We start from the raw sequence: 57671 nt of genomic DNA, 5'->3' as shown, positions 1-57671 counted from the left end.
TACGATTTGGCCTACCTATATGGATGGGATATGCCATGGTTTACCGAAACGGTTTTCCAGGATATCTGGCGCGCTAGCATCAGCTGGGTATTTTTGTTTATCGCCGGTTGGATGTGCACGCTCTCGCGCAATAACGTTAAGCGCACCCTCAAATACGCCGCCGCAGCCTTGATTGTATGGATTGCAACTACACTGGTATCAGTCGACGATTCGGTAAACTTTGGCATCATTTATTGCATGGCAGCGTGCACGGCGGTGGTTGCACTCACCCGTCCGGCACTCCAAAAAATACCGGGCTCGTGGGGCATCGCAGCGTGCCTTGTTCTTTTTGCCCTAACCTGGGGCATTCCAAAAGCGGTCTACCCACTCCCCTACCTGGCATGGCTTGGATTCCCGAGCCCGGGTTTTGTTTCGGGAGACTACTATCCGCTCATTCCGTTTGTCTTTATGTACCTTACCGGCTTTTTTGCTGCCCAGGCAGCACAAGCATCAAGCCTCGAAGCGCCAGCATGGGCATACGCCAATCCCATCCCGGCGCTCGCAGTCCTCGGTCGGCACGCCTTACCGTTCTACCTGCTCCATCAGCCTGTCATTCTAGGCATACTAGAACTCGTTTATTCCGTACGATAGCGCTCAAAACGCGGGGCGATTCGGGCCGGCAACTTCGCCACAATGCGAACGCCGTCCTCAAGATATTCCTCGTGCAGAAGGGTTCCCTGGTCATGCACCAAGGTGATAAGGGCGCCCTCGCGATACGGAATATCAGCGGAGAGCAACACGTCGGTGGCAGCGGCCTCACGAGCAATACGGTCGACGAGATCGTCGAGTCCCTCGCCCGTCTGGGCCGAGAACAGCACGGCCTCGGGATACCGACGATGGAAACTCAATCGATCGACGCTATCGAGTAGGTCGATTTTATTGAACACCGTAAGCGTCAAACGCTCGCCGGCACCGATCTCGTCAAGAACACGATCAACCGCCTCGAGCTGGCGCTCGTAGTCCTCGTCAGAGGCATCCACAACTTTAAGGATCAGGTCGGCACCAAGTACCTCAGACAGGGTGGACTTAAAGGCATCAACGAGACCATGCGGCAGCTTTTGAATAAAGCCGACGGTATCGGTAATCGTCATTCCGCGACCGCCGGGCAGGCGATACGAACGCGTCGTCGGGTCGAGCGTAGCAAACAGCTTGTCCTGCGAAAGTACCGTAGAGCCTGTCAGGCGATTGAGCAACGTCGATTTACCGGCATTGGTATAACCGGCTAACGCGACGCGAAACGCCGGTGACTCAATACGACTCTTGGATTGAACATCACGACGCTGTTCAACCTGCTTGATCTCACGACGAAGCGCAGCGATCTTATTACGAATGAGGCGACGGTCGACCTCGAGCTGACTTTCGCCCTGACCAAAGCGTGAGCCGATGCCGCCGCGCGTCTGTTCCTTGGCGAGATGGCTCCACATGCCGCGCAGACGAGGCAACAGATATTGAAGCTGCGCCAGCTGTACCTGTAGGCGTCCCTCACGCGTCTGAGCATGCAGGCCAAAGATATCCAAGATCAGTGCCGTACGATCGATAATCTTTACCGGCTCGCCCACGGCTTTCTCCAAATAGGATTGCTGCGAGGGCGTCAGGTCGTCGTCAAAAATAACGACATCGGCATCCATGCGATGTACCAGACCGCACAGCTCCTCTACCTTACCGGAACCGATAAATGATTTGGGATACGGCTTTACCAAACGCTGAGACAAGCGAGCCACGCACTGGGCACCAGCCGTGTGGGCCAGGCGCTCCAGCTCATCGAGCGATCGATCGAGTGGCCATGCATTGTCGCGCCACTCAACACCAACCAAAATGGCACGCTCGGGCTCGGGTGCCGTGGGAACAAGGGGGAAACGAGCCATTAGGCAGCCTCAATACGATGCAGGATATCAGCAACGACCTCATCGATCGTACATTCATCCATATCAAACCACGCGATACGGTCATCGCGCTTAAACCACGAAAGCTGACGTTTGGCATAGCGACGCGAACGCATCTTAATGAGTTCGCGAGCCTCATCCATGCTCGTCACGCCATTGAAAGCATCGATGATCTCTTTATAGCCAATTGCCTGCATCGAAGTCAGGGCATCTCCCAGCCCCTGGTCCATAAGACCGCGAACCTCATCAACAAGACCCTGCTCAAACATCACATCGACACGTAGGTTAATGCGTTCATAGAGCACCTCGCGATTTCGCGTCAGGCCAAACCATAACGCATGATAATGCTCGCGCGGAACACTAAACTGCGACTTTTGTTGCGCATAGGAAACGCCATCATCGTGCATTTCGAGCGCGCGAATCACACGCCGCACGTTATGCGGATGAATAACAGCAGCTGATTCTGGATCGCGCTCGGCAAGCAGGGCATGCAGTTCTTCCTCGCCAATACGCTCGGCAAGCTCCTGATACCCCGCGCGACGATCGTCCTCAAGCTCGCCCGAGGGAAAATCCATCTCATCCAGGGCGGCCTTGAGATACAAGCCTGTGCCCCCGCAAAACACCGGTAGGCGGCCCTCGCCAAGCAAACGCTCAACATGTACACGGGCGTCTGCCTGATACAGCGCTGCAGAATATGCAACGCCCGGTTCAACAATATCGACCAGGCGTAGCGGCGCCGTGCATTTCTCGGGTGCCATCTTGGCAGTACCGATATCCATGCCTCGATAGATTTGCATCGCATCGCACGACAGCACTTCGGACGAAAGACGAGCCGCCAAACGGTCGGCAACACCACTCTTACCAACCGCCGTCGGACCGACGATCGCAACGGCGGAAAGACCTGCCCCGGGAGAAACCATTAGCGCGGCTCGCCCACAACGGAGCCGGACAAATACCAGGTCTTGGCAACGTCAACGTCAACATCAACGATCTTGCCAACAAGCTGATCGATGCTGTAACCCTCGGGGATAGGCGCATGCACGGTCTGATTCTTGGGACTCTTGCCCAGCAGGACCGCGTCGTTCTTTTTACTCGTTCCCTCAATGAGCGCCGGCACCACAGTATGAAGCTCACCCTGGTTGTACTCGTGCGCCGTGGTCTCGATAACCTTAACCAGGCGGTTGAAACGCTCGAGAATAACCTCATGCGGCGTAGGATCGTCAATCTCGGCGGCCGGGGTACCGGCGCGCTTGGAATAGATGAAGGTATAGGCCTGAGCATAGCGGACCGTCTCGGCAAGTGAGAGCGTCTGCTCAAAGTCTTCTTCAGTCTCGCCCGGGAAGCCAACGATAATGTCGGTCGAGAGCGCGATATCGGGCATGCGGTTGCGAATGCGATCGACCAGGCCCAGATAGTCCTCGCGTGTATAACGGCGATTCATCTCTTTGAGGATCCGTGTCGAACCTGACTGGACGGCCAGGTGCAACTGCGGCATAACGGCAGGCGTCTCGGCCATGGCGTCGATGGTCTCGGGGAGCAGATCCTTGGGATGCGAAGACGTAAAGAAGATGCGCTCCACACCCGTATCGCCCACGGCACGCAGCAGATCGGCAAAACGCGGCTTGCCAAACAGATCGCGACCATATGAGTTAACGTTTTGGCCCAGCAGCGTAATCTCACGCACGCCCTGGCGCACCAAACCGGTCACCTCGTCGACAATCTCCTCGAAGGGGCGACTTTTTTCGCGACCGCGCACGTACGGCACGATGCAATAGGTGCAGAAATTATTGCAGCCCGTCATGATGGGCACCCAGGCGTGATACTGGGTCTCGCGATGCCACGGCATGCTCATGGCATCCGTATCCTCATGCTCATTGGTGCGGATATGACGCTTACCATCAAGGAACGCCTCGGCAATGAGCTCGGCCACATGTGCGATGGAATGCGTGCCAAAGATGACATTGACGTTATCGACGTTGGTGAGCAGGCCCTCTCCATCACGCTGCGCGATGCAGCCGCCCACGGCAACCACACGCTTGCCCGAAGGCGAAGGCGGCAGGCTTTTGCAGGAATTGCACTGACCGTACAGGCGAGTATCGGCGGCCTCACGCACACAGCATGTCATGAAGACAACGATATCGGCATGCTCGGGATCGAGCGCCATGAGGCAGCCATACGAATCAAGCAGACCGCTCACACGCTCGGAGTCGTGCTGATTCATCTGACAGCCAAAGGTGCGGATAAAGTAGGTTTTACCGGCAAGAATATCGCGTACGGAACGCTGGTCCATGTGCATAAGTCCTAACGATGGGGAGCGAAACGAGGCAAGCAGAAGCTATGCCACAGGCTTAACATCATCCATGACGACGTTATCCATAGCAGCTCGATTGATCTGGTGAACGTAGATAGAAAGGCGGATGGCCGTGCGCGACTCCCCGTTAATGAGGATGTCGGAGAACACAGGCGCGCAGGAAATATCAAAACCGGTTGGAATCAAAAAACCGCGCGCGATAGCAACGGCCTTAATGGCCTGGTTGACAGCACCGGCACCGACACACTGGATGTTGACGGGTACACCATCCTTGACCATGCCGGCGATGGCGCCGGCAACGGACGCGGGCGATGATTTGCTTGATACCTTCAGGCAATCCATGAAGAAACTCCTGCGTTTAAAAGTACGTTTTAACTGCAATAACTTTATCGTACCGAGTGGACTCGGTAAAGGCACTATTCCTCTTTGGCAAGATCGAAGGTCACGGTGATTCGATCACGCGAAACACGGATCTTTGGGTCGCCGCAAAGATTGAGATAGTACCGGGCGGCAAGGTCATTAAAGTCGCGCTCCACAGCACGCGAAAACTGTGCCATGTCATCCTTGGCAATACGCAGCCCACGACGATCCTTCGCGAGATCGACAGGAGCCGGCGCATGCGAGGATGAGTCACGCTCGCGCAGCAGACGCGCAGTCACACCGCGAACGGGCTTAATCTGCCCTGCCAAAATGCGATGGGCCGTGCGCTCGGACATCTCAAGACCCAAACCCGAACAGATACGGATAAAGTCTTCCGCATCCGAAGCAAGACCCAGACGATCGACCACGGGAAGCTCGGCTTCGTCATCGATAAACAAAAGACGAGAAGCATCGAGACGACTGGAAGCCTGCGCATGCAGCGTCGCGGCGATTTCGGACGGGGACCCCAGATAGACATCACAGGCGCGCAGCTCCTCGAGGGCAAACTCACAGGCGGCGCGAATGATGTTGTGAGGGCCGCGGGCGCAGACATAGTGACCGTCCTCGTCCTTCACGGCCTGAGGCCAGCTGGACTGATCGGCACGCTCGCTGAGGCGGTCGGCCGCAACGCTCACCTTAAAGGCTGAGCCAAGATCGACACCAGACGTGACCACGCGGGCCTCGTCGGTGTTCTGCTTGATCGAAAACAATGCCATGCCACGACCGTGAACGCCCCAACGGTCCATCTTCATGCTCTCGAGCTTTGAGGTAACGCGAGCATCGAAGATTCGCTCTTGCATATCCTGCGGAACACCCGAGCCGTTATCCAGAAAGACAAGCGTGCGGACGCCATCTTCCTTGGTCGTGGCGAGATAGACCTTGTCGGCGCCGGCATCGCGAGCATTACGGAGCATTTCGATGACGATATCCTCGACATGCTGAATGTCGTGCTTTGCCTGGCGCCGCTCGGCCTCCGAAACGCGGAGGCGGACATACCCCTCGCCAAGGTTCTCCTCGACGCGAAGGTTGCCCTCCCCCGACATCGACGCGATAAATGAGATGAGCTCGTTCGCGTCGCTCATATTATTTAGCGATATCGACAGCGCGGCTCTCGCGAATCACGACGACGCGCACCTGACCGGGATACTCCATCTCTTCCTCGATCTGATGGGCGATATCGTGAGCCAGAACCGTGGACTGGGCATCGGAGATCTTGTCCGGCTGAACCATGACATGGACCTCGCGACCAGCCTGCATGGCATAGGTACGCTCGACGCCGTCATGGGAGTTGGCGATCTCCTCGAGCTTCTCAAGGCGCTTGATGTAGTTCTCGGCAGACTCGCGACGGGCACCGGGGCGAGAGGCTGAGACAGCATCGGCGGCCTGCACCAGGACATCGAGCACCGTGTTGGGGTCGACATCGGCATGGTGAGCCTCGATAGCGTGGACGATAACGGGCTTCTCGCCATAACGACGGGCGAGCTCGGCGCCGATGACGGCATGCGGGCCCTCGACGTCGTGGTCAATTGCCTTGCCCAGGTCGTGAAGCAGACCGGCGCGCTTGGCGGTCACAACGTCCAGGCCAAGCTCGGAAGCCATCACGCCGCAGAGATCAGAGACCTCGAAGGAGTGCTGAAGCACGTTCTGACCAAACGAGGTACGGTAGCGCAAGGCACCAAGGGTCTTGACGATCTCGGGGTGCAGGTCGTGGATGCCAGTATCGAAGGCAGCCTGCTCGCCAGCCTCGCGCACGCGCTGCTGAACCAGGTCGGCAGCCTTGTGATACATCTCCTCGATGCGGGCAGGGTGAATGCGGCCGTCGGCGATGAGGTTCTCGAGGGCGACACGGGCGGTCTCACGACGGACCGGGTCGAAGCTCGAAAGAACGACGGTCTCGGGCGTGTCGTCGATCACGAGGTTGACGCCGGAAACCTGCTCGAAGGTGCGGATGTTGCGACCCTCGCGACCGATAATACGGCCCTTGAGGTCATCAGAGGGAATGTGCACGGAGGTAACGGTGACCTCGGCAGTGTGGTCGGCAGCGCAGCGCTGAATCGCCAGGGACAGAATCTCCTGGGCGGTCTTGTGGCACTCGGCGCGAACCTGCTGCTCGGACTCGCGAATGATCGTGGCGGCCTCGTGGGTGACCTCGCCGCGAACCTTATCGAGGAGCTCCTTGTGGGCATCCTCGCGGGTAAGGTCGGCGATACGCTCGAGCTCGGAGGTCTGCTTTGCGCAGAGCTCCTCGAGCTCACGGGAGCGCTTCTCGACCTGACCGGCCTGACTGGACAGCTGATGCTCGCGCTTGTCGAGAGCGTCGTTGCGGCGATCAAGGGATTCCTCGCGCTGCATCACGCGGTTCTCGAGCGTACGAATCTCGCTCTTACGCTGCTTGTCCTCGGCCTCGGCGGCCTGCTTGTTCTTGATGATCTCCTCTTTAGCCTCGAGCAGAGCCTCTTTTTTGAGGGTCTCGGCCTGACGCTTTGCATCGCCGATCAGGGACTCAGCCTGTGCGTGTGCCGACTGGATCTTTTCGTCGGCCTCATGAAGACTACCCTGCTTGGCGGTGCGCATGTAGGCAATGGCGGCGATGGCACCTAAAACGATGCCAACGAGCGCTGCGATGATAGGCATGCTCACTCCTTTTTATGGATTCGTTACACAACAAAGCGAACCGTCCTTACGAACGGCTCGCGACATTTGAGTAATATGGGCGCAGCTTATGCGGGTCGGATACAGATAAACATATAAACAAACTCATCACAGATGAGCACATATCACAAAGCAAATGACAGTGTTTATCGTACGTTGAACCACAACAACTGTCAAATAAATGGCCCCAGTACGGCGGCTAAAACGCGGTGAACGGCAGGACCACAAAACGCATACGCCTAAACCGCACATTCCTCGCATTCGGCATCGAGACGTGCCTTAACGGCATCGGCGGCGATGTGATACGAGAAGCCCTTGCCCATCAAAAACCGAACCAGTTTTTCGAATCCGCGCGTCTCTGGAACACGCCGCTTGGCGAGCAGGGCTGACGCACGCGCCAAATCGTCTTCGACGGCAAAATAATCCTCGGGATAACCGGGAATGTCATCGAGCACAACATGACGTCGCTTGAGCTCGGTCTCGATTTTGCGCTGTCCCCAACCGCGCCGCTTGCGTTCCTCGATAAAGTACGAGCAAAAGCGGTTCTCGTCTAAAAAGCGATACTCGGTGGCGCGCTCGACGGCGAAATCAATCGCAGCCGCACGAAAACCATAGCGAGCCAGCTTGTCGCGGACCTCACCCGTCGCATGGTCGCGGCGCGATAACATCTCGGTCACCATGGTAAGTGCACATTTACGCTCGATGAGCTGCACCGCCTCACGAAAGTTGTCCCAATCACAGGGAAGATCGGGGCGGTTTTTGACATACAGCCGCGCGACCCGCACGGGAATCCAAATGGACCGCTCAAAACCGCCCTCAAGCTCACAATCGATATGTGCGCAAGGCTTTTTGGACGCATACCCGCTCGAGAACGAGGAGGCCGCCTTCTTATCGGGAAAGACGACCGTGGCCTCGGTCACCGTATACGACATGAGCGTAACCGCTACTCGTCGTCATCATCGAGCATGGCGGAACCATCGATGGCGTAAAGCTCGTCAAACTCCTCAGGCGCAGGCTGATCGGTCAGCTCGACCTCGGACGGAGCATCGTCATCAAACTCAAGCCCGCAGGCAAGGCGGACCTTATGCTCAATCTCATCGGCGCAATCGGGGTGTTCGCGCAGGAAAGCCTTGGCGGCCTCGCGACCGTTGCCGAGCTTGTCCTCGCCATAGGCAAACCAGGAGCCCATCTTCTTGCAGATGCCGCACTCGACAGCCATGTCCAGAATCGAGCCCTCCTTAGAGATGCCCGTACCGTACATGATGTCGAACTCAGCAGAACGGAACGGAGCTGCCACCTTGTTCTTAACGACCTTGGCGCGCACGCGGTTACCGATAACCTCGTCCTTAAGCTTAATGCTGTCGATACGACGAATGTCGATACGCACCGAAGAGAAGAACTTAAGGGCGCGGCCGCCCGTCGTAGTCTCGGGGTTGCCGAACATGACGCCGATCTTCTCACGCAGCTGGTTAATGAAGATGCACGTCGTGTTGGACTTGGACAGCGAGCCGGCGAGCTTGCGAAGAGCTTGGCTCATCAGGCGAGCCTGAAGACCGACCGTAGTGTCGCCGATTTCTCCCTCGATCTCGGCACGCGGGGTCAGCGCGGCGACGGAGTCGACGACGATGGCATCGATGGCGCCGGAACGCACGAGCATGTCAACGATCTCGAGCGCCTGCTCACCCGTATCGGGCTGGGAAATGAGCACCTCGTCGATATCCACGCCGATGCGCGCGGCATACGTGGGATCGAGCGCGTGCTCGGCATCGATAAATGCCACAACGCCACCCATTGCCTGGGCCTCGGCCAGGATCTCGAGCGAAAGCGTCGTCTTACCGGAGGACTCGGGACCGTAGATCTCGACGATTCGGCCGCGCGGCACGCCGCCGATACCCAGCGCGGCATCGAGGGCCAGGGCGCCCGTGGGAATGGCCTCGACCTCGAGCTCGGGACCACCGTCGCCGTACCTCATGATGGAACCCTGGCCGAATTTCTTCTCGATCTCGGCCTTGGTGGTGGCGATCATCTCATCGCGCTCTTTACCCGTCGTGCGAGCATGAACGGTACGTACGGGACCTGAATTCTTGGCCATGAATAGCCCTCCTCTTAACAACCTGCATCGATAATAAACGAACGGCTGTTCGTGGTCAACCGTTCAGGCCAATCATATGCAGGCGGTCTTTCCAAAACCCAACCAAACGCCGACCAAACACTGACCAAATGCTTGACCACAAAGGACCAAATATGAACAAGGCAGGCAAAAATACATCTACAACCAGCACAAACGCCAATGAGCCTAAGGTCCCCATCTCCACAATTAAGGGGCTCGGAGGCCCCTTAAAACACGTCTATTCCATAGAATTGAGCACAAGGGCAATGCGCCCCAATGCCTCCGTGACCGCATGGGCACGAACACACGAACGGTCACCCTCATAGTGGCAGCGCACAAAGTCCACGACCGGCACGCCCCCATCGGCGGAACGATGCGCCCAGCCAATATAGAAAGTGCCCGCCGGATCGTCCTCAGTACCACCGCCGGGGCCGGCATAACCCGTTGCGCTCACTGCAATATCGCTCTGGTACAGCTCCAGCGAACCCGACGCCATCTCGCGCGCAGTCTGGTGCGACACCGCAGTGTAGCGGTCGAGCGTCTCCTGCTCAACACCCAGCACGCGATGCTTAATCTCATCGCAGTAGGTCACCGCACCGCCACGCAGCACCGCCGAGGCACCAGGGATATCGGCGATCGTCGAGGCGATCATGCCAGCTGTCAGAGATTCAGCCGTCGAAACCGTCACACCACGAAAGCTTGCACGCTCGACAATATCGCGTGCGAGCTCTTCGTTATGCGCGGCAATCTGCTCAAATGATTCCGTCATGCCTACCAGGACCTAGACGGAAAAGACTATCTTGCGGCAGTTCCAGAAGTACTGGGCGCCCGAGATAACGGTCAAGACAACGGCAACGGCATACAGGAAGCGCGACACCGAGTAGATGCCGAGCGTCAGCGCCACCGGGCCAAGGTGCAAGCCGGCCATAGCAAAAACGCACAGGTAACCGCAGATGGAAACCATCGTGGTTGCCGTCTTGTACTTGCCGAGCTTATCGGCTGCAACGACCACACCGGCCGCACTCGCGACCATGCGCAGGGCGCTCACCAGCAGCTCGCGGAACAGGATAATGAACACGGACCACACGGTCACCGCGCCAAAATCCAAGAACAGCAGCAAGGCCGAGAACACCAGCAGCTTGTCGGCGATGGGGTCCAAGAACTTGCCGAAATCGGTGATCTCGTTACGCGAGCGTGCCAGATAACCGTCGACCTTATCGGTGCACGACAGGATCACATACAGAATGAAGGCAGCGGCGGCGAGCGGGCCGTCAAAGATGCTCCAATCCGTACCGGCAACACTCGTGTGAGACAGAGCCGAGACGATCATGAACACCGGGATAAAGACGATGCGAACGCACGTCACGATGTTGGCGGGCGTCCAGACACTCGTCAGTTCCTTATTGCTCTCGTTTGCCACGACGCTCTCCTACTCCACAACATGACCGATAAGCTCATAGCAGAAGCTATCGGTAAACTCGACAGTCAGAATATCGCCCACGGACGCCTCGCTGGCGTCCAGATGCACCGCTCCATCGGAATCGGGCGCCTGGAACCAGGCATGGCCGATCAGCTCGGCGCCGTCCTCGGTCTCTTCGATACCGTCGACGATCACCTGGGCGCGCTCGCCCACATGGGCGGCGGTGGCGGCAAAACCGAGCGACTCGGCCAGGTCCATGGCCTCCTGGGCGCGCTCGAGCTTGACCTCTTCGTCGACCTGACCCTCCATCTTAGCGGCCAGGCTGCCCTCCTCCTGCGAGTAGGCAAAGACGCTCGTGTAGTCAAAGCCGACGGTGTCCATAAAGTCGATAAGGTCGCGGAACTCGTCGTCGGTCTCGGTCGGGAAGCCGACCATGGCCGTGGAACGGATCACGATGCCGGGGATACGCTCACGAAGGTCGCGGAACAGATCCTCGAGCTCCTGGCGCGAACCGGAGCGACGCATGGCCTTGAGAATGCGCGCGTCGCAGTGCTGCACGGGGATATCGATATAGGGCAGCACCTCGGGCGTATCACGAATGGTCTCAATGAGCTCGTCAGTCATGCCCTCGGGCTGCAGATAGAGCACGCGGACCCAGACGTTGTGCGGGCGCACGGCCTCGGCGACGGCACACAGCAGCTGCGCCAGATTGCGCGGCGAGCCATCGGCGACGTCCTCGTCGGCAAAGTCGGTACCCCAGATGCCCGTGTCCTGGCCGATCAGCACGATCTCGCGCACACCGCCGGCAACCAGGTCGCGCACCTCGGAGATGATGCTCTCGGCATTGCGCGAATGATAGCGGCCGCGGATATAGGGAATCATGCAGAAGCTGCAGAAACGGTTGCAGCCATCGGAAATCTTGACGTAAGCGACAGCACCCTCGACGGTACGTTTGACCTGCGGGATATAGGCTGCAATCTCACGCTCGACACCCAGCACGCCATCGATGACCGCCACGATGCCATCTTCCTCGTCGGCCTTCACAAAGGCAGCGACCTCGGGCAGCTCGTCAGGCAGGTCATCGCCATAGCGCGACGGCACGCAGCCGCACATGACGATGGGGCAAGAACGAACGCCGTCCTGAACCTCGTTGGCGAGCTCGAGCGTGGTCTCGATGCTCTCGGACGTTGCGGAGGCGAGGAACGAGCAAGTATTGACGATGGCGATGTCGGCATCCTGCGGGTCGAATGCCTCCTCGTAGCCCGCGGCGGTCAAAAGAGAACGCATGCGGTCGGTGTCAACCTCGTTCTTAGCGCACCCGAGGGTGATGTAGAGCACGGAGCCCAACGGTGTATCCATGTTGGAGAGCGGTCCTTTCGATTGATATTAGCGGTAGTTGGTGAACTGCAGCGGCTGGCCGTAGTCCTGGTCGCGCAGGAACTGGATCACGGTCTGCAACGCGTCCTTCGAAGCAGAGGAAACACGCAGCTTGTCGGCCTCGATGGTCACCTTGACCTTGAGCTTTTGATCCTTGATGTCCTTGTTGATCTTCTTGGCGGTCGCCTGGTCGATACCCTCGACGATATGGCCGAGCACGCGCACGGTGCCGCCCGATGCCGCCTGCGGAGCATCCCACGAGACAGCCTTGAGGTCGATGCCGCGCTTGATGAGCTTGGAGCTCAGCACGTCAACAATCTGTTTGGAGACAAAGTCGGCCGGGGCGTTGATCGTAAAGAGCTTCTCGCCCTTCGAAAGCTCGATCGTGGCGCCGGAATCCTTAAGGCCATAGCGCTGGGAAATCTCGCGCGTGGTCTGCTGGAAGGCGTTGTCGACCTCTTGCATGTTGACCTCGGACACGACGTCGAAGCTGGAATCTTTAGCCATGATGTTTCCTTTCGCGTACGAGCGGCCTAGTAGCTATCGTACGAATTGTCGGTAGAATCGGTGGGTGTCTGACCGTCAGTTGCGGTATCGGCGCCATCCGTGGACTGGGCATCGGTACCATCGGTGGTGTCGGTACCATCAGAACTTTCACCATTCTCGGAATCAGTCGTCTCCTTCTTAGGAACGGTGATCGTCACACGAGCCACGCCCGAGGTCTTGGTATCGTAACGGACCTTTTCACCGTTCTTGGTAACGGTAACATCGGAAGGCTTGGACGTGGTGATCTCGATCGAGGACTCGGGCGTGTACTCCTGCTCAAAGGGGCCAGTCGCCTGAGCGCCATAGACCGACTTGCCGTCGACCTTGATCTCAATCCACGCGGTCTTTCCCTTGGCAACGGAAACTTTGATCTTCGTGACCTCGTTCTCTTCCTTCTTGGCCGTCGTCTTGGTAGCGTCCGAATCAGTCGACTCATCCGTCGGCTCATCGGCGTCTTCGTCCTCGTCGACCGTTTCGGTCTTCTTAGAAGACTTCTTGGTCGTCGTCTTGGTAGCAGTGGGCGCCTCGGGCGTGGTCTCGGGCGCCGAAGATGCGCAGCCGCGCAGAAGCACCACGATGAGCACGATCAGCAGCAACGCCACGGCACCGATGCCGGCGTAGACGATACGCGGATCGAGCCCGTTGTTTTGAGGAGTACGGGATCCGCCGCGTCCACGACCGGAACTGCTGCGGCCGCCTCCCTGAGGCATACGACCACGATTGCTATCGGAACGGCCGCGATAGCCGCCCTGGCCCTGAAGGCTGCGCTGACCCGAGCGGGGCGCAAGTTCACCGCGGCCTTGATAGCCACGTTGGCCCGAACGCGGAGCCGAAGAGCGCTGGCCATACGGCTGTGATTGAGAGCGAAGACGCGGCGTCACTTGCGTGGTATCGGCATCCGCATAGCCACCGCGAGAGCGTCCGGTGGAGACACCACGGTGACCGCGATCTGAATAGCCGCCGTCGCCGTAGCCGGCACGAGGGTCACGCGCCACGCCGCGGGCAGCGGGAAGTGCACGGTCCTCGGGCATCGGCGTACTGCGGAACCGGTCACGCTGTGAGCGAATCTCCTCGCCCGAACCCGTCTCAGTAATATAACCGGCCTGCTGAGGACGCTGTCCATAGCGGGTCGAACGACCGCCCTGAACCATCAGGAAGCGCCCGTTATCGACCGAGGAACGCGAATTGACGTAGCCGGCGGCGTCCTGAAAACGACCGCCCTGCTGCGACGTTTCGCGTTCGTATGCCATCAGGTCGTCAAAGTAGGCATTGACGACCTCGCGCGGATTGAGGCCCAAAAAGCGAGCATAGCTCGAAATCATGCCCTGTGCATAGCCGCGCGGCGGCATCGAAGCAAAGTTACCGGTCTCGAAAAACTCGATGATCTGCGGCCTGATTTTGATGGTGTTGGCGACCTGCTGAATGGAAAGGCCCATTCGGCGACGCTGCTCGAGCAGCATGTCACCAAAGCGTGCAGCCATCAGAATCCTCCAAACTCACGATCTTCACGTGCCATCTCGGCGTCGACAGATTCCAGCGCGGCAAGCCCCTCCTCGTCCAACAGGACCTCGCGCGGCTTGGAACCGTCGGGCGGGCCGACGACACCCTTTTCTTCCAGCATGTCCATAATACGCCCGGCACGCGCATAGCCAACCTTCAGACGACGTTGCAGGCCAGATGTGGAGCCCAGCTGCGATTCCACCACAATATGGGCGGCTTCCCAAATGAGCGGATCATCGTCTTGCGGCTCAGCTACTCCGGTGCGGACAATGCCGCCGCCACCCACCATGGACATGGAAGCGGGCGCCACGGCAGACAGGATCTCCTCGTGGTAGTCGGGCTCGCTCTGCGACTTGACGAACTCGACAATCTCGTTGATTTCGTCATCCGAGACAAAGCAGCCCTGGATACGGCGAGGCTTGCCCCAGTCGACCTTGGAGAACAGCATGTCGCCCAAACCGGTGAGCTTTTCGGCACCCATCTGGTCAATAATAACGCGCGAGTCGATGCCCGTGGCGACGTTAAAGGCGATGCGGTTGGTGATGTTGGCCTTGATGAGGCCCGTCACCACGTTGGAGCTGGGGCGCTGCGTAGCCACGATAAGGTGTATACCGGCGGCACGGCCCAGCTGGGCGATACGAACGATCGAGGCCTCGACATCCTTGCCGGCGACCATCATCAGGTCCGAAAGCTCGTCGATGATAATGACCAGATAGGGCATCTTTTGGGGCGGGTTGTCGTAATGCTCAAACTCGCCGGCGGCCTGCTTTTCGTTGTAGGTCGAGATCTTACGCACGTTGAGACGCTCGAAGACCTTCAGGCGACGCTCCATCTCGGACACGGCCCATTGCAGAGCGCTCGCGGCCTGCTTGGGCTCGGTCACCACGGGCACATAGAGATGCGGCAAACCGTTATAGCCCGCAAGCTCGACGCGCTTGGGGTCGACCATGATCAGGCGAACGTCCTCGGGAAGGGCTCGCATGAGCAGGGTCGTGATGATGGAATTGATCATCACCGACTTACCAGAACCGGTCGTGCCGGCGATCAGCAGGTGGGGCATCTTGGCGAGGTCAGCGACGACCGGCGTGCCCTCGGCATCTCGACCGATGGCCAGCTCGAGCGGACCGCCCTTCACATAGGGAAGCACGTCGCCCAGGTTGACGTTCTGGCGCTTGCGATTGGGAATCTCGATACCCACAAGCGAGGTACCGGGGATCGGGGCAAAGATGCGCACCGACTGAGCAGCGAGCGAAAGCGCGATATCGTCCTCGAGGCTCGAAATCTTGCTCACGCGCTCGCCCTCGCCAGGTTGCAGCTTAAAGGTCGTCACCGTGGGGCCGGCGATCCAGCCGACCACGCGGGCACTGCGGCCAAACTCAAGCAAGGTGGATTGCAGTGACTCGGCAGTCTGTTCCAGCTCCTTGTCAGATGACGCGGAGGACGCCGACTGCGGGTTGGCGTGCAGGATCTCGAGCGGCGGAAGCTTGAGGCCGTCCTCTTCTTCGCCCTCGTTATCCGCGGGGGCATTGACCGCTCCCCCATCGCTAGGAGTAGGCGCCTCGGCAGCGCCCGCGACAGCCGTATCGGCAACCTTGGGATGCTTCAAGAAGTCGGGAATCTGAGGTGTTGCCGAGACAGGATTCACGGCAAACGGCGGCTCGGACTCGTCGATCTTATCGGGGTCGTCTTCCATCGAAAGCTGGCCGGTTACCTGTTCGCGCTTAGCATGGCGACGCGGCAGCAAAGTTGTCTTTGCGGTCTCAATCGGAGCCTCGTCGTCCTCGTCATCGCCCTCGGTAAGCTCAATCTCGCTCTCGGACCAAGACGGGTCGGGCTCGCTTGTATTCAACTTGGGCGTGGCCTTGCCCTTCTTGACATGACGGCGCGGCAGCAGCGTCGTCTTAGCGCGCTCGGCCTCCACGGCATCGGATACGTCGACAAACGGATCCTCGTCCTCGTCGTCATCGTCCAAAACCGGGTCCACATCGTTGCCCATGACCGTGGTCACGGCAGCATCGGAGCCCTTTTGACGAAGAATGCTCAGGTGCGGACGGGCAACGCCGGGCACCGACAGGGCTTCGTCGTCACCCCACGGGCTCGCGTTAACATCGGCACGACGGCGCTCGGCAAAATCGGCCGCGCGGTCGCGAGCAGAGCGCAGCACGCCACCCACCGAAAAGCCGATGATGACAAAACCAACGACGGCCAGACCCAACAGGACCACCATCGCGATAGGCTTACCCAGGGCATTCTGCAGCGCACTCGCAATAAACGCACCGATGTAGCCACCCGAGGCGGACAGATTTTGCGGCGTGAACATAAGGTCACACGAGTCGCTCGTACCCGGCACCATCAGCGAAAGAATGGAGACAACGGTGATAAAGACCACGGCTCCGCCCGCGACCGAGCGCACGTTGAGCGGCGAGTCCTCGCCTAAAAAGAGCGTGGCGGCAAACAGCAAAATGACGATCGGCAGCACGTAGGCGCCCAGGCCAAAGCCCAGGTGGTAAAAACCGGCAACAGCAGCCGTCACGGGCGCTGTTGCCGGAGAAATCACGGCAATAAAGGACGCAATCGCCAAAACGGCAATGACCACGCCGGCGATATCGCGATTGGCCGAGGGCTCCACCAAGGGCTCAAAATCGTCGAAGTCCGCCTCGTGGCCCTTATTGGCACGCAGATGGGAACCGGCACCCTTAGCAGATGCCGGTTGGTTATTGGCCTTATTGCCTTTGGCGTTTTGTGCAGATCCGCGCGCCAAACTAAACCTCCATGACGACCGGGATGATCATCGGACGGGTGCGCGTACGGCTCCAGATAAAGTTAGAGAGCGAATCGCGCACGGCCTTGCGAATGGCATCGGAACCGCTGCTCGTAAAGCTAAACTTGCCCTTCTCGATCGTCTTCATAATGGACGCGGAGGCATCCTCGGAGAACTGGTCGTCGATGGCAAACGAGACGCCGCGGCCCGAGAACTCGATGGCCTCGATCTTCTTGTGCTTGAGCGAGACGATGGCAACAGCGGTAACCATACCGTCGTTGGCGAGCTTCTGACGATCGCGCAGGACGATGGGGTCGGTATCGCCGATACGCAGGCCGTCGACGTAGACGACGCCGGACTCGACGGGCGTACCGCGTTTGACGATACCGCCGCGCATCTCGAGCGTGTCGCCGTTATCGAGGATAAAGATGTGATCATCCTTGATGCCCATCTTGCGGGCCAGCTGGGCATGGGCACGCAGATGCACGGCCTCGCCGTGAACCGGCATAAAGTAGGTGGGCTTGGCCATGGCCATCAGTAGCTTGAGTTCCTCCTGGCTACCGTGACCGGAGACGTGAACGAGAGCGCGGTTCTTATCCCACACGTCGCAGCCGAGCTTGGCTAGGCTGTTGACGACCTGCTGGACGGCTTTCTCGTTACCGGGGACCGGCGTTGCCGAGAGGATAACGGTATCGCCCTCGTGGATGGAGAGCGTCTTGTGCTCTCCGTTGGCCATGCGGGACAGGGCCGACAGCGGCTCGCCCTGCGAACCGGTGCACATGACGACGATCTTGTCGTCGGGCAGGTTATCGATGTCAAAGGCATCGATGATATCGGCGTCGTCGATGTTGAGGTAGCCAAGCTCGCGCGCCACGCGGGTGTTAGTGAGCATGGAGCGACCGGTCACAACGACCTTACGGCCGCACTTGCGGGCGGCATCGCAGATCTGCTGCAGACGATGGATGTGGCTCGAGAACGACGCGACGAACACGCGACCCGGCGCGTTCTTGATGGCGTGCAGCAGGTTGGGGCCGACTTCGGCCTCGGACTTGGTAAAGCCCGGAACCGTGGCGTTGGTGGAGTCGGAAAGCAGCAGGTCGATGCCCTGCTTGGCAAAGCGGCTGATAGCGGCGTAGTCGGGCGTGACGCCGTCGATGGGCGTCTGGTCGAGCTTAAAGTCGCCGGTGTGCATAACGGTGCCCTGATTGGTGCGGATGAACACGCCCAGAGCGCCGGGGATGGAGTGCGTCATCGAAAAGAAATCGAGCGAGATGCCGCCGAGGTTGACATGGCTGCCGCCCTTGACCTCGCGGAACTTGGGTGCGCGGATGCGGAACTCAGAAAGCTTGCCCTCGATAAAGCCAAGCGTCAGCTTGCTCGAGAAGATGGGCACCTTATTGTTGAGGTCCTGCAGCAGATACGGAAGCGAACCGGTGTGGTCCTCGTGGCCGTGGGTGACGACGATACCGCGGAGCTTCTCCTCGTTCTCCAGAACATAGGTGTAGTCGGGAAGCACCAGATCAATACCGGGCTGGGAATCGTCGGGGAACATGAGGCCAGCGTCAACGAGCACCATGTCGTCGCCGCATTCGAAGACCGTCATGTTCTTGCCGATGCCGTCAAGGCCGCCGAGCGGAATGATCTTCAAGGGAGATGATTTTTTAGCTGCCATAGGTTAGTGTGGTTTCCTTTCTTCGAAACGGGTCTGGAACAACCGACGGGGCGCTTCTGGCAAACCGACCGCCGGGAACGTACAAACATGCATCGCAGAGTCGATGCAATAACCACAGTATGATACCCATTTGCACAACAACAGACCACCCATGCATCAAAGCCCCATCTGAACTGGTCCATCCCGCCGGTCAGGGCTCAGCGGCCCCGGCACGGGCTAAGTTTCCTGCTCTACAGTCCTGCTCACGACGGAGGCCACATTAAGTGGCCTCCTGTTCGTGCGGAACTCGCGATAAACTTCATCAGTGCCCGCCCCACGGGAAACCTGCCAAAAAGAGACAGGTTTATTTTGGTCGGTTTTATCTGGGAAGATGCTGCTGCGGCTATCTACAGATCTGAAATCTGACTACTGAATAGACTGTCTAACTAAATAGCGAGCGGCACTAACCAGCCCTTTTGCTTGCGCCCGGGAGGGGCGCATATGAAGTTTATCGCGAGTTCCGCACGCAAAGGAAAGCACTTAATGTGCTTTCCGTCTTGCGCAGGACTGTAGAGCAGGAAACTTCATATGCGGCCCTCCCGGGCGCAAGCAAAAGGGCGACCCCTGTCCGGAGTCGCCCTTGTTGAGCTGCTTATGTTTAGCTGTTACTCGGCGTCGTGGTGACGGCGGGGCTTGCGGCCTCCGTTGTCGCCGGGACGGCGCGGACGGTCGCTGCGCTCGGAGCGCTCGCGACGCGGACGCTCACGGCGCTGGAAGTGCTCGCCGTCGCCCTCGGAGGCACCCTCGGCGCGAGCCGGGGCCTCGGGCTTGTCAAGGCGATCGAGCGAGATCTTACCGCGATCGTCGACCTCGATGACGACGACCTTGACCTCGTCGCCCACGTTGAGGACGTCCTCGACCTTCTCCACGCGGCCCTTGGCAACGCGGGAGATGTGCAGCAGGCCGTCCTTGCCGGGCAGCAGATTCACGAACGCGCCGAAGGGCTGGATGGAAACCACGCGACCGGTGTACTCCTCGCCCGGCTCGGGAACCTTGATGATGAGCTTGATGCGCTCGACAGCCTGGTCGACGGACTCGCCGGTGCCGCCGACAAAGACGGTGCCGTCCTCCTGGATGTCGACCGAGGCGCCGGTCTCGTCCTGGATGCCGCGGATGACCTTGCCGCCGGAACCGATGACGTCGCGAATCTTGTCGGTCGGAACCTGGATGGAAACGATGCGCGGAGCGGTGCTGCGCGTAGTGTGGCGCGGCTCGGGGATCACATCGAGCATCTTCTGCAGGATGAAGGCGCGACCCTCCTTGGCCTGCTGCAGGGCGCGGGCCAGGATGTCGAAGGTAAGGCCGGTGGCCTTGTTGTCCATCTGCAGGGCGGTGATGCCCTCGGTGGTGCCGGTGACCTTAAAGTCCATGTCGCCCAGGAAGTCCTCGAGACCCTGGATGTCGGACAGGACCACGGTCTTGCCCTCCTCCTGGATCAGGCCCATGGCGATACCGGAGACCGGGCGCTTAATGGGCACGCCGCCGTCCATAAGGGCGAGCGTGGAGCCGCAGGTCGAAGCCATCGAAGAGGAACCGTTGGACTCCATGACCTCGGAGACGACGCGGATGGCATAAGGGAACTCGTTCTCGTCGGGGAGCACCGGAAGCAGGGCGCGCTCGGCCAGGTTGCCATGGCCGATCTCGCGGCGCTTGGGGCTGCCCATGCGGCCGGTCTCGCCGGTGCAGAACGGCGGGAAGTTGTAGTGGTGCATGTAGCGCTTGCCCTCGGTGGGCTCAATGGTATCCAGACGCTGGCCCTCGTTGAGCATACCGAGTGACAGGACGGAGAGCACCTGGGTCTGGCCGCGCTGGAACAGGCCGGAGCCGTGAACGAGCGGCAGGTAGTTATCCTTCACCATGATGGGGCGAATCTCGTCGGCGGCACGGCCGTCGACGCGCTCGCCGGTCTCGACGACCATGGTGCGCATGGCCTTCTTCTCAAGCTTCTTGAGCGCCACGGGGATCTCGCGCTCCCAAGCGGCCTGCTCCTCCTCGGTGAACTCGGCGCGGATGGACTCCTTCAGAGCCTCGACCTTACCGATACGGGAAAGCTTGTCGGCATCGCGAAGGGCGGCTGCCATCTCGTCGTAGTGGGCGAAGATGCGCTCCTGGACCTCCTCGACGGGCTGATCGAGCGGGTACTCCTTCTTGACGATGGCACCGTTGACCTGCTCCCACTCGGCAACGAACTCGTCCTGAGCCTGGCAGAAGGCAGCAAGGGCCTCCTGGCCAAACTTCATGGCGGCGAGCATGTCGTCCTCGGAGATCTCCTCGGCGCCGGCCTCGACCATCGAGATGAAGTCGGCAGAGCCGCCCAGCTCCAGGTCCAGATCGGAGTTCTCGCGCTCCTCGTAGGTGGGGTTGACGATAAACTCGCCGGTCTCCACGTTGCGGCCGATGCGCACGCAGGCAAGCGGACCCTCGAAGGGCACGCCGCCGAGCGTCATGGCCAGGGAAGCACCCATGACGTTGATGACATCGAAGGGATTGACCTGGTCGGCGACGAGCGAGGTAGCGACGATGTGCACCTCGTTGCGGAAGCCGTCCGGGAAGCTCGGGCGAATCGGACGGTCGATCATGCGCGCGGTGAGCGTGGCCTTCTCGCTGGGACGGCCCTCACGCTTGAGGTAGCCACCCGGGATGCGGCCGGCGGCGTACATCTTCTCGTTGAAGTCGACGGTCAGCGGGAAGAAGTCGTAGTTCTTACGCTCCTTGGAGACGACCACGGTGTCGAGCATCGTGGTGTCGCCCTGCTTGACCAGGCAGGCGCCGGTGGCCTGCTTGGCAAGCTCGCCCGACTCAAAGGTGTAGGTCTTGCCGTACAGCTCAAAGGTCTTGGATACGAGTGTCATTGTTCTCCTTAACCCCGCAGACCCCTTGTCTGCGGGCTTCTCATGTGACGCGGGCCCCCTGCCCCCGCCACGCTTCAGAGCGTGATTGTTCGCGCCCTTACACAAAAAGAGCGCCCCGCTGCGCAGGACGCTCTTAGCATGTACAAATCCTACTGGATGTTGTCGCGGATGCCCAGAGCCTTGATGAGCTCACGGTACTCGACGATGTCGTTCTTCTTGATGTAGGAGAGAAGACGACGACGACGGCCGACGAGCATGAGCAGGCCACGACGGGTGTGGAAGTCCTTCTGGTGGGACTTCATGTGCTCGGTCAGCTCCTTGATGCGCTCGGACAGGATGGCGACCTGAACCTTGGGGTTGCCGGTGTCGACCGGGGTGTTACCGAACTGGGCAGTCAGCTCCGCCTTGCGCTCTTTGGAAACAGTCATTGTTTCACCTTTCGTTTTGCGTCGCCCACGGGCGACTCGATTCGCCTCGGACTGGGAAGCCGCCGGTGGAGCGAACAACCAAGGTCGAGGTACCAACAGGTCGGTATGTTACCACAAGCAGCCCGCGCCTGCGCATCATCACCGACCCAACATGAATTCCATCGCGCGGAGGCGCTGATCGGTGTGCGTCGCAGCCCAAACATGCGAAAGCCCGAGCAGGAATGCCGCCGTATGCGGGTCGATTCGCTCGGCCATGAGCGCATCGAAGGTCATGGACATGAGGGCGCGCAGCCATGCGGTCTCACCGGTCGACACCAGTTCGGCACCTGGAACGCTCGACGCGCACGACCCGCACATGAGACCGCCCGCCTGGGCTGAAAAATACGACAGCATGGGGTCTCCGCACAGCACGCAGGCCGAAAAATCGGGTCGATAGCCAACGTGCGACAGCAGCTTAAAGACATATGCCGCCACAAGTAGATCCATGTGCGCTGTGTCGAGCCCGCTGCCCGCCAGGGCAAGCGCTCGCTGCGTGATGGCAAAGGTAAACGGGTCCTCAGCGTCCTCGAACGAGCATACGCGCGCGACCTCGGCGATCGCGCTTGCGGCGCAGGTCGTCTCGTAATCGGGCGTAGCGCTGAGCGGCGCCTCCATAAGCTCGGCCTGGGAAACCACGTCGAGCGACCGTCCATGCGCGAGCAGCATATCGACGGTACAGAACAGCTCGCAGCGCGCAGCCAGGCGCCCACCGGGTTTGCGGGCGCCCTTTGCCACGGCACGAACCTGCCGACCCCGCTCGTCAAGCATCGTCAGGATCAGGTCCGTCTCTTTAAGCTTCGTCTTGTCGAGGACGAGCACCTTGGTGCGATATGTCCGGGAGCCTGCCATGCGCGCCGCGCGTCCTTAGTCCTCGGCGTTGTAGCCAAAGCGGCGAATCTGGGCCTCGTCGTCACGCCAGCCGGCCTTGACCTTCACGTCCAGCTCCAAAAAGACCTGCGTGCCAAAGATACGCTCAAGATCGCGACGGGCGTCGATACCGATATGCTTGATCATCTCGCCGCCATTGCCGATGATGATGCCCTTTTGGCCCTCGCGCTCGACGTAAATGGTGGCGTGCACGCGCAGTACCTTCTTGGTCTGCTCGAGTGCATCGCAGATCACGCCAACGGAGTGCGGGATCTCATCACGGGTGCGGCGCAAAACCTTCTCGCGCACAAACTCGGCAACGAGCGTTTCGTCGGAAGCGTCGGTACCCATATCCTCGGGGAACCAACGCGGACCCTCGGGCAAAAAGTGCGCAACGGTCTCGATAAAGGCATCGACGTTGAAGTTCTTGACCGACGACGTCACGATCTCGTCGTCATATTCCATGAGCTCGTGGGCTGCCTTGAGCTGCTCCATGACCTGTGCGGGGTCGGCCTCATCGGCCTTAGTGAGCACCAGGACCTTCTTGCAACGGGCGCATCTGACGCGCTCGGCAACCCAGGCGTCTCCCCTGCCGATCGGTTTGGTGGCATCAATCAAAAACGCGACGACATCAACATCGTTCAGCTCGAACAGCGCGCTCTTGTTGAGCTCGGATCCCAGGCCGTCCTTGGGCTTATGAATACCCGGGGTATCGACAAAGACCAGCTGGTAGCCGGGACGGTTGACGACGGCGCGCATGCGGCGGCGGGTCGTCTGGGCCACCGGCGAGGTGATGGCGACCTTTTTGCCATAGCAGGCGTTGAGCAGCGTAGACTTGCCGGCGTTGGGACGACCGACCAGGGCCACAAAGCCGCTGCGGAAACCGGGCTCCACGTCGCCAAAGCCCGCGAGGTTGTCGTCCTCGTCGCACAGGGCGTCGAGCTCCTCATCGCTCATGCCCTCAAACGGGTCGAACTCCTCGACTTCCTCGAGCTCCTCGGTATCCACCGCGTCCAGGGACTCGTCGTCCAAAATCTCATCGGCAGACTGCATATTGTCGGACATGGGAATCCCTTTCTAAATAAAGCCGAGCGCGTGGGCAAATACCAGCACGCCCACAATTGCGGCGGTGATGGAAAGAATGTAAACAGAGGCGGCGGCGATGTCCTTCGCACGCTTGGCCAGCGGATGGAGCTCCTGGGTCGCTAGGTCGACGATAGCCTCCATAGCGGTGTTGCACAGCTCGCCGTGAATCACCAGGCCACAACAGATGATAATCGTGGCCCACTCGGCAATGTCGAGGCCCACGATACAGCCGGCAATGACGGTGCACACGCCCGCCACGAGCATGACCTTGATGTTGCGCTCGGTCTTGACGGCGGTAACGAAGCCCTCCATGGCGTAGGAAAACGACTTTAAGAAGGACGGATGGTCCTTGTTCGATCCGGGAATCATAGACGGCTCCTAGTCGTGGGCGTGGTTGGTGATGGGGCCGACGTGGACTAGCTTGGGGTCCTCGCCGCGCTCGAACGCCAGATCGCGCAGGATGGCGTCCTCGCGGGCCTCCATGACCTCGGCCTCGTCGTCCTCGATATGGTCATAGCCCAGCAAGTGCAGCATGCCGTGTACGAGCATCAGACGACACTCGTCAGCGGAGCTATTGCCAAAACCGGGGGCCTGACGGGCAATAACCTGCGGGGCCAAGATGATATCGCCGAGCTCGAGCGTCTCGTCGGCGGGAATATCCTCGTCAAAGGCCGAGTCGCATTCAAACGAGAGCACATCGGTGGTGCGGTCGATACCGCGCCACTCGTGGTTGAGCTCGTGCATCTCGTCCTCGTCGACATACGAAAGGGAAATCTCGACTTCACGCTCAACGCCCTCGGCGGCAAGCACAACCTCGCAGATGTGCTCCACCTCCTGGGCATCGAGCAGCGTATCGAGCTCGGCATCGTTGCTGATCAATACACTCAACGGGACTCCTTTCGGTCGCGCGGGCGCTGCTCGCGCACGTCATCATAAGCATCGTATGCCTCGACGATACGTCCCACCAAGGCATGGCGCACCACGTCGGCACGCTCGAGGTGCGAAAATGCGACATCGTCGACACGGCCCAAAATCTGCTCAACGTCAGCAAGACCGCCGCGACGACCAACCAGGTCGCGCTGACTCAGGTCGCCGGTAATCACAAACTTGGAGTTGAAGCCCAGGCGCGTCAGGAACATCTTCATCTGCTCGGGCGTGGTATTTTGCGCCTCGTCGAGTACCACGAAAGCATCGCTCAGCGTGCGGCCGCGCATGTAGGCAAGCGGGGCGATCTCGATCACGCCGCGCTCCATAAGCTCATCGGTTCGCTCGCGATCCATCATGTCAAAAAGGGCGTCGTAGAGCGGACGCATGTAGGGATCGATCTTTTCCTCAAGGGTACCGGGCAAAAAGCCCAGATTCTCCCCCGCCTCGACAACCGGACGCGTCAAGATCAGACGACCCACCTCGTGACGCTTGAGCGCGGCAACGGCGAGCGCCATGGCCAGATAGGTCTTACCGGTACCGGCAGGACCCAAGCCAAACGTGATGGTATGCGAGCGGATGGCATCCACATAGCGCTTTTGCCCGAGCGTCTTGGGGCGAATGACGCGGCCGCGATACGAAAGCAGCACGTCATCGCGAAGCGACGTAGTCTCGTGCTCACCGTCGCGTAAGACGGCCAGACAGCGAGAAACATCGTCGGCAGACAGCGTGCGCCCGGCGGCCGCCTCGCGAAAAGCATGCTCGAAAAAGCGCGCCACGAGTTCGACCTCGTTCGGGTCGCCGCTCACGGAGATGCTATCGCCACGGGCGACCACATGAGCGCGAACCAAGCTCTCGAGCGCACGAAGGACGCCGTCGCCGGCGCCCAAAACGCGCGAGGGATCAATCCCCTCGGGAACGGTAAGTCTAATCTTCGAGGCTTCCATGAACCTCCCTGCGCGCATGGACCAAGCCGGAATCATCGACTCCGATGATAGCAACATCGAGCAGGCACGGGGCTGTAAGTCCACAGGTATCGTCAAGACGGGCATGATGGAACGAACCGAGCGTCAGGTTGTCGCCGTACTCGAGGACGGCACGCTCGACCGTGCCCACACGACGACGAGCGTCGGCAATAGCGAGTTCCTGTGCGGCGGCCCGCATACGGCGGCTGCGCTCGGCCATAACCTCGGGCGGTACCTGATCAGGCATATCGGCAGCAAGGGTACCGGGACGCTTGCTATAGCGGAACACGTGCATACGCGAGAAACCCACACGACGGCACAGCGCCAGCGACTCCTCGAACTCCTCGTCCGTCTCACCAGGAAAACCGACGATGACATCGCACGAAAGAGACGCCTGGGGCAAGTTGGCGCGAATCATACGCACCGTGTCCTCAAAGGCCTCGGCGCTATAGGGACGACCCATGCGATGCAGGGTCGCCGTGCAGCCGGACTGCACGGGCAGGTGCAAAAACGGGGCGATACGCTGCGGATAGCGTGCCATAACCTTAAGCAGGCGCTCAGAGATATCCATGGGCTCGACCGAGGAAATGCGCACATGCGGAATAGACGTGCGCTCCATGATGGCCTCGAGCAGCTCATCGATTTCGACATGCTCGTCGGTCGCGCTCTTGCCATCGTAGGCACCCAGGTTCACACCGGTCAGCACGACCTCGGGCACGCCGGCCTCCTGGGCCTCGCGAACTTGCTCGAGCACGGACTCGACGGGCACGGAGCGCTCGGGGCCACGTGCCTTCCACACAATGCAATAGGTGCAGCGGTGGTTGCAGCCGTCCTGAATCTTCACGCCCAGGCGAGAGCGACCGAGCGCATCGACCACCTCGCCATCGCTGCAGGCGGGAACGCTATCGGACTCAACGCCCAGCACCTCGCAGACACGTTCGGCGACATCGATCTTGGACGGCTCGGCGATCACGCGATCCGAAAGCTCCAACAACTCCTCAGGATGCAAATTGACCACGCAACCGGTCACGAGCACATAGGGCTCGTTTGGATGGGACAGCGCATGACGGACGGCCTTACGGGTCTTGGCCTCGGCCTCGCCCGTAACGGCACAGGTGTTAATGACGATCAGATCGGCATCCTGGGGCTCCACCATAGCAAAGCCCAGGCGCATAAGATCGGCAGTGATACGGTCAGACTCAACCCGGTTGACACGGCAACCGAGGTTGACGACGGAAATATGGGGTGCGAGCACGCGGGCTCCTTAATCGAGGATATCGTCGAGGGCGCTCTTGATACGGTCGGTCACCGACTTCTTACCGGAAGCGACGTCATCGCCCATATCATCGGCAAAAGCACGGAGCAGCTCGCGCTGCTTATTGGAAAGATTGGTGGGAACGACCACGCGCAGTTGCACGATCAGGCGGCCACGCGAACCGCCACCGCCAATGCGCGGCATGCCGTAATTATTGACGTTCACGGTGTCGCCGTACTGGGCGCCGGCGGGAACCGTCACCTTAACGACCTCGTCGGGCATAATGCCCTCGACCTCAATCTCGCAGCCGAGCGCAGCCTGCGCAATCGAGATATCGCTCACCAGGTACAGGTCGTCACCGTTGCGCTTAAAGCGCTCATGGTCGGCAACGCGCACGTTGACAATCAGGTCACCCGAGGGTTCGCCGCGAAGGCCGGCCTCGCCAAAGCCGCTCACGCGCAGCTGGCGACCGGTCGAAACGCCGGCGGGAATATCGATGTCGATCTTTTCATGCGAAGGCGTGCGGCCCTGACCGTCGCAGGTCTCGCAGGGATGGTCGATAACCGTGCCCTCGCCATGGCAGTCGGGGCAAGGCGAGGAAGACTGAACCTGGCCCAGGAACGAGCGCTGGACCGTCGTGACGTAGCCTGTACCGTGACAGCGGCCGCACTGCTTTTCCTGTGCGCCCTCTGCCCTACCGGTGCCATTGCAGTCCTCGCAAGGAGCAAGGCGGTCATAGCTGATCGTCTTTTTGCAGCCGAGCGCCGCCTCCTCGAGCGTCACCGAAAGCGAGATGGCCATGTCGCGACCGCGACGACGCTCACGACGGTTGCGGGCGCCACCGCCGGCACCGCCGCCAAAGAACGAGGAGAACAAGTCGTCCATGCCCATGCCACCAAAGATATCGTTGATATCGACGTAGCCCGAACCACCAGGGCCGTCGGCAGTGCCGTAACGGTCGTAGTTAGCACGCTTCTGCTCATCGGAAAGAACGGAATAGGCCTCGTTGAGCTCCTTGAACTTGGCCTCGGCCTCGGGGTCGTCCGAAACATCCGGATGTACGGTACGGGCCTTCTTTAGAAACGCACGCTTGATCGTCCGCGCGTCGGCATCCCTGTCGACGCCAAGCACCTCGTAGTAATCCCTATTTTCCGACACGACCGAATCCTTCCGACTTTCATTATAGTCACAGTGCGTCCTATACCCAAGCTGGGCCGACCGCAAACAGAGGGTTTGATGTTATTGCATTTGGTACGGCGAAAGCATGGCCCGTTGCGAGCAGCTCGCGAACCAAACCGACACGAGCGCGAACATGAAGCCGTTGGCAAAACCGTTGGCAAACTGCATCGCGCCGCGCTTCCACCACAGCAGACTGCGATGAAGCACGCCGTCCGAAAGCACCATGAACAGGCCCATGGTAAACGGAATAAAGCACATCACGGCAAAGGCCGAGAACACGCCCGAAATGGCCGAGAGTACCAAAAACGGCGCCACGATGCCCATCAGGTAAAAACCGGTACGAGCTTTGCCTTCCAAGCGCTCGGCCTCAACATGGGCGCGGCCGACCAGGTCGCCGCCCGCGGCACCGTTGGTGCCAGCATGACCCATGCCGCTAATGCGGACCTCGTCGCCATCGTGCGTGCCGGCGGGAAACTCAATCGTCTGCTCGGAGGTTACGCGAGTACGACCGCTGCCACCGCAATCGGGGCAGGGGTCGGCCACGACCTTACCGGAACCGCCGCACTCGGGGCAGACCGACTGGAACGTGCCCGCACCAAACAGGAAGGACAGGTCGACGTCGATGTGGCCGCGGCCGCCACAGCTTGGGCAGGTATGGGCATGCTCGGAGGAGACAGAACCCGAGCCGCCGCAGTGACCACAGGTATCGAAGCGCGTATAGCGGACGGTCTTGCGGGCACCGCCCTTGGCCTCCTTGGCGTCCAGTTTGATATCGACGACCACGTTGGCGCCGTTCTCGGGATTGTAGGCAGCCTGGCCGCGACGCTGCTGGCCCCAAGCGCCACCAAAGGGAAAGCCGCCCTCAAAGGGATTGCCATAGCCCGTGTTGCCGGCGTAGCCGCCACCATAGGGCGAAGCTGTAGGAGCACCGGCAAAGGGATTGCCAGAACGCATGGCGTCATAGCGCGCACGTTTTTGCTCATCCGAAAGCACGGCGTAGGCCTCGGAAACCTCTTTAAACTTTTCCTCGGCATCCGGCTCTTTGTTGACGTCCGGATGGAGCTTGCGAGCCTTTTGCTGGAAGGCCTTCTGTATATCACGCGAGGTAGCGTCCTTGGAGACACCCAGAATCTCGTAATAATCTTTTTCGTTCATCGTCGCCATGCGCGGCAACCTCCTGCTCACAGCAGCGTATATATTCCGGTAATTCTACCCGAGCGGCCTAAGCTAGATCCCAAAACAGCTCGAACAGAACATTTCCATCGAGCCAGCCCAGGTGTGTCGGCGCCAGACGAGCTCGAACATGGCCCGCGACGACATCTGCCGAAGTGAAGGGTCCCCCATGGACCCCGAACGTCTCGGGCACCCAAGTGGCAAGACCCAATTCGAGCGCGCGATCGCAAGCAGCTGTCAGCTCATCGGCCGGGATGACACGAGCCACGCGAACCAACAGGTCGGACGCAACACCGCGCGTCATGCGACAAGCGAGCATCAGGTCTTCGGCCGCAGCCTCGCGCTGCGACAGATATTCGGCCTCGAACGTCGTCGCGTCGTCGTCACGTTGCACCAGACGCACGCGGTACGCATCGCCTCGAGAAGACGCGCCGGGGAACAAACCTGCAAGACGGTCGAAATCCGCGGCGTCGAGCATGCCCGCGGCAGAACGACCCAGGCCCAGGTAGCCCCGTCCGGTCCAGTAGGCAATGTTATGGGCGCACTCATGGCCGTCGAGTGCGTAGCTCGCCACCTCATACGGGTGATAGCCGGCGGCACCCAGGAGCTCGCGTGCCACGTCCATGCAGGCGGCCTGAAAATCCTCATCAGGCTCGAGCGACTCGTCGCGGCACGCCATGCGATAAAGGGGCGTCCCCTCCTCGAGCGTGAGCGGGTAGACCGACACATGATGCGGAGCCGCCGCCAGCACGCCATCGAGCGTGCGCTTCCAACTCGCTGCGGTCTGCCCGGGAAGTCCGCACATGAGGTCGCACGACACATCGAGGCCAGCGTCCTTCACCGTCGCGATGGCGGCGAGCGCCCGATCGGCATCGTGAATACGGCCGATGGCAGTAAGTTCGGTGTTATCGAGCGTTTGCACGCCCAGAGAGACGCGTGTGACACCAACCTTGACAAGTGCAGTAGCGAGCTCGGCGGTCAGCGACTCGGGATTGGCCTCGCAGGTAAACTCAACGGGGGCGCACCACGCACGAATACGCCGCGCCAGCTCCACCAGGCGCTCCCCCGCCAGCGACGGCGTACCGCCGCCAACATAGACGGTGCGGATCTGGTCGAGGGCCCCAGCCTTACCAAAAGCATCGAGGCGCGCGTACAACTGCTCAAAATAGGAATCGAGCGCGGCATCCAAATCACACGAAGCAAAGCTGCGCGAGTCGAAGTCGCAGTAGCGGCACTTTTGGGCACAGAACGGCACGTGCACGTACAGCGCGGTAACGGCCACCCTTAAGCCTCCAGCGGATGAGGGGGCACCGATTCGCCGGCGGCAAGGGCAGCCTCACAGGCCACCACATCATGCTCGATCTCATCGACCAGCGCCATAAACTCCTCATACGTGGAGCAGCGCACCACCTGCGCGCGCCAGGCTGCAGCATGGGGCATGCCTTTTAAGTACCAGCTTGCGTACGTGCGGGCACGCGACATGAGCGGCAGGAGCTCATGCGTCAGCGTTAGGTGCTCACGCAGGGCGTCCAGGCGCTCAACGGAGCTGCGAGCCGGCACCGGTATGCCATCGAGTGCAAGGGCGCGAGCATCGCCAAACACCCACGGGTTCCCATAGATACCGCGCGCAATAAACACCGCGCTGGCACCCGAGCCCTGCAGATGCTCCGCGGCATCCTCGGCCGAGAACACATCGCCCGAACCAATCACGGGAATCTCAACGGCGTCGGCAACCTCATCGACGACCGACCAATCGGCCTGGCCCGTATAGAGCTGCGTGGCGCAGCGGCCATGCACCGCCACCGCGGCGGCACCGGCGCCTTCGAGCATCTGGGCAAATGTCGCGGCATTACGGTCCTCGGCATAAAAGCCCTTACGGATCTTTACGGTCACGGGTACATGCGCCGCGCCCACCGCCGCCTCGACGATCTTCTCGGCCAAATCGGGCGTGCGCATGAGCGCCGAGCCCTCGCCCTTGGTAACAACCTTGCGGGCGGGGCATGCCATATTGATATCGATGAGCGACAGGCGAACGCCAACGCGCTCCTCGACGGCAGCGACGGCGCTCGCAAACTGATCGGGCTTGGAGCCAAAGAGTTGCACGCAAATCTGCTGCTCCTCGTCGGCCGGTAGCACCAGGCGCCAGGTCTTGTTGCCGGCATAGGCAAGGCCCGCCACGCTCACCATCTCGCTGTAGGCAAGGTTGGCACCGCGACGGCGGCACATGATGCGGTAGGCAGGGTCGGTCACGCCCGCCATGGGAGCCATAAGGAACGGCTGCTCGGCATAGGCGCCCAGCAGCCGCTTGCTGCATTCAGAAAGCGCCATAGACCTACTCGTCCACCTTGAGGATCGCCATAAAGGCCTCCTGCGGGACCTCGACCGATCCGATGGCCTTCATGCGCTTCTTGCCCTCTTTCTGCTTCTCGAGCAGCTTGCGCTTACGCGAGATATCGCCGCCGTAGCACTTAGCAAGCACGTCCTTGCGACGCGCCTTGACGGTGGAGCGGGCAATGATCTTATTGCCGATAGCACCCTGGATGGGCACCTCGAACAGCTGACGCGGGATGATCTCCTTAAGCTTGTCGCACAGACCGCGGGCCAGACCATAGGCCTTGTCCTTGTGGACGATAAACGACAGCGCGTCCACCTCGTCGCCCGAAAGCAAGATATCGAGCTTGACGAGCTCGGAGGGACGATACTCGTTGAACTCGTAGTCGAGCGAGGCATAGCCCTTGGTACGGCTCTTGAGCTGGTCAAAGAAGTCCAAGATGAGCTCGGCGAGCGGCATATCAAAGCGCATCTCGACCGACTTGCTCGTGAGATGAATCATGTCGGTAGTAATGCCGCGGTGCTCGATAGCGAGCTGCATGACGGCACCCGTATACTCGGGCGGGCAGATAATCTTGGCCTTGAGGTAGGGTTCCTCGATACGCTCGATGCGCGTAGCCTCGGGCAGATCCTGCGGGCTGCGGACATCAATCATCTCGCCGTCAGTCTTGTAGACGTGATAGTCCACCGAGGGGCTCGTGGCAATGAGGTCAAGATTGAACTCGCGCTCCAGGCGCTCCTTGACGACCTCCATATGCAGCAGGCCCAAGAAGCCCACGCGGAAGCCAAAGCCGAGCGCCACCGAGGTCTCGGGCTCCCACACCAACGACGGGTCGTTGACGTGCAGCTTATCGAGCGCGTCACGCAGGTTCTCGTAGTCCTTGTTATCGATCGGGAACAGGCCCGTATAGACCATGGGCTTGGCCTCGCGGTAGCCGGGAAGCGGCTCGGGGCAGGGATTCGACGCCCACGTGAGGGTATCGCCCACGCGAACGGCCTCGGGGTCCTTCAGGCCCGTGACCACGTATCCGACCTCGCCGACCGTGAGCGCGTCGACCGGGGTCTCGGCGGGACGCTTGACGCCCACGCCATCGACCAAAAAGTCGCCCTTTGCCTGCATCATGCGCAGGGTATCGCCCTTTTTGATGGAGCCGTCAAAGATGCGCACCGTGGCGACGACGCCACGATACTCGTCGAAGTACGAATCCAGAATGAGTGCCTTGAGCGGCGCGTTCGCATCGCCCTTGGGCGGAGAGATCAAAAAGACAATGGACTCCAACAGATCGTGGATGCCCTCGCCGGTCTTGCCCGAGACGCACACGGCATCATCGGCAGGGATCGCCAGGTCATCCTCGATCTCGGTCTTAACCTCGTCGGGATGGGCCGAGGGCAGGTCGATCTTGTTGATGGCCGGCACAATGTCCAGATTGGCGTTCATGGCGAGCGTCGCGTTGGAGACGGTCTGCGCCTCGACGCCCTGCGTGGCGTCGACAACGAGCACCGCGCCCTCACAGGCTGCCAGCGAGCGCGAGACCTCATAGGTAAAGTCCACGTGGCCCGGCGTATCGATCAGATTGAACTGATACGTCTCGCCATCGTCGGCGTCATAGGACACGCGAACGGCATTGGACTTGATCGTGATGCCGCGCTCGCGCTCGATATCCATGGTGTCGAGCAGCTGCGACTCCATGTCGCGTTCGTCGACGGTATGGGTGAGCTCGAGGATGCGATCGCTGATCGTGGACTTGCCATGGTCGATGTGCGCAACGATTGAGAAGTTGCGGATGTGGGAAATGTCAATTGAAGTATTCATGCGGACTATCTTACCCGAGCGGTACAAAAAATGGAGCCTGTTCCATAAAACAGGCTCCATTTATGCGCGTAATCTGTGTGGTGTGAAATTTACAACTTAGGCGTTGATGCTGTTCACGAGCTTGGCAAGACCGGACTTGCGGTTGGAAGCCTGGTTCTTGTGGATAACATGCTTGGCGGCAGCCATGTCGAGACGCTTGGTGACGGTCTTGAGGGCAGCCTGGGCCTTCTCGGCGTCGCCCTCGGCGACGGCGGACTGGACGTGCTTGGTCAGCGTCTTGAGCTCGGACTTGACAGCCTTGTTACGCATGCGAGCTGCCTCATTGGTGCGGATACGCTTCTTCTGAGACTTGATGTTTGCCACTTCTGGAGTTCCTTTCGAGTTCCTTGCAAAAAATGTATGACACCTCTGAGACACGGTGAGGTCATGCAAGCGCCTACTATAGCACGCTCCCCCTCAAAGGGATAGAACGAATTTGTCAAATAGGCAGGTATCATCACGATTTTCTCAAGATGTTCGTAATCCAGAGCAAAAGCGCGGCCTCAGAATCGGCCGAACCCTTGAGCGCGAGCTCTACATCGACCGCCCCCTCGAGCGCCGCGACGAGCTCTGCCATCGAAAAGCGACGTGCCCAGGTCAAGTGATTCTTGACCTGCCAGGACTGGAGCTTGAGCGTTGCGGCCAGCTCACGACCCTGTCCGCGCGCATCGAGCGCCTTGGCGACGATAAGCTCGCGGATGCGGCCGCACAGCAACGTGTAAGTCCACACGTAGCTCTTGGCGGGCAATAGATTGAAAAGCTCGAGCGAGCGTCGCATGTCACGTGCCGAGACCGCATTGAGAAAGTCCCAGGGCTGAACCTCGGCCGTACGTACAATCCAGCGCTCAACGTCGGCAAGCTCAATCTGGGGCGCCTCGACCATCTGGGCAAGCTTAGCCAAGTCGTTATCGAGCATGCGGGTGTTCTCGCCCGAGCGCGAAACGAGCTCTTCGGCGGCCGCCGTCGAGATCGACTTGCCGTGCTGCGTCGCCATCTGCTGCACGCGGCGCGGTAGCTCCCAGCGCTTGGTACCGGAGCAATCGATCACCGCCTTCTTGTCGATCTTGGCGATCGCCTTATACAGGCGCGTGTTCTTGGCAAGCGAGTCGGCGATGATGAGACAAACCGTCGTGGGGCTGGGACTCGCCAGATAGTCGACAAGCGGCTCGGAGATCGCTTTGGCGAGTTTTGAGCAGCCGTCAAGGATTACCAGGCGAAACTCGCTGCCCATGGGAAAGGTGTTGAGCGATCCGATAATCGACTCGATATCGGGGTCTTTGGTCATATCGCGCTCGTCGAGGTTGAACTCGACCATACCCGACTTTTCCAGACGCGCTTTCATACGCGAGACGGCGTGATCGCGCTTGACGCCGTCGGTACCGACGATCAGATATGCCGGCAACAGACTGGTTTCGGACATTGCGCTCCCCTCCCGCAGGCCTTCGTATTCGTTCCGTGCCATTCTAGCCCAGGGGCCCACCACACGCCAACGACGTCGTCACGGTCGCTGGCATCGCATCGCAAAGCCATTCGCAGTTGGCGTGACGGTAATGTCGCCGTGTTCGATAGTGCACGCGAACACACCGCCCGCTTCCTTAACGGCATCGATGCAGGCATCGGACGGATGGCCGTATCGATTCCCCTCGCCCGCACTCGCAAGGGAAAGCTCAGGCTTCAAGACGTCCAGCAACTCACCATCGACTGAAACCTTAGAGCCGTGATGCCCAAGTTTAAGTACATCGATTTCCCCCACCTCCTGCACGAATTCCCGTTCTTGGTCGAGCTCGGCATCACCGGTGAGGAGCATACGCAGGCCCCTGCCTTCCTGAACATAGGAGAGCAGCAGGACAAGCGAGTCCTCATTTCCCTCGCCATCCACGGACTCGAATGGCCACATCACGCGGGCGCAAAATGAGCCGATATCGACCGTATCCCCACGGCGCACCTGCCGATACTCAACGCCAGGTCGGTTCAATACCTCGGCAGGAGCATCCTCCAGCGCATCCGCCGCCACGGCAATCGTTCCAACCGAAAACTGTTCGAGCACGGCAGGCAGACCACCCCAGTGGTCCTCATCCCAATGCGTCACAAAGACGGCATCGATATGGTGCACGTTATTGCGAACCAACGCCGCCACCATGCGCTCGTCGAGCCCGCAGTCGACGAGTGCTACTGCGCCGCCCTGGCGGATAAGAATCGCATCGGCCTGGCCCACATCGAGCACCGTCACCGAAGGCGGAGCGAATCGATCCCAGTAGACGTACGGAATCGCAGCCAGGAGTACCAAGCATGCAAGCCCCACCGCCATAGGACGTGCACGGGGACGCGGCCACCAGACCAGCAGAACCGCCAGCAAACACGGCACTAGGTAAATCCACATGCTATCGGGCGGCAAACTCACGGATGCACCCGGCACGGCGGCAAACAGCTGCTCGAAGAACAGTGCGCAACGGGCGGCAATCATGGGCACAATGAGCGCCCAAGTCCGCAAAGGTGCCACGAGCGAAAAGGGAACCAGCACAATCGACACAGCAAGCAGTACGCTCACCACCGGACCGATGACCGCATTTGCCAGCGGAGCAATGAGCGATAACGTACCAAAGGCGGGAATGGTAATGGGAAGTGTCGCCAATTGCGAGCACAGCGTGGCGGAAAGCATGCTGGCGACGCCCGATGGCACACCCAGCTCACCCAAAGCGTAGGTCGCATAGGGGCAAAAGCACAGAATGGCTAAGACGCTGGCACATGAAAGCTGAAAGCCCATCTCGAACAGCACCGTCGGCCGCAGTAGCACAAAGATGGACATGGTTACGAAGAGTGCCGATTCGCCGTGCCGGCGACGCCCCGCGCCGTTTACGACAAGCGTCGCGAACACCATGCAGCACGCGCGCACGGCCGAAGGAGACGCGCCCGTAAAGGCAGCGTAGCCAACAAGCGATATCGCCAATATCGCCCGCTGAAGACCACGTGAGCACCGAGTCTTTTGCAATGCGCCCTCGATTACAAACCCCACGATAGCCAAATGGCTGCCCGAGACGGCGATAAGATGCGCCGTCCCCGTCACCGAAAACCAATCGCCCGCCGGCTGGGCGCGCGGCTCGGCCGAACGACCGCAGGCGACACCGGCTATGAGCGCACGCGCCGGGTCGGTCGCAGGCGCAATGGACGCAAGCAGCCCATTTCGCAGCCGAAGCAGCGGCCCCGGAGAGCCCTCATCGACCGGCACAATCCGAACGGCTTGAACCTTGCGTACCTCGCCTCGGAGCGCGCGCGATCGTCCAAACGCATCGTTCTCAAAACGTGAAACGCGACCGATAACACGCACGTGCGCCCCGACCTTGAGCTCGCGGTCACACGATAGGCGAACCGCTGCCAAGTTCTTACCGTCCGCGCGTGCCTCGCAGGTATAGGAATACACGTCGTCGTTTATGGATGGATCACCCTGCACGACAAACTCGAGGCTGCTTGCCGCTCGACCGTCGAGCGCCTTCGAGGCGCCTAGCGTGCCCACAGCCCACCACGCCGAGACGACCGCTCCCGCCACGAGACCGACGGACGCGGCATACAGCCACCGCTTCAAAGGGGCAAGCCGCGCACAAGATTGAGCCAGCACAACGAAGACCGCCGCCGCAACGGGAATGGCCCATAGCGGCCCGACCGCCGGCACCCGCTCCCTCAGCAGCGCATCAGCGGCCACGTTAAGCACCAAAGCGCAGCTCACGCACATGCCGGCACACAGGGCCATCGTCCACGGCATCAAGGGCCGCGGAGGCATCACATGCTCGCGCTCGGTCGCACTCATACGCAGATGCAATCTTTGATTTTGGCAAGCTTCTTCTCGCCGATTCCCGACACACGCATCAGATCGTCAACCGAGGCAAAAGCACCGTTCTTTGTACGCTCATCGATAATCGACTGTGCCATGGAGGGACCGATGCCCGAGAGCGTCTGCAGCTCTGCCGTGCTTGCCGTATTGATGTTGACTAGGCCCGTTGCGCCACTCACGCCCAATGATGCGGAAGCCCCACCATCAACACCGGCTTCCGCAATGGACGCCTGCTGCTCCCCTACCGTTGGAACGTGGATTTTTTGTCCATCAGTGACCTTAGATGCCCGATTGAGCTCCGTAACGTCTGCCTCGGGCGCCAGCCCGCCGGCGGCATCAATCGCCTGAGCCACCCGCGCGCCGTCCTTGAGGCGATATACACCGGGCGACACAACGGCGCCATCGACATCGACATAGACCTCTGCCGCGGCAGAAGCCTTAGTCGAAGAACCTTCGGATGTCTTTCCGCTCGAGGCATCACCGGATCCCGGCTCCATCAACGAGCCCGTACCGTCAGTGCGCTCAAACGACACACCGCCGGCACCGCCGCCAAGGTTCGCCATCGCCAAGCCGCTCGCCATCGCAATGACGACCAGTATCGCCATCACCACTGCCTTATGACCGAGCAGCTTGTCCGCCAAGCGGTCCATCCGTTTGACCCGTTCGTGTTGTTCGCGCTGCGCCATAGCAAAACCTCCCAACACCATCGTGTCAGGAAAGGAGCCCTGCAACAGCCACGCTCCAAAACCGGTTTTAGCGGTCAAACCAAAAACCGACCAAAACCTTGCACAAATCTGTCCATTTATTCAGGCACACGTCAGCAAATGAACACTTAGCCGCAAAATGCCCAGATAGCAAAAGACCGACGATGCAGGCGCATCGTCGGTCTATGCACAACATTACTCGTGATCTTGGTAAATCTCACGCGGAGCAAGCTCCGAATGTTTGCGTTTTAAGGTCTTAGGGGCCTTATACGTGTTGCTCTCGAAGTCGATGTACTCGGTCTGCTTGAGCAGGCGCTCGATCATCTCCTCGTGATCGAACAACTCCCAGGCCTCATGCACGGCATCGAGTTTAGCGTGCGTCTCGGGACGGCGCGGCATAAACAGCGTGCAGCAGTCGGGAGCGGCCTCAGTCGAGATATCGAACGTACCAATCTCCTCGGCGCGCGCGATGATCTCCTGCTTGTCCGAACCGATGAGAGGGCGGAACACGGGGATCTTCACGGCCTCGTTGACGGCCATGATGTTCTCAAGCGTTTGGGAGGCAACCTGCCCAAGCGATTCGCCCGTCACGATAGCCTTGGCGCCCTCGATGTGTGCAATGCGCTCGGCAACCGAATACATAATGCGGCGATACATGATCACGCGCAGGTTGCTGGGACAGGTCACCGAAATCTCGCGCTGGCAGTCGCCGAACGGCACAACATACAGACGGCCGATCTGGACACCCGGCTCAAGGGCGCGAATGATGTCCTGCACTAGATACTCGCTGGTATCTGGCGTCTGCGGACGACCGGAAAAATGCACCGGCACGCACACGGCTCCGCGTCGCGCGAGCATCCAGGTCGCCACCGGCGAGTCGATACCCGATGACAGCAGGGTCACGACCTTACCGGCAGAGCCCACCGGCAGACCGCCCACACCGCGCTCGGAGCGCGCGTACACATAAACGCTACCCTGAACAACCAGCACGTGAACCATCGCGTCGGGATCGTGCATTTGAACCTTTTTATCGGGGAACGCCTCGCACAGCACCTCGCCAACCTGTCGATTGATATCAATCGAGGTGAGCTCATAGTCGGTATTGGAGCGCTTGGCGTGCACCTTAAACGAATCGAAGGGGCCAAACTCACACAGCGCCTTCACGGCGGCGGCACAGTACTCCTGAGGGTCGCGATTGGTGTGATACGCCAAAGACACGCGAGCAACGCCGGGAACGGTGCGAATGACACGAGCCGCCTCGTCGGCCTGATGCTCGTTAAAGGTCACGAGGATATAACCGGAAATTCGAGACACGGCATTCACGGAAAAGGCGGCCAAGGCCGCCTTGATGTTATCCATGAGGATATGCTCAAAATGTGCGCGGTTCTTACCCTTAAGTCCAACCTCGTGATAGTGGACCAGGCAGACGCGAGCCGCCATTTAGGCTTCAGCAACCTTGTGGCCGAGCGCCTTCTCATAACGGGCCTCGTCGTAAGAGATGTCGCCGTCGATAATCTCATCCATAGCCATCGAAATGGTATCGGCACCGGAAAGCCCGATGGTGATGTCATCGACATCCTGGACGGCAAGCACGCGGTTGTGCTGGCCACGCAGCATGCTATTGATGTCGCAGGCGCGCTTGGAGGCAAGCGAAGCGAGCAGGAAGCGGTTGTGATCGGTCTTCTCCAGAAGATCGTCAATGCAAGGCTTTACAACGGACACGGACCTCAGATCCTTTCATGCATATCGAGAACGCGAACGAGCTCATCGGTCGCGCGGTCGAGATCGTCATTTACCACGACGTCGTCGTAGCGGTCGGCAAGGGCAAGCTCATCGGCGGCGTTTGCCATACGCAGCTCAATCGTCTCGGGCGTCTCGGTACCGCGACCGACTAGACGCTCGCGGAGTACCTCAAGCGAAGGCGGCTTGATAAAGATCAGCACGGCCTCGGGGAAATGCTCCTTCACCTGCAGGGCACCCTGGACATCGATCTCCAAGATGAGAGACGAACCAGAGGCGAGCTTGGACTGAACCTCGCTCACCAACGTGCCGTAGCAGTTACCGTGGACCTCGGCCCACTCAACAAACTCACCGTTTGCCACGCGGCGGTCGAACTCCTCACGCGTCAGGAAAAAGTAATTGACGCCATCGACCTCGCCTTTGCGTGGGGCTCGCGTGGTAGCCGAAACCGTCAGGCCCAGGTTAGAGCGACGCTCGCGCACACGAGTGACGAGCGTGCCCTTGCCCGCGCCTGACGGTCCAGAAATCACAAAGAGCTTGGAATCCTGAGCGCTCACTTATTTGGTCAGCTGCTCGAGGAGCTGCTCGCGCTGACGGACGCCAAGGCCCTGAACGCGACGGGTAGCGGAGATGCCGAGCTCCTCCATGATCTTGGCGGCCTTGGCCTTACCATAACCAGGGAGAGACTCGATGAGGGTGGAAACCTTCATGCGGGAAGCGATGGGGTCATCGGAGTTGAGCACGGACTCGAGGGACTTCTCGCCCTTCTTGATCTGCTCGCGAAGCTCAGCGCGGGCGTGACGTGCGGCAGCAGCCTTCTCAAGAGCCTGCTTGCGCTGCTCATCGGTAAGCTGAGGGAGTGCCATTCGTACCTCCAAATAGTTGGGTTATATCTGATTCAATAATTGGCATTTTAGCACGTAGAACGTACAAAATGCCCAATCGCGGCTCCATAGGTTAGACGATACCCGCAAAAAGTGCAATATACTGCGCCCAAAGTTAAGCCCCTGACCTGCGATTCCACACAAAGGATGGGAAAGTTTACGCAGGCACAGGGGCTATTTTGTGCTAATGAGACCCAAAAGTGGTGACTTAGGGGAATCTTTTACGCGACGTTTTCGACCAGCTCGGCGACGATGGCGTCAAAGGCGGCAACCGGATCGTCGGCACCAGTGATGGGACGGCCCACCACAATGTGGCTTGCGCCTCGCTCGATAGCCTGGGAAGGCGTCGCCACGCGAGACTGGTCGCCTAAGGCGGCACCCACCGGACGCACACCCGGAGTCACGATCAGGGCATCAGGACCCAGCAGCTCACGCATGTCGTGAGCCTCCATCGGCGAGCACACAATGCCATCGATGCCGTTGGCCTGAGCGAGCTTTGCCAGGCGGGCGGCCTCCTCGGCCACGGGCGACTCGACGCCGATCTCGCTCAAGGCATCCTGATTCATGCTCGTGAGCACGGTGATGGCGACGAGCTTGGCGCGGTCCTCGCGCGCCTCCTCGGCACCCTCGCGGCAGGCAGCGAGCATGGCGCCCGAACCCAAGCCGTGAACCGAGAGCAGGTCGGCACCGGCAAGCGAGGCCGAACGGGCGGCACCGCGAACCTGATGCGGAATATCATGGAACTTAAGGTCAAGGAAGACCTTAAAGCCCAGGTCCTTAAAGGTCTTGACGATCTCGGGGCCCTCAGCGTAATAGAGCGTCATACCAACCTTAAGCCAGGCGGCATGGCCCGAAAGCTCGTGGGCGAGCTCGAGCGCACGCTCACGATCGCAGTCGAGGGCGACGATTACGCGGTCGCGGGCATCGGTCTCTAGCATTCGAAAGCACCTACCAGCTCGTTGATGTCCTTTACGCCCTGGGACTCGGCCCAGGCCTCGAGCTCATGCGCGATCTTGAGCGAAGCGCACGGATCGACGAAGTTGGCCATGCCAACCGACACGCAGGTGGCACCGGCCAGGATAAACTCGGCCGCATCCTCGCCGGTCATGACACCGCCGACACCGTTGATGGGGATATCGACGGCCTGGGCAACCTCCCAGACCATGCGCACGGCGATGTGGTGGCACAGCGGGCCCGAAAGGCCGCCCTTGGGCTTGGCCACGCGGGACTTGCGGGTATGGACGTCGATGGCCATGCCCTGGATGGAGTTGATAACTGAAAGGCCGTCGGCACCGGCAGCCTCGAGGGCCCTGGCGATCTCGGCGACGTTGACCGGCGCCATCTTCACGAACAGCGGCTTATCGGTCACCTTACGGCAGGCAGCCATAACGGAAGAGGCGCCCTCGGGCGTGGAGCCCATGGCGGCACCGCCGGCGGCGATATTAGGGCAGCTCACGTTGATCTCGTAGCCGGCAGCCCAGGGGCACAGCTCGACATACATCTCGAGCGCGCGGACAAACTCCTCGACGGAGTGACCGGCGACCTGGCAGATGACCTGGCAACCGTCCTTGGAGAGCTGCTCGAGCCACGGACCAGACTCACGGGCAAAGGCAGCCACGCCAGGGTTCTGAAGGCCCACGGAGTTGATCATGCCGCCCGGGATCTCGGCCATGCGGGGCGCGGGGTTGCCGGGCCAGGGCTCGGCAGCGCAACCCTTGGTGGTGATGGCGCCCAGCTGGGAAACATCAAAGAAGTTCTGGAACTGCCAACCGTAGCCAAAGGTACCGGCTGCGGTGTTGATGGGGTTCTGCATCTTGACGCCGCCGAAATCGACGGCCATGTTCACGGTACCCACTAGAAGACCACCACCTTGGAAGCATCGAACACGGGGCCGCACATGCAAGCACCCTTCATACCGTCGACCGTCTCGACATTGCAGGTGTTGCAGGCGCCAAAGCCACAGCTCATCATGCGCTCGAGCGACACCTCGCAGTAGGCACCGGCCTCGGCGGCAGCGGCGGCGACCTTCTTCATCATGACGGCGGGACCGCAGCTGGCGACATAGTCGTAGCCGCCCTCGCCGAGCAGCTCGGCGGCAGGATCGGTGCAAAAACCGTGCGTGCCGAGCGAACCGTCGTCAGTGCAAACGTTGACCGTGTCGCACAGAGCGCGGAACTCATTGATGCCCACGGCCTTGGACGCGGTGCCAAAGCCCAGGCACACGTCGACGGCCACACCCTGCTCGGCAAGCATGCCGGCGAGGCACAGCACGGGCGGAACGCCGATGCCGCCCGCCACGAGCAGCGCCTTCCTGGTGCCCTCGGGTACCATCCAACCACGACCACCGGGGCCCAGCAGGTTAGAGGTGGAGCCAGGGCCCATCTGGGACAAACGACGGGTATCGTCGCCCACGACGGCGTACCACAGCTCGACGGTACCGGCCTGGGCGTCGGCGCGATAGAAGCTCAGGGGCACGCGAAGCAGCGAGGACGCATCGCCGGGCACGGCGATGTTCACAAACTGACCGGGCTTGAGCGCACTTGCAAGCTTGGGGGCCGAAATAACGAGCGAGAAGATGCCGTCGGCGATCTCCTGGTTCGAGACGACCTCGAAGTCGTGCATGCGTGCAGTGGAAGGTGTGGGCATAGACGCTCCAATCCCCCATGCGATTGCATGGTCAAAACGAACAGAAAGCGCGGCACCGCAAGGGCACCGCGCACAAAAGCGATAAGGCTATGCTAGCAGATGCAGCCGTCGGCGAGCGTCTGCTTACCGCCGACAAACACATCGGTGGCACGACCGGTGAGCGTGCGGCCGGCGAAACCGGAGTTCTCGGCGCGCGACTCGTAACCGTCCTCGCCGACCGTCCAGGTGGCGGACGCGTCGAACACGGTCAGGTCGGCAACGGAGCCCGCCTTGACCTGAACCTGGTCGAGGCCCAGGATCTCACGCGGCTTGATGGCCATGAGCTCGACCATGCGGCCCATGCTCATCTTACCCGTGTTGACCAGCTCGGTGAGCACGAGCGACAGCGAGGTCTCGAGACCGATCATGCCAAAGGGCGCAAGCTCGAACTCGCGGGCCTTCTCCCACGGGGTGTGGGGAGCGTGATCGGTGACGATAACGTCGACGGTGCCGTCGATGACGCCCTGACGGATGGCCTCGGCATCCTCCTCGGTACGCAGCGGCGGGTTGACCTTGAGCGAGGTGTTGTAGGTCTCGTCTAGATCGTTCTCGGTCAGGAACATGTGGTGCGGGGTGGCCTCGCAGGTAACCTGAACGCCAGCGGCCTTGCCGGCACGCACGATCTCCAGGCCATGGGCGGTGGAGATGTGCTGGATGTGCAGCTTGGCACCGGTCAGCTTGGCGATCTCGATGTCGCGGGCGATCTGGAGCTCCTCGCCGGCAGCCGGCCAGCCCTCGAGAGCCAGACGGGTCGAGACCTTGCCCTCGTTGATCTGGCCGTGGCCGACCAGGTCCTCGTCCTGGCAGTGGCTCATGAAGACCTTGCCGAACATCTTGCCGTAGTCCATGCAGCGACGGAGCATGCCCGCGCCCTGCACGCCGCGACCGTCATCGGTGAAGGCGACGGCGCCGTGGGCGACCATATCGCCCATCTCGGACATGGCCTCGCCCTTAAGACCGCGGGTCATGGCGCCCGACGGATAGACGCGGCAGTGGCCGACCTCGGCAGCGCGGGACTTGACGAACTCCACGACAGTGCCGTTATCGGTTACGGGATCGGTGTTGGGCATGGCGCACACGCCGGTAAAGCCGCCCTTGGCAGCTGCGCGGGTACCGCTCTCGATGTCCTCTTTGACCTCGTAGCCGGGCTCGCGAAGGTGAACGTGCATATCCACCAGGCCGGGGACGAGGTACTTGCCGGAAAGGTCGCGGACCTCGGCTCCCTCGACGGCGAGATTCTCGCCGACCTCGGCGATCTTGTCGCCGTCAATCAGGACGTCAACGACACCGTCAAGCTCGACGGACGGGTCGACGACGTGGGCATTCTTAAGAAGCAAGGCCATTATCGGCACCTCCAAGCAGCAGATACAGGATAGCCATACGCACGCAGATACCAGCGTAGACCTGCTCCAGGATGACGGAGCGTTGCGGGTGGTCGGCCATATAGGAGTCGAACTCGACGCCGCGGTTGATGGGACCCGGGTGGCAGATGATCGCATCGGGCTTCATGAGCTTCTCGCGGTCCTTGGTCAGGCCGAAGAGCCTGTGGTACTCACGAATGGTCGGGAACGGGGCACCCTCGAGGCGCTCCTGCTGCACGCGCAGCATGTAGACGACGTCCAGCTCGGGCAGGACGGAATCGAGGTCGCTCGTCACGTGGTCGCAGCCCAGAACCTCGGGCGCCGGCGGCAGCAGCGTGCCGGGGGCGACGGCGTAGGTCTCGCAGCCCATGATCTTAAGGGCGGGGATCAGCGAGCCGCAGACGCGGGAGTGCGCGATATCGCCGACGACAGCGACCTTCAGACCGTGGAAGTCACCCTTGTGCTCCCAGATGGTGTACAGGTCGAGCAGGGCCTGCGTGGGATGGTTGTGCTTGCCGTCACCGGCGCAGATGACGCTCGCGGGCGAGTTCTGCGTGACGATGTAGGGAGCGCCGGCGTGCTTATCACGCACGACGATACAGTCGATCTTATAGGCGTTGAGGGTCTCGACGGTGTCGACAAGGCTCTCGCCCTTGACCGTGGAGGTCGAGGAGCCGCCAAAGTTAAGGCTGTCGGCCGAAAGACGCTTCTCGGCGAGCTCGAAGGAGCTGCGGGTGCGCGTCGAGGGCTCGTTGAACATGTTGACGATGGTCTTGCCCTTGAGCGTGGGGACCTTCTTGATAGCACGCTCGTTGACCTCGGAGAACGCCTTGGCGGTCTCGAGGATGAGCTTGATGTCCTCTTCGGAGTACTCGGTAATGTCGATCAGGTGCTTATGGTTGAACGCCACGGTACTACTCACCTCCCAGCGGCGCGGAGCCCACGTGGGAACCCGGCGCGACGTCGTTAATCTCGACGGCGGTGTGGCCGTCAACTTCCTTCATATATAGGTGCACGTTCTCCTCATGCGACGAGGGAACGTTCTTGCCGACAAAGTCCGGCGAGATGGGGAGCTCGCGGTGGCCGCGGTCAACGAGGACTGCCAGCTCAATGCGGCTCGGACGGCCCAGGTCCATGACGGCGTCGAGAGCGGCGCGGATGGTACGACCCGTATAGAGGATGTCGTCCACCAGCACGACGCGCTTGCCGTCGACGCTGAAGGGAATGTTGGTAGCGTGGATCGCGGGAGCGAAATTGGTCGCATAGTCATCGCGGTAGAAGCTGATGTCCAGGCTGCCGAGCGGAACGTCGACGCCCTCGATCTCCTTGATCTCCTCGGCGAGCTTCTTTGCCAGAAGGTCGCCGCGCGTGACGATGCCGACCAGAGCGAGGTCTTCACAGCCCTCGTTGCGCTCGAGAATCTCGTGCGCGATGCGGGTCATTGCTCGATTGACGGCGGTCTCGTCCATGATGACCGCCTTGGGGGAAGTCGTGCCCATCGATCTCCTTCCTCACATGTCTTGACTGCTGACACAGTCAAAAAAATAGATGCCCGACCGCTCAAAGCGGACCAGACACCCACAGGAAGGGCTGCTCTTTGGCAGCAATGTAATTCCATGTGGGTATCTCGTACCCCTTTAATGGTCAAGGGATAGTGTAGCCAACCTCGAGCTTAATTGCGAGCATAAATACAGAGCAATCCGTAAACGGAGCCAATCGCCCCATAAACCTATATATATTTGTGGGTCGCGCTTGAAAACCTTGTTGCGAGCTGGCATAATCCCCTCTGCTGCACGCAAATCGGATCTACGTCCAGGGCCGTGGCGTGAGCACTATCGCCAAAAGAGGAATATCTCTGTGTAGATTACGCACAGGGAGCTGCTTCTGTGCTATAGTTCAGGCTTGTTTGTTAACGCGACATGTTCGTTTGTCGCCCAAGGAGGGTCAGTTATGTCCAAAGTTTGCGAAGTTTGCGGTAAGCACCCCGTTGCCGGTCGCTCCATCAGCCACTCTCACCGCGTCACCAACCGTAAGTTCCGCCCCAACATCCAGCGCGTCTACGTCGTCGTCGATGGTCACCGTCGCAAGATGAACGTTTGCTCCACCTGCCTCAAGTCTGGCAAGGTTGCGCGCTCCTAAATAAGGTCTTACCAACAAGTACCTCGGACTCTCCGGGTCAAAGACCTCGCGTTCATATAGAACTTACCAAAGGCGTCCTCCCCTACGGAGGGCGCTTTTTTGCACTCATTGGGGACAGACTTATATGAGGGTTTGCAGATGTCAAAGGGATCATAGCGCAGCTGGTATGCCTTGTAACTAACGGTACGCCTCGAGCGAGTCGGACGCACCTTACACGGGATTGAAATGGATGTAATCGAGTAGCTGCACCACCTGTGTGTCCGACTCAACCGCGACCCGCGAATAGCGATTATCAAACAGATGTCCCGTTTTCCCATTGAAATACTCACGAGAGTCTGTCCCCAATGAGCGGGGAGATGGAGCAGGCAGATAGTTTTAGTTAAAACGCTTCATTTTATTGAAGCGGTTTAGTGTGCCTTTTACGGGAATCTTACCGTTCACCGAATAATTTCTTGCTATCATGCAAGGCGTAGGGTAAATCTCCGATCGCAAGGAGACACAAATGGTGAAAAAGTCACCGGAAAACACTACTCCCGCAATTGTGGACAACGTAGAGGCGCTTGAGGCTAAGCTCGCTCAGATGCGAGAGGCCCAGGCGCTTTTTGCTACGTACACGCAGGAGCAGGTCGACAAGATCTTCTATGAGGCCGCCATGGCCGCCAACAAGGCTCGTATCCCGTTGGCGAAGATGGCCATCGAGGAGACCGGCCGCGGCGTTCTTGAGGACAAGGTCATCAAGAACCACTACGCCGCAGAGTACATCTACAACGCTTACAAGAACACCAAGACCTGTGGTGTCCTGGAGCGCGACGAGGCTTACGGCATCACCAAGATCGCCGAGCCCATCGGCATCGTGGGCGCCGTCATCCCGACGACCAACCCCACCTCCACCGCGATCTTCAAGACGCTGATCAGCCTGAAGACCCGCAACGCCATCATCATCTCCCCGCACCCGGCTGCCGCCAAGTGCACCATCGCCGCCGCCAAGCTCGTGCTTGACGCCGCCGTCAAGGCCGGCGCCCCCGAGGGCATCATCGGCTGGGTCGATGTCCCCTCCATCGAGCTGACCAACATGGTCATGCGCGACGTCGACATCATCCTCGCCACCGGTGGCCCGGGCATGGTCAAGGCCGCCTACTCCTCGGGCAAGCCCGCCCTGGGCGTTGGCGCCGGTAACACCCCGGTCGTCATCGACGACACCGCCGACGTGCTGCTCGCCGTCAACTCCATCATCCACTCCAAGACCTTCGACAACGGCATGATCTGCGCTTCCGAGCAGTCCGTGACCGTCATCGACACCATCTATGACCAGGTTAAGGCCGAGTTCCAGAAGCGCGGCTGCTACTTCGTCAAGCAGGGTGCCGAGATGGAGGCCCTGCGTGCCGCCATGTTCAAGAACGGCGCCCTCGATCACCGCATCCCCGGCATGGCTGCCGCCAAGATCGCCGAGCTCGCCGGCATCGAGGTTCCCGCCAAGACCAAGATCCTGATCGCCGAGGTCACCTCCACCGACCCCGCCAAGGAGGAGTTCTCCCACGAGAAGCTCTCCCCGGTCCTGGCCATGTACCACGCCAAGGACTTCCAGGAGGCCGTCGACAAGGCCGAGCACCTGGTACTCGCCGGTGGCCCGGGCCACACCGCCTCTCTGTACGTGCACCCCGCCCAGGCCGAGAAGATCAGCCTGTTCGAGCACGTCATGAAGGCCTGCCGTATCGTCATCAACACCCCGTCTTCGCACGGCGGCATCGGTGACCTGTACAACTTTGGCATGAAGCCGTCTCTGACCCTGGGCTGCGGCTCCTGGGGCGGCAACTCCGTCTCCGAGAACGTTGGGGTGAAGCACTTGATCAACGTTAAGACTGTGGCCGAGCGCCGTGAGAACATGCTGTGGTTCCGCGCTCCCGAGAAGGTCTACTTCAAGAAGGGTTCCACGCCCGTCGCCCTCGACGAGCTTGGCAACGTCATGGGCAAGAAGCGCGCCTTCATCGTCACCGACCAGTTCCTCTTCAAGAATGGCAACACCCGCGCCATCGAGGCCAAGCTCGACGAGATGGGCATCGCCCACGACTGCTTCTACGACGTTGAGCCCGATCCGTCGCTGCAGTGCGCACGTCGCGGTGCCAAGCAGATGGCTCTCTTTGAGCCGGACGTCATCATCGCCGTCGGCGGTGGCTCCGCTATGGACGCCGGCAAGATCATGTGGATGATGTACGAGCACCCCGAGTGCAAGTTTGAGGACATGGCCATGGACTTCATGGACATCCGCAAGCGTATCTTCACCTTCCCCGAGATGGGCAAGAAGGCCTACTTCGTCGCCGTCCCGACCTCCTCGGGTACCGGCTCCGAGTGCACGCCGTTCGCCATCATCACCGACAAGGAGACCGGCATCAAGTGGCCGCTCGCCGACTACGCGCTGCTCCCCAACATGGCAATCGTCGACGCCGACAACTGCATGACCGCCCCGCGCGGCCTGACCGCTGCCTCCGGCATCGACGTCATGACCCACGCCATCGAGTCCTACGTCTCCATCATGGCTTCCGACTACACCAAGGGCCTCTCCGAGCGCGCTGCTAAGCTCGTCTTCGAGAACCTGCCCTCCAGCTTCACGAACGGAGCCAAGGACCCGCACGCCCGCGAGGAGATGCACAACGCCTCCTGCATGGCCGGTATGGCCTTCGCCAACGCCTTCCTGGGCCTCAACCACTCCATGGCCCACAAGCTCGGCGCTTTCCATCACCTGCCCCACGGCCTCGCAAACGCCGTCATCCTGACTCGCGTCATGCGCTACAACGCCGCCGAGGCTCCCGTCAAGATGGGTACCTTCTCCCAGTATCCTTACCCCAACGCGCTGCACAACTACGCCGAGATGGCCAAGTACTGCGGCATCGAGGGCAAGGACGACAAGGAGGTCTTCGAGAACTTCATCACGAAGCTCGAGGAGCTCAAGGACTTCATCGGTGTCAAGAAGACCATCGCCGACTACGGTGTTGACGAGCAGTACTTCCTCGACACCCTCGACGAGATGACCGAGCAGGCATTCAACGACCAGTGCACCGGCGCTAACCCGCGCTACCCGCTCATGAGCGAGATCAAGGAGCTCTACCTGGACGCCTACTACGGCCGCGAGCCTCAGGATTACGCCGTCTGCTAGTTCTAGCACGGTTTTTAACGGCGGGGGTGCACGGGTGTTTCACACACCCCCGCCGTCGCTTCTATCGCATCGTTGAAAGGATGCAACCATGCTGCTACCCGATTCCAAGACCGAGCTCGTCCGCCGTGGCAACAAGGTCGTTTACGACCTGGGCGACAAGATCGTCAAGGTCTTTAACGAGACCAAGCCCGTCTCCGACGTGTTCAACGAGGCTTTGAATCTTGCCCGCATCAATGAGTGCGGCATCCGCAGCCCCAAGGCTCTCGAGGTTTCCCAGCTCGAGAACGCCAACGGCTGGGCGCTCGTGACCGAGAAGGTTCCGGGCACCACCCTTGCCGAGAAGATGACTGCCGAGCCCCAGCGCTTCGGTGAGTACCTCGAGATGTTCGTCGACCTCCAGATCGAGATCCACGGCTACACCTCCCCGCTGCTCAACCGTCAGCGCGACAAGTTCGCCCGCATGATCGACAGCCTTGATCAGCTCAATGCCACCACGCGCTACAACCTTCAGGAGCGTCTGGACGGTATGACCAAGGAGTTCAAGGTCTGCCACGGCGACTTCAACCCCTCCAACGTCATCGTCGGCGACGACGGCCAGCTCTATGTGTGCGACTGGGCACACGCTACCCAGGGCTCCCCTGCTGCCGACGTTGCCACCACCTACCTGCTCTTTGCCCTCAACAGCAAGGACCAGGCCGAGGCTTATCTGGAGCTCTACTGCGACCGCGCCGACATGCCCATGCAGGTCGTGCGTCAGTGGACGAGCATCGTCGCCGCTTCCGAGCTCGCTCGTAAGCGCAACGTGAACGATGAGTTCCTGAAGAACTGGATCGACGTCGTCGATTATCAGTAATATCTGAGCGATTTATTTCGCATCGGAGGCACAAAGGAAACCCCGCAGCTCGCATGGGTTGTGGGGTTTCCTTTTAGCGATTGAGTACGTCGACAAGATAAAAGGACGGCCCCGCATCTCCCCTATCTGGAGAAATGCGGGGCCGTCCCGTATATCGAACTACAAGCGAAATCGCCGATTAACGGCGTGCCGCCTTCACAAGCTCGGCGACCTTGGCGACGACCTCGTCGATCGCCACGTCCTCGCGCTCACCCGTGGCACGGTCCTTGAGCTCGACGGTGCCGTTCTTGAGGCCACGCTTACCCAGAACGACCTGATACGGGAAGCCCATAAGGTCGTTGTCGGCAAATTTAAAGCCGGGACGCTCGTCACGGTCATCGACGACGACCTCGATACCCTCGGCGCACAGGCCATCAACGATCTGCTCGCAGACGGTAGCGCACTCCTCCTTCTTGGGGTCGAGCGGAATCACAGCAACCTCGTACGGGGCAACGGAGACCGGCCAGACGATGCCGTGCTCGTCATTGTGCTGCTCCACGACGGCAGCGAGCGAGCGAGACACGCCAACGCCGTAGCAACCCATGATAAGCGGCTTCTCCTTGCCGTCCTCGTCCATAAAGGTGGCACCCATGGCCTCGGAGTACTTGGTGCCCAGCTGGAAGACCTGGGAGACCTCGATACCGCGAGCAGCAGACAGCGGCTTGCCGCAGTGCGGGCAGGGATCGCCGGCGACGACGGTAACCAGGTCGGCCCACTCGTCGACGGTAAAGTCGCGCTCGGGGCAGGCGCCGGTAAAGTGATAGTCGGCCTCGTTGGCACCGCAGGCCCACTGTTTGGACTCGCGCAGACTCTCGTCGCAGACCAGACGAATGCCCTCGGGCAGGTTAACCGGTCCGATAAAGCCCTTATGCAGCCCGTAGGTCTGGAGCTCCTCGTCAGTCATCATGCGATAGCCCTTGCCAAAGACGTGCTCGGCCTTACAGTCGTTGAGCTCGTGGTCGCCCGGAACAATGGCCACGACCGGCTTGCCCTCGGAGTCAATCAACGCCAGCGACTTGCGCGTGCCGTTCTCGGGGAAGCCGAAGAACTTGGCGACGGCCTCGATGGTGCCCATACCCGGAGTCTCGACCTTGGTGAGCGTGCCGTCGCCGGGACCCTCGGTCACAACGACCTTGGTGCTTGCAGCCTCGTCATCGGCAGCAAAGCCGCAATCGTCGCAGTAGACGAGCGAAGCCTCGCCGGCGTCGGCCAGCGCCATGTACTCGACGGAGGTGTCGCCGCCGATCTCGCCGGAGTCGGCGACAACGGGCAGAGCCTTGATGTAGCAGCGCTCGCAGATGTTGGCGTAGGCCTGCTTCATCTTGTCGTACTCCTCCTGCAGACTCTCCTGCGTAGCAGAGAAGCTGTAGGCGTCCTTCATGATGAACTCACGGCCGCGCATCAGGCCAAAGCGGGGACGGAACTCATCGCGGAACTTGTCCTGAATGTGGTACAGGTTGACGGGCAGCTGCTTATAGGAGCGCAGCTCGTTGCGCACCAGAGCCGTGACGGTCTCCTCGTGCGTGGGGCCCAGCACAAACTCGCGACCATGACGGTCGTCAAAGCGCACGAGCTCCTTGCCATAGGCATCGATGCGGCCGGACTCACGCCACAGCTCGGCATCGACCATAATGGGCATCATGAGCTCCTGGGCGCCGGCGGCGTCCATCTCGTCGCGCACGATGTTCTCGATCTTACGAATCGAGCGCCAAGCGAGCGGCAGATAGGAATAGAGACCGGCGGCCTCCTTGCGGATCATACCGGCACGAAGCAGCAGACGATGGCTTGCAAGCTCGGCGTCGGCCGGATCCTCTTTGAGCGTCGGCGCATAGAGCTTAGACATATACATTGCTCGAGTCATTTATTTCTCCTCAATAAGCTTGTCGACCTCGGCCATAAGCGCGTCGACAATTTGATCCTCAGCTACTTTACCAATGATCTGGCCATGCGAAAAGAGCAGGGCCTGACCACGTCCGCAAGCAACGCCCAGATCGGCATCAGAAGCCTCACCGGGGCCATTAACGGCACATCCCATGACGGCAATCGAAAGCGGCGCGGCATAGTTCTTAAGTCGCTCGGTTACTTCCTCAGCGATTGCGATCAGGTTAACCTGGCAGCGGGCGCACGTGGGGCACGAGACAATCTCGGGACCACGGCGACGCAGGCCCAGCGACTGCAAAATTCCCCAGGCGACCGGCGGCTCCTCAACCGGATCGGCCGTAAGCGAGACGCGCATGGTGTCGCCAATACCCTCAGACAGCAGGATACCAAGGCCCACCGAGCTCTTGATGGTGCCCTGCAGCTTGGTACCCGCCTCGGTTACGCCCAAGTGAAGCGGAACGTGGGGAATCTCACGCGACAGGGCTCGATAGGTATCGAGCGTCGTTTGCACGCTATGGGCCTTGGCCGAAAGCACAATGTTCGTAAAGCCGCGGTCTTCAAAATGTTTGACGAAACGCTCGCTCGACATCACGAGCTTTTCGGGCTGCGTGAGGTCGTCACGCTCGGCGATATCCTGCTCAAGCGAACCGGCATTGACGCCGATACGAATCGCGCAGCCCGCGGCACCCGCAGCATCGATCACCGCGTCAACCTTGGCCCAATCGCCGATATTGCCGGGATTGATGCGCAGCTTAGCGGCACCGGCCTCAACGGCACCAATGGCGAGCTTATGGTTAAAGTGGATATCGGCGACAATCGGCACTGGAGACTCGGCACAGATGGTGCGGAAACCCTCAAGCGCGGCCTCGGTGGGCACACTCACGCGCACGATATCGCAGCCAGCCTGCGCCAAAGCACGCACTTGCGCAAGCGTTGCCTGGGCATCAGCGGTATCGGTGCAGGTCATGGACTGGACCACCACCGGCGCGCCGCCACCGATCTGCACGCCGCCCACATGCACGGGACGCGTCAGCTCGCGAGGCAAAGGATGGGATAAAGACAATCCAACCACTCCCCTACAGAATAAATCGAAGGACGTCGGAACGAAGCATATAGACAAACAGCAGCGCAAAGAGCGCGATGCCCACATAGCTCACAATCGTCTGGACCTTGAGCGGAAGCTCGCGGCCAGCAATCTTTTGAATAATCTCGATGACCAGCTTGCCGCCATCGAGCGGTGGGATAGGCAGCAGGTTCATAAAGCCAAGCGAGAACGAAATGAGGGCGGCAAACGAAAGGAACGTGGCAGGGCCGGCAGCAGCAGCCTGCGAGGACATAACGCTAATACCCACGATCGAAGAGGACTGATCGAGAATCTCCATCGTATGCTGCGGCTGGAGCAGACGCATCACACCCTCCGCTGTCTGCACGACATAGGAGAAGGACAGACGAGCCGACGTGATGGGGTCTAAACGGACCACCTGCGTAGAGGCATACACACCTAGGCGCTCGTCCTCTTTGAGTGCAACCGTGGTCGAATGCCGCTTGCCGTCACGCTCGTACTCGATGGCGATATCGTCCTTACCGGCAGCCTTGCCAATGGCATCGTAAACGTCCATCCAGGTAGAGCACGATACTCCGTCGACCGAAAGGATCGCGTCGCCGCCCTCGATTCCCGCCGCGGCGGCAATCGAGCCTTCGTCAACCTGGCCAATCACATTGGTATCCACCGGCACCGTGACACCTGCGATGGAATAGATGCTCATAAGGAGCAAAAAGCCCGTCAGGATATTGACGATAATGCCCGCAAGCAGCATAAAGGCACGTTTAACAAAGCCCTGGCCCAAATAGGTGTGCGAGCGCTCACGTGCAAGGAATTCGGCCTCGCCGCACGGCAGTTCCCATACATCGCCCTCGGCAGTCGCATGCTCTCGATCGAACTTGCGACCGTCAAAGGTGGTATATCCTGCAGCATCGCGCGGCAGGGTCTGGTACTTGGTGGGATAGTAACTGGGCGAAGGCTTTTCCCCTTCTTCATACCAGGGGGCGATGGAGCCCCAGCCCAACAGCAAAGCACAAGCCTCGAGAACATCCTCCTCGGACAGCTCGAGCTCGAAAGCAAGATCGGCCACCGTCACACGGCCGTGGCGATAGATGGCCGCGAGCACGCGATCGGCACACGAGACATCGGTCGGATCCATGCCACAGATGGCAGCATAGCCACCCAGCAGCAGCGGCGTCACGCCAAACTTGGTGCCGATGCGACGCGATGTGTGGTGGATATCAAAGCGACACGGCAGGCCCAAAAAGAACTCAGTCACCCGGACGCCACAGGCACGCGCCGCCAAAAAGTGGCCGCCCTCGTGCAAAAACACGAGGACGGAAAGCATCAGCAGGCCCCAAAAGACCGATGAGAGAACGCTCAGAACAGTATCCATAAAACGAAAAAGCAATCCTTATGGGTTAAGAACGGGATGCGGCGAGCACCTGCGCGGCCTTTTCACGCGCCCACGCATCGATGTCGCGAAGCTGTTCAAACGAATCGACCGTCTGCGCATCGTGAGCATCCATGCAGGATTCCACTATGCGGTCGATATCGGTAAAGCTGCAGCCATCATGCAGGAAGGCATCGACGGCGACCTCGTTGGCGGCATTGAGCACGCACGGCATGGTGCCGCCCGTCTTGCCGGCACGTTCGGCCAGCGCTAGGCAGCGGAAGGTATCCATATCGGCCGCGTCAAAGGTAAGCTGCCCCAACTCGCGGAAATCGATACGCGGAGCCGGCGTATCCCAACGCTCAGGATACGAGAAGGCAAACTGAATGGGAATACGCATGTCGGAAGCACCGAGATGCGCCATCACAGAGCCGTCGGCAAACTCGACCATGGAGTGAATCTTGGACTGGCGCTGCACGACCACGTTAATGAAATCGAGATCGCAGCCAAACAGATGCATGGCCTCGATACGCTCCAGACCCTTGTTCATGAGGGTGGCGGAGTCGATCGTGATCTTGGCACCCATAGCCCACGTAGGATGAGCCAGGGCATCGGTGCGCGTCACGCGATCGAGCTCGTCACGCGTGCGGCCAAAGAACGGGCCGCCCGAGCAGGTAAGCCAAATGCAGTGAGCCTCGCGCGGATTCTCGCCCAGATAGCACTGGTAGATGGCAGAATGCTCGGAGTCGACCGGGATAAGCTGACCCGGCTGTGCCAACGGCATAAGCAGATCGCCACCGACAACGAGCGACTCCTTGTTAGCCAGGGCAAGACGCTTGTTCGAGGTCAGGGCAGCATGGCTCGCCTCGAGACCGGCAGCGCCCACGATGGCCACGAGCACGCAATCGACATCATCGCGGCGTGCAAGCTCGCACACGGCCTGCGCGCCAACGCCGAGCTCCGTGCCCTCGGGCAGTTCCTGCAGGACGGCGTCGGCGCCATGGGAGACGTCCGCCACGGCAACCGCCGGAACCGAGAACTCACGGGCAGCGGCAACGAGCTCGGAGGTGCTGGAGTTTACGGACAGTGCCGTCACCTGCAGGCGATCGGCATGCTGGCGGCACACGTCAAGCGCCTGAGTGCCGATAGAACCCGTACAGCCCAGAACGGCAACACGAAGACGCCCGTCGGGACCGTAGGTGGTCTGATAAGCCATTACAGCACGCCTCCGATCATCAGCAGCAGCTGCGCGGTAATGCAGCCAAAGATGAGCGAATCGCTGCGGTCGAGCATGCCGCCGTGGCCCGGGATGAGATTGCCGGAATCTTTGACGCCCACGCCGCGCTTGATACGCGACTCGATGAGGTCGCCGATAACGCCCAGGATGGAGACGACCACGCCGCACAGCAGTGCATAGGGCAGGCTCAGCTTATAGAAGTGCGTTGCCCACAGGATGAGCCAGATCAAGACAGAGCCCAAGATGCCGCCGACAAAGCCTTCCCAGCTCTTTTTGGGAGAGATCTTGGGAACCATCTTATGCTTGCCGATGCGGCTGCCCACGATGTAGGCAAACGAGTCGGAGACCCAAAGGGACGCGCAAACGCCCACCGAAAGCAGGGCGCCGGCAAAACCGGGCACGGCATCGCGCAGCAGCACGATAGCCGACAGCATAAAGCCAGTGTAGATAGGGCCCATGAGTGTCACGGCAACGTCAGAGATGCGAGTGCGCTGAGACCAGACATACCAGATACCAACCGCAAGCATCAAAGCGAACAGCAGGGCGTTCAACAGCAGCGAATCGCCCAGTGCCGAGAGCGGAAAGAGCACGGCGGCAGCGATACCAAGGCGCTCGTTGGCAACCTTGCCGTCGAGCCTCGTCATGCGGAAGAACTCATAGCAGCACAGACCGCTCATGACGGACACGAAGATGGCCGTGGGAACAATGCCCAAAACCAGGCACAGGATAAAGACAACGGCATAGACGATACCGGCGGCGGCACGGGTGATGAAGCCCGCCAGCCACGAACCGGAGCCACTCTTCGCTGCAGGCGCTCCCGTAGTGGCAGCCTTACGCGCGGGCGTCGCTGAAGTAGGAACCTTGGGAGCGGATACCTTGGGACGTTCGGACACGATTAAGCCTCCTCGGTCTTACTCAGTCCACCAAATCTACGGTCGCGACCCTGGAAGGCCAAAATGGCGTCGACAAGGCCCCAACGATCAAAGTCGGGCCAATAGGTATCGGTGACATAGAACTCGGAATAGGCAACCTGCCACAGCAGATAGTTCGAAAGG

Annotated in this window: 52 protein-coding genes (2 of these 52 cut by a window edge); 4 read left to right on the top strand and 48 right to left on the bottom strand. The window is 60.4% G+C overall.

What is annotated here, in order from left to right; genetic code table 11:
• A protein-coding gene (locus tag GT495_RS02520; protein WP_161161364.1) for a heparan-alpha-glucosaminide N-acetyltransferase crosses the window boundary here: on the top strand, nucleotides 1-630 show its 3' portion. It extends 75 nt beyond the left edge of the window; 630 of the gene's 705 nt are visible here — the last part of the coding sequence; its start codon lies beyond the left edge, outside the window; its stop codon occupies nucleotides 628-630.
• Here GT495_RS02520 and hflX read toward each other — a convergent pair.
• From hflX to pyrR, 42 genes are all read right to left on the bottom strand, one after another.
• Nucleotides 615-1904: a GTPase HflX gene (gene hflX, locus GT495_RS02515; protein ID WP_161161363.1), complete on the bottom strand. Its 1290-nt coding sequence runs from the start codon at nucleotides 1902-1904 to the stop codon at nucleotides 615-617. The two genes, GT495_RS02520 and hflX, sit on opposite strands and share 16 nt — an antisense overlap.
• Entirely contained in the window at nucleotides 1904-2842 is a 939-nt protein-coding gene (miaA, locus tag GT495_RS02510; RefSeq protein WP_161161362.1) for a tRNA (adenosine(37)-N6)-dimethylallyltransferase MiaA, read from the bottom strand. The genes hflX and miaA overlap by 1 nt, the downstream gene beginning before the upstream one ends.
• Complete coding sequence (gene miaB / locus GT495_RS02505) at nucleotides 2842-4212, bottom strand: tRNA (N6-isopentenyl adenosine(37)-C2)-methylthiotransferase MiaB (protein ID WP_055285164.1); 1371 nt, start codon at nucleotides 4210-4212, stop codon at nucleotides 2842-2844. The genes miaA and miaB overlap by 1 nt, the downstream gene beginning before the upstream one ends.
• Nucleotides 4213-4257: 45 nt before the next feature.
• On the bottom strand, nucleotides 4258-4575 hold the full coding sequence (locus GT495_RS02500; RefSeq protein ID WP_006235982.1) for a stage V sporulation protein S: 318 nt from the start codon (nucleotides 4573-4575) through the stop codon (nucleotides 4258-4260).
• 74 nt (nucleotides 4576-4649) lie between these two features.
• Nucleotides 4650-5735 carry an ATP-binding protein gene (locus tag GT495_RS02495; protein ID WP_161161361.1) on the bottom strand — a complete coding sequence of 362 codons (1086 nt, stop codon included), beginning with the start codon at nucleotides 5733-5735 and terminating at the stop codon, nucleotides 4650-4652.
• A gap of 1 nt (nucleotide 5736) precedes the next feature.
• Nucleotides 5737-7287, bottom strand: a complete 1551-nt coding sequence (gene rny / locus GT495_RS02490) for a ribonuclease Y (RefSeq protein ID WP_161161360.1) — start codon at nucleotides 7285-7287, stop codon at nucleotides 5737-5739.
• Nucleotides 7288-7544: 257 nt separating this feature from the next.
• Nucleotides 7545-8237, bottom strand: a complete 693-nt coding sequence (locus GT495_RS02485; RefSeq protein ID WP_161161359.1) for a regulatory protein RecX — start codon at nucleotides 8235-8237, stop codon at nucleotides 7545-7547.
• An 11-nt stretch (nucleotides 8238-8248) separates the two neighbouring features.
• The gene (gene recA / locus GT495_RS02480) at nucleotides 8249-9397 is read right to left on the bottom strand and encodes a recombinase RecA (RefSeq protein ID WP_022094695.1); all 1149 of its coding nucleotides are present in this window, start codon (nucleotides 9395-9397) and stop codon (nucleotides 8249-8251) included.
• Nucleotides 9398-9653: 256 nt separating this feature from the next.
• Nucleotides 9654-10184, bottom strand: a complete 531-nt coding sequence (locus GT495_RS02475; protein ID WP_161161358.1) for a CinA family protein — start codon at nucleotides 10182-10184, stop codon at nucleotides 9654-9656.
• 12 nt (nucleotides 10185-10196) lie between these two features.
• Nucleotides 10197-10745, bottom strand: a complete 549-nt coding sequence (pgsA, locus tag GT495_RS02470) for a CDP-diacylglycerol--glycerol-3-phosphate 3-phosphatidyltransferase (protein ID WP_229025873.1) — start codon at nucleotides 10743-10745, stop codon at nucleotides 10197-10199.
• 99 nt (nucleotides 10746-10844) lie between these two features.
• Nucleotides 10845-12194, bottom strand: a complete 1350-nt coding sequence (gene rimO / locus GT495_RS02465) for a 30S ribosomal protein S12 methylthiotransferase RimO (RefSeq protein WP_161161357.1) — start codon at nucleotides 12192-12194, stop codon at nucleotides 10845-10847.
• Between the two features lie 27 nt (nucleotides 12195-12221).
• Nucleotides 12222-12719: a YajQ family cyclic di-GMP-binding protein gene (locus GT495_RS02460; RefSeq protein WP_161161356.1), complete on the bottom strand. Its 498-nt coding sequence runs from the start codon at nucleotides 12717-12719 to the stop codon at nucleotides 12222-12224.
• A 26-nt stretch (nucleotides 12720-12745) separates the two neighbouring features.
• Nucleotides 12746-14239 carry a helix-turn-helix transcriptional regulator gene (locus GT495_RS02455; protein ID WP_161161355.1) on the bottom strand — a complete coding sequence of 498 codons (1494 nt, stop codon included), beginning with the start codon at nucleotides 14237-14239 and terminating at the stop codon, nucleotides 12746-12748.
• Nucleotides 14239-17019: a DNA translocase FtsK gene (locus tag GT495_RS02450; RefSeq protein WP_240128064.1), complete on the bottom strand. Its 2781-nt coding sequence runs from the start codon at nucleotides 17017-17019 to the stop codon at nucleotides 14239-14241. The genes GT495_RS02455 and GT495_RS02450 overlap by 1 nt, the downstream gene beginning before the upstream one ends.
• 1 nt (nucleotide 17020) lies before the next feature.
• The gene (locus GT495_RS02445) at nucleotides 17021-18691 is read right to left on the bottom strand and encodes a ribonuclease J (protein WP_006235967.1); all 1671 of its coding nucleotides are present in this window, start codon (nucleotides 18689-18691) and stop codon (nucleotides 17021-17023) included.
• A gap of 644 nt (nucleotides 18692-19335) precedes the next feature.
• Nucleotides 19336-21582, bottom strand: a complete 2247-nt coding sequence (locus tag GT495_RS02440; RefSeq protein WP_117639884.1) for a polyribonucleotide nucleotidyltransferase — start codon at nucleotides 21580-21582, stop codon at nucleotides 19336-19338.
• Nucleotides 21583-21731: 149 nt separating this feature from the next.
• The gene (gene rpsO, locus GT495_RS02435) at nucleotides 21732-22010 is read right to left on the bottom strand and encodes a 30S ribosomal protein S15 (RefSeq protein WP_035138510.1); all 279 of its coding nucleotides are present in this window, start codon (nucleotides 22008-22010) and stop codon (nucleotides 21732-21734) included.
• Between the two features lie 138 nt (nucleotides 22011-22148).
• On the bottom strand, nucleotides 22149-22898 hold the full coding sequence (recO, locus tag GT495_RS02430; protein ID WP_161161354.1) for a DNA repair protein RecO: 750 nt from the start codon (nucleotides 22896-22898) through the stop codon (nucleotides 22149-22151).
• Nucleotides 22899-22913: 15 nt separating this feature from the next.
• On the bottom strand, nucleotides 22914-23981 hold the full coding sequence (gene era / locus GT495_RS02425) for a GTPase Era (RefSeq protein WP_192924388.1): 1068 nt from the start codon (nucleotides 23979-23981) through the stop codon (nucleotides 22914-22916).
• Nucleotides 23982-23993: 12 nt separating this feature from the next.
• Nucleotides 23994-24371, bottom strand: coding sequence for a diacylglycerol kinase family protein (locus GT495_RS02420; RefSeq protein WP_035138512.1), 378 nt, complete (start codon nucleotides 24369-24371; stop codon nucleotides 23994-23996).
• 9 nt (nucleotides 24372-24380) lie between these two features.
• Nucleotides 24381-24890, bottom strand: coding sequence for an rRNA maturation RNase YbeY (ybeY, locus tag GT495_RS02415; RefSeq protein ID WP_055285156.1), 510 nt, complete (start codon nucleotides 24888-24890; stop codon nucleotides 24381-24383).
• The gene (locus GT495_RS02410) at nucleotides 24887-25873 is read right to left on the bottom strand and encodes a PhoH family protein (protein WP_161161353.1); all 987 of its coding nucleotides are present in this window, start codon (nucleotides 25871-25873) and stop codon (nucleotides 24887-24889) included. Before GT495_RS02410 ends, ybeY begins: the two co-directional genes overlap by 4 nt.
• Complete coding sequence (locus GT495_RS02405) at nucleotides 25854-27146, bottom strand: MiaB/RimO family radical SAM methylthiotransferase (protein WP_161161352.1); 1293 nt, start codon at nucleotides 27144-27146, stop codon at nucleotides 25854-25856. Before GT495_RS02405 ends, GT495_RS02410 begins: the two co-directional genes overlap by 20 nt.
• Nucleotides 27147-27155: 9 nt before the next feature.
• Nucleotides 27156-28304 (bottom strand): molecular chaperone DnaJ, encoded by a 1149-nt coding sequence (gene dnaJ / locus GT495_RS02400; RefSeq protein ID WP_161161351.1) that lies wholly within the window; start codon nucleotides 28302-28304, stop codon nucleotides 27156-27158.
• An 81-nt stretch (nucleotides 28305-28385) separates the two neighbouring features.
• A complete protein-coding gene (locus tag GT495_RS02395) occupies nucleotides 28386-29489 on the bottom strand; it encodes a DnaJ domain-containing protein (protein ID WP_192924097.1) in 1104 nt (367 codons plus the stop codon).
• A 58-nt stretch (nucleotides 29490-29547) separates the two neighbouring features.
• The gene (gene hemW / locus GT495_RS02390; RefSeq protein ID WP_161161350.1) at nucleotides 29548-30780 is read right to left on the bottom strand and encodes a radical SAM family heme chaperone HemW; all 1233 of its coding nucleotides are present in this window, start codon (nucleotides 30778-30780) and stop codon (nucleotides 29548-29550) included.
• A 2-nt stretch (nucleotides 30781-30782) separates the two neighbouring features.
• A complete protein-coding gene (dusB, locus tag GT495_RS02385; protein WP_161161349.1) occupies nucleotides 30783-31826 on the bottom strand; it encodes a tRNA dihydrouridine synthase DusB in 1044 nt (347 codons plus the stop codon).
• 4 nt (nucleotides 31827-31830) lie between these two features.
• Nucleotides 31831-33642, bottom strand: a complete 1812-nt coding sequence (gene lepA, locus GT495_RS02380; RefSeq protein WP_117770326.1) for a translation elongation factor 4 — start codon at nucleotides 33640-33642, stop codon at nucleotides 31831-31833.
• A gap of 96 nt (nucleotides 33643-33738) precedes the next feature.
• Nucleotides 33739-34005: a 30S ribosomal protein S20 gene (gene rpsT / locus GT495_RS10805; RefSeq protein ID WP_022094714.1), complete on the bottom strand. Its 267-nt coding sequence runs from the start codon at nucleotides 34003-34005 to the stop codon at nucleotides 33739-33741.
• A 133-nt stretch (nucleotides 34006-34138) separates the two neighbouring features.
• Complete coding sequence (gene holA, locus GT495_RS02370) at nucleotides 34139-35101, bottom strand: DNA polymerase III subunit delta (RefSeq protein WP_161161348.1); 963 nt, start codon at nucleotides 35099-35101, stop codon at nucleotides 34139-34141.
• A gap of 78 nt (nucleotides 35102-35179) precedes the next feature.
• Nucleotides 35180-37483: a DNA internalization-related competence protein ComEC/Rec2 gene (locus GT495_RS02365; RefSeq protein ID WP_161161347.1), complete on the bottom strand. Its 2304-nt coding sequence runs from the start codon at nucleotides 37481-37483 to the stop codon at nucleotides 35180-35182.
• Nucleotides 37480-38193 (bottom strand): helix-hairpin-helix domain-containing protein, encoded by a 714-nt coding sequence (locus GT495_RS02360; RefSeq protein WP_161161346.1) that lies wholly within the window; start codon nucleotides 38191-38193, stop codon nucleotides 37480-37482. The genes GT495_RS02365 and GT495_RS02360 overlap by 4 nt, the downstream gene beginning before the upstream one ends.
• Before the next feature lie 213 nt (nucleotides 38194-38406).
• Complete coding sequence (gene thiI / locus GT495_RS02355; RefSeq protein ID WP_161161345.1) at nucleotides 38407-39651, bottom strand: tRNA uracil 4-sulfurtransferase ThiI; 1245 nt, start codon at nucleotides 39649-39651, stop codon at nucleotides 38407-38409.
• Entirely contained in the window at nucleotides 39652-39933 is a 282-nt protein-coding gene (locus tag GT495_RS02350) for a DNA-directed RNA polymerase subunit omega (RefSeq protein ID WP_022094719.1), read from the bottom strand.
• A gap of 5 nt (nucleotides 39934-39938) precedes the next feature.
• Nucleotides 39939-40508 (bottom strand): guanylate kinase, encoded by a 570-nt coding sequence (gene gmk, locus GT495_RS02345; protein WP_161161344.1) that lies wholly within the window; start codon nucleotides 40506-40508, stop codon nucleotides 39939-39941.
• Nucleotides 40509-40817, bottom strand: a complete 309-nt coding sequence (gene mihF / locus GT495_RS02340) for an integration host factor, actinobacterial type (RefSeq protein ID WP_006236130.1) — start codon at nucleotides 40815-40817, stop codon at nucleotides 40509-40511. It abuts the gene before it with no gap.
• 239 nt (nucleotides 40818-41056) lie between these two features.
• Nucleotides 41057-41773 (bottom strand): orotidine-5'-phosphate decarboxylase, encoded by a 717-nt coding sequence (gene pyrF / locus GT495_RS02335; protein ID WP_035138533.1) that lies wholly within the window; start codon nucleotides 41771-41773, stop codon nucleotides 41057-41059.
• Complete coding sequence (locus tag GT495_RS02330; RefSeq protein WP_192924107.1) at nucleotides 41767-42675, bottom strand: dihydroorotate dehydrogenase; 909 nt, start codon at nucleotides 42673-42675, stop codon at nucleotides 41767-41769. Before GT495_RS02330 ends, pyrF begins: the two co-directional genes overlap by 7 nt.
• Nucleotides 42676-42689: 14 nt before the next feature.
• The gene (locus tag GT495_RS02325) at nucleotides 42690-43457 is read right to left on the bottom strand and encodes a dihydroorotate dehydrogenase electron transfer subunit (RefSeq protein ID WP_161161377.1); all 768 of its coding nucleotides are present in this window, start codon (nucleotides 43455-43457) and stop codon (nucleotides 42690-42692) included.
• A 116-nt stretch (nucleotides 43458-43573) separates the two neighbouring features.
• The gene (locus GT495_RS02320; RefSeq protein ID WP_161161343.1) at nucleotides 43574-44863 is read right to left on the bottom strand and encodes a dihydroorotase; all 1290 of its coding nucleotides are present in this window, start codon (nucleotides 44861-44863) and stop codon (nucleotides 43574-43576) included.
• The gene (locus GT495_RS02315; RefSeq protein ID WP_161161342.1) at nucleotides 44847-45791 is read right to left on the bottom strand and encodes an aspartate carbamoyltransferase catalytic subunit; all 945 of its coding nucleotides are present in this window, start codon (nucleotides 45789-45791) and stop codon (nucleotides 44847-44849) included. The genes GT495_RS02320 and GT495_RS02315 overlap by 17 nt, the downstream gene beginning before the upstream one ends.
• A gap of 4 nt (nucleotides 45792-45795) precedes the next feature.
• Complete coding sequence (gene pyrR, locus GT495_RS02310; RefSeq protein ID WP_006236123.1) at nucleotides 45796-46380, bottom strand: bifunctional pyr operon transcriptional regulator/uracil phosphoribosyltransferase PyrR; 585 nt, start codon at nucleotides 46378-46380, stop codon at nucleotides 45796-45798.
• 451 nt (nucleotides 46381-46831) lie between these two features.
• Between pyrR and rpmB the strand changes: the two genes are divergently transcribed.
• The 3 genes from rpmB to GT495_RS02295 all read left to right on the top strand — a co-directional run bounded on the left by rpmB (nucleotide 46832) and on the right by GT495_RS02295 (nucleotide 51024).
• Nucleotides 46832-47020: a 50S ribosomal protein L28 gene (gene rpmB, locus GT495_RS02305; protein ID WP_022094725.1), complete on the top strand. Its 189-nt coding sequence runs from the start codon at nucleotides 46832-46834 to the stop codon at nucleotides 47018-47020.
• A gap of 502 nt (nucleotides 47021-47522) precedes the next feature.
• Complete coding sequence (gene adhE, locus GT495_RS02300) at nucleotides 47523-50171, top strand: bifunctional acetaldehyde-CoA/alcohol dehydrogenase (RefSeq protein ID WP_117797767.1); 2649 nt, start codon at nucleotides 47523-47525, stop codon at nucleotides 50169-50171.
• An 88-nt stretch (nucleotides 50172-50259) separates the two neighbouring features.
• Entirely contained in the window at nucleotides 50260-51024 is a 765-nt protein-coding gene (locus tag GT495_RS02295; RefSeq protein WP_006236119.1) for an aminoglycoside phosphotransferase family protein, read from the top strand.
• Between the two features lie 178 nt (nucleotides 51025-51202).
• On the opposite strand, the gene GT495_RS02290 is transcribed toward GT495_RS02295, so the two are convergent.
• The 6 genes in view from GT495_RS02290 to GT495_RS02265 are tightly spaced (at most 25 nt apart) and all read right to left on the bottom strand, a layout consistent with a single transcriptional unit that may run on beyond the window.
• Nucleotides 51203-52924 (bottom strand): proline--tRNA ligase, encoded by a 1722-nt coding sequence (locus GT495_RS02290; RefSeq protein WP_240128065.1) that lies wholly within the window; start codon nucleotides 52922-52924, stop codon nucleotides 51203-51205.
• Nucleotides 52925-54007 (bottom strand): flavodoxin-dependent (E)-4-hydroxy-3-methylbut-2-enyl-diphosphate synthase, encoded by a 1083-nt coding sequence (gene ispG, locus GT495_RS02285; RefSeq protein WP_117735231.1) that lies wholly within the window; start codon nucleotides 54005-54007, stop codon nucleotides 52925-52927. It abuts the gene before it with no gap.
• Between the two features lie 13 nt (nucleotides 54008-54020).
• Nucleotides 54021-55382, bottom strand: coding sequence for an RIP metalloprotease (locus GT495_RS02280; RefSeq protein WP_161161341.1), 1362 nt, complete (start codon nucleotides 55380-55382; stop codon nucleotides 54021-54023).
• 25 nt (nucleotides 55383-55407) lie between these two features.
• Nucleotides 55408-56595: a 1-deoxy-D-xylulose-5-phosphate reductoisomerase gene (gene dxr, locus GT495_RS02275; RefSeq protein ID WP_161161340.1), complete on the bottom strand. Its 1188-nt coding sequence runs from the start codon at nucleotides 56593-56595 to the stop codon at nucleotides 55408-55410.
• Nucleotides 56595-57509 (bottom strand): phosphatidate cytidylyltransferase, encoded by a 915-nt coding sequence (locus tag GT495_RS02270; protein WP_370457566.1) that lies wholly within the window; start codon nucleotides 57507-57509, stop codon nucleotides 56595-56597. The genes dxr and GT495_RS02270 overlap by 1 nt, the downstream gene beginning before the upstream one ends.
• 2 nt (nucleotides 57510-57511) lie before the next feature.
• Nucleotides 57512-57671, bottom strand: partial view of an isoprenyl transferase gene (locus GT495_RS02265; protein ID WP_161161339.1) — the 3' portion only. It continues 635 nt past the right edge of the window; only the last 160 of its 795 coding nucleotides appear in the window; the start codon falls outside the window, past its right edge — the gene reads right to left on this strand; its stop codon occupies nucleotides 57512-57514.

This window comes from Collinsella sp. BIOML-A6, from assembly GCF_009875845.1.
Classification (GTDB): Bacteria; Actinomycetota; Coriobacteriia; order Coriobacteriales; family Coriobacteriaceae; genus Collinsella; species Collinsella aerofaciens_H.
Note: the sequence above shows the minus strand (reverse complement) of the source record. Positions and strands in the feature narration are given on the sequence as shown.

Excerpts from the sequence above, each read along its gene's own strand:
- GT495_RS02395 (WP_192924097.1), bottom strand. The coding sequence starts at position 29,489 with ATGGCGACGATGAACGAAAAAGATTATTACGAGATTCTGGGTGTCTCC.
- GT495_RS02290 (WP_240128065.1), bottom strand. The coding sequence starts at position 52,924 with ATGACTCGAGCAATGTATATGTCTAAGCTCTATGCGCCGACGCTCAAA.
- GT495_RS02320 (WP_161161343.1), bottom strand. The coding sequence starts at position 44,863 with ATGGCCTTGCTTCTTAAGAATGCCCACGTCGTCGACCCGTCCGTCGAG.
- lepA (WP_117770326.1), bottom strand. The coding sequence starts at position 33,642 with ATGAATACTTCAATTGACATTTCCCACATCCGCAACTTCTCAATCGTT.
- GT495_RS02475 (WP_161161358.1), bottom strand. The coding sequence starts at position 10,184 with ATGACGGAATCATTTGAGCAGATTGCCGCGCATAACGAAGAGCTCGCA.
- pyrR (WP_006236123.1), bottom strand. The coding sequence starts at position 46,380 with ATGGGCACGACTTCCCCCAAGGCGGTCATCATGGACGAGACCGCCGTC.
- miaA (WP_161161362.1), bottom strand. The coding sequence starts at position 2,842 with ATGGTTTCTCCCGGGGCAGGTCTTTCCGCCGTTGCGATCGTCGGTCCG.
- miaB (WP_055285164.1), bottom strand. The coding sequence starts at position 4,212 with ATGGACCAGCGTTCCGTACGCGATATTCTTGCCGGTAAAACCTACTTT.
- dusB (WP_161161349.1), bottom strand. The coding sequence starts at position 31,826 with ATGGCGCTTTCTGAATGCAGCAAGCGGCTGCTGGGCGCCTATGCCGAG.
- adhE (WP_117797767.1), top strand. The coding sequence starts at position 47,523 with ATGGTGAAAAAGTCACCGGAAAACACTACTCCCGCAATTGTGGACAAC.
- GT495_RS02445 (WP_006235967.1), bottom strand. The coding sequence starts at position 18,691 with ATGGCAGCTAAAAAATCATCTCCCTTGAAGATCATTCCGCTCGGCGGC.
- GT495_RS02410 (WP_161161353.1), bottom strand. The coding sequence starts at position 25,873 with ATGGAAGCCTCGAAGATTAGACTTACCGTTCCCGAGGGGATTGATCCC.
- thiI (WP_161161345.1), bottom strand. The coding sequence starts at position 39,651 with ATGGCGGCTCGCGTCTGCCTGGTCCACTATCACGAGGTTGGACTTAAG.
- GT495_RS02280 (WP_161161341.1), bottom strand. The coding sequence starts at position 55,382 with ATGGATACTGTTCTGAGCGTTCTCTCATCGGTCTTTTGGGGCCTGCTG.
- rpmB (WP_022094725.1), top strand. The coding sequence starts at position 46,832 with ATGTCCAAAGTTTGCGAAGTTTGCGGTAAGCACCCCGTTGCCGGTCGC.
- hflX (WP_161161363.1), bottom strand. The coding sequence starts at position 1,904 with ATGGCTCGTTTCCCCCTTGTTCCCACGGCACCCGAGCCCGAGCGTGCC.
- pgsA (WP_229025873.1), bottom strand. The coding sequence starts at position 10,745 with ATGATCGTCTCGGCTCTGTCTCACACGAGTGTTGCCGGTACGGATTGG.
- rpsO (WP_035138510.1), bottom strand. The coding sequence starts at position 22,010 with ATGACTGTTTCCAAAGAGCGCAAGGCGGAGCTGACTGCCCAGTTCGGT.
- GT495_RS02365 (WP_161161347.1), bottom strand. The coding sequence starts at position 37,483 with ATGAGTGCGACCGAGCGCGAGCATGTGATGCCTCCGCGGCCCTTGATG.
- pyrF (WP_035138533.1), bottom strand. The coding sequence starts at position 41,773 with ATGCTAGAGACCGATGCCCGCGACCGCGTAATCGTCGCCCTCGACTGC.
- GT495_RS02325 (WP_161161377.1), bottom strand. The coding sequence starts at position 43,457 with ATGCACGACTTCGAGGTCGTCTCGAACCAGGAGATCGCCGACGGCATC.
- GT495_RS02455 (WP_161161355.1), bottom strand. The coding sequence starts at position 14,239 with ATGGCTGCACGCTTTGGTGACATGCTGCTCGAGCAGCGTCGCCGAATG.
- GT495_RS02500 (WP_006235982.1), bottom strand. The coding sequence starts at position 4,575 with ATGGATTGCCTGAAGGTATCAAGCAAATCATCGCCCGCGTCCGTTGCC.
- GT495_RS02495 (WP_161161361.1), bottom strand. The coding sequence starts at position 5,735 with ATGAGCGACGCGAACGAGCTCATCTCATTTATCGCGTCGATGTCGGGG.
- holA (WP_161161348.1), bottom strand. The coding sequence starts at position 35,101 with ATGTCCGAAACCAGTCTGTTGCCGGCATATCTGATCGTCGGTACCGAC.
- recA (WP_022094695.1), bottom strand. The coding sequence starts at position 9,397 with ATGGCCAAGAATTCAGGTCCCGTACGTACCGTTCATGCTCGCACGACG.
- era (WP_192924388.1), bottom strand. The coding sequence starts at position 23,981 with ATGTCCGACAATATGCAGTCTGCCGATGAGATTTTGGACGACGAGTCC.
- GT495_RS02360 (WP_161161346.1), bottom strand. The coding sequence starts at position 38,193 with ATGGCGCAGCGCGAACAACACGAACGGGTCAAACGGATGGACCGCTTG.
- dxr (WP_161161340.1), bottom strand. The coding sequence starts at position 56,595 with ATGGCTTATCAGACCACCTACGGTCCCGACGGGCGTCTTCGTGTTGCC.
- GT495_RS02460 (WP_161161356.1), bottom strand. The coding sequence starts at position 12,719 with ATGGCTAAAGATTCCAGCTTCGACGTCGTGTCCGAGGTCAACATGCAA.
- recO (WP_161161354.1), bottom strand. The coding sequence starts at position 22,898 with ATGGCAGGCTCCCGGACATATCGCACCAAGGTGCTCGTCCTCGACAAG.
- rimO (WP_161161357.1), bottom strand. The coding sequence starts at position 12,194 with ATGGATACACCGTTGGGCTCCGTGCTCTACATCACCCTCGGGTGCGCT.
- GT495_RS02420 (WP_035138512.1), bottom strand. The coding sequence starts at position 24,371 with ATGATTCCCGGATCGAACAAGGACCATCCGTCCTTCTTAAAGTCGTTT.
- GT495_RS02440 (WP_117639884.1), bottom strand. The coding sequence starts at position 21,582 with ATGACACTCGTATCCAAGACCTTTGAGCTGTACGGCAAGACCTACACC.
- GT495_RS02330 (WP_192924107.1), bottom strand. The coding sequence starts at position 42,675 with ATGGCCGTCGATTTCGGCGGCGTCAAGATGCAGAACCCCATCAACACC.
- GT495_RS02485 (WP_161161359.1), bottom strand. The coding sequence starts at position 8,237 with ATGTCGTATACGGTGACCGAGGCCACGGTCGTCTTTCCCGATAAGAAG.
- mihF (WP_006236130.1), bottom strand. The coding sequence starts at position 40,817 with ATGGCACTCCCTCAGCTTACCGATGAGCAGCGCAAGCAGGCTCTTGAG.
- rny (WP_161161360.1), bottom strand. The coding sequence starts at position 7,287 with ATGCCTATCATCGCAGCGCTCGTTGGCATCGTTTTAGGTGCCATCGCC.
- GT495_RS02295 (WP_006236119.1), top strand. The coding sequence starts at position 50,260 with ATGCTGCTACCCGATTCCAAGACCGAGCTCGTCCGCCGTGGCAACAAG.